This window comes from Lentzea flava, from assembly GCF_014648475.1.
In the GTDB taxonomy this organism is placed as follows: Bacteria; Actinomycetota; Actinomycetes; order Mycobacteriales; family Pseudonocardiaceae; genus Lentzea; species Lentzea flava.
In genome coordinates this window covers 1-45,532 of sequence record NZ_BMRE01000059.1, presented here as the reverse complement: position 1 = coordinate 45,532, position 45,532 = coordinate 1, and the positions used below count along the sequence as shown (strand labels likewise).

The following is a 45,532-nucleotide window of genomic DNA, read 5'->3' as shown; positions in this document are numbered from 1 at the left end:
CCCACCCCACCAGCCCGGTATGCCAAGGACTGCTCGGCTGCGCCATCGCTTGGGGCTCGGCTCCGCCTTCGCTGCCCAGCGCCCGCCGGCGGCCGTTGCCGGTGTCGTTGGGGTGCCGGTGCCGGTGCCGGTAGCTGTGGGCTGGTGCTGGTGTCAGGTCAGGGACGCGACCTGGTCGCTCACCACCTGGGCCGCTGCGGACACCAGAGCCGTCACCGCCGGGTTCGTCGAGTTGTCCTGGCGCCAGCCGAACTGCGTGTAGACGCGGAAGTTCGCGGACCAGGGCAAGCGGACCAACCTGCCGTCGGCCAGTTCTGCGGCCACGGTCACCTCGGGCATCAGGGCGATGCCCAGGCCTGAGGCCACGGCTCGTTTGGTGGCGTCCACCGAGTCCAGTTCCAGGATGGGGGCGCGGGTGTCGTCGTTGCCCAGGGAGCTTTCGAAGAGCTCGTGGTAGGAGGCGCCGTTCTCGGCTCGGATGAGGGTCGTGCTCGTGAAGTCGTCGTCGGTCAGGGACTGGCGTTGGGTCAGCACGTGGTTCGGGCTCGCGACCATCACCAGCGGTTCGGGGCACAGGACCGTGGTTTCCAGGCCCTCGCGGGGTTCGATGGCGCCGATGAAGAAGGCGCAGTCGAGGGCGCCGTCGCGGACCGAGTTCAGGTTGTTCAGGGTGTTGCGCGAGTGCAGTGAGAGTTGGACGGACGGGTAGCGCCAGCACATGTATTCGATGAGTGGTAGCAGACGGTAGTCGGTCAAACTCTGTGCGGAGCCGATGACTAGTTTGCCGTGGGGCTCACCGTTCATCGTTATGGCTTTTCGGGCCTTTTCGGTGAGGTTGATGATGTTTCGTGCGAAGGGGAGCAGTTCGACGCCCGCCGACGTCATCTGGATACCTCTCGGGAGGCGTCGGAAAAGGACGACGCCGAGGGCCTCCTCGAGGGCCTTGATGCGGGTGGTGATGGTTGGCTGCGAGCAGTTGAGCGTGGCTGCGGCCTTGGTGAAGCTCCCTGTCTGTACCACGGTCGTGAACGCGAGAAGCTGGCGTGTCTCCATCAGGCGGGTCCTCGGAGTAAATCGATGCGACGACTTTTTCTCGTTCGTTCCCGTGGTCCTGTTACGGGTGGTGCGGGAGCTGTAACGCTACCTGTCGGCTGCGCGGCGATGATTAGTGCTTATGGAGTCATCTTGATCGTGCCGGAATGGTGGTTGCCCGCCGAAAGAGTGAAATTGAGACGGGGTCTTCGACGGGCCGTAGTTGCGTGACTCTTTTCCGTGAAGTTGTTCGCCGGGTGAACAAGGAGGTGGCGGTGGCGGGTCGTCCGGCGACGCGGGGCGGGGTGATCGCTTCGGGTCGCCGGGGGTCGTTCGGACCGGGGTGGCGGCGGTCACGGTGCGGGTCTCGCCTAGACTCGCTGGGAATCCGGGCGCCACATCAGGCGGTACCGGCTGTCTGCACGTTCTTGTTCGTTACGAGGAGTCCACGTTGAAGAGCACCGTCGAGCACCTGAGCCCGACGAGGGTCCGGATCAACGTCGAGGTGCCGTTCGACGAGCTCAAGTCGAACTTCGACCAGGCGTACCGGAAGCTCGCGAAGCAGGTTCGCATCCCCGGCTTCCGTCCGGGCAAGGCCCCGGCCAAGGTGCTGGAGAGCCGCATCGGCCGCGCACCGGTCCTGGACGAGGTCATCCAGGAGGCCATCCTGGCCAAGTACCTGGAGGCGGTCTCCGCGGGTGAGGTGCGCACGCTCGGCCGGCCCGACTTCGAGGTCACCAAGATCGAGGACGGCGAGACGCTCGAGTTCACCGCCGAGGTCGACGTTCGTCCCGAGATCACCGTGCCCGCGTTCGGCGAGCTCGCCGTGACCGTCGACGAGCAGGAGGTCACCGACGAGGACGTGGCCACGCAGCTCGACGAGCTCCGTGCGCGCTTCGGCACGCTGACCGGTGTGTCCCGCCCGGCCGAGACCGGTGACTTCGTCATCGTCGACCTGTCGGCCACCGTCGACGGCGAAGAGGTCGAGGAGGCGCGCACCAGCGGCCTGTCCTACGAGATCGGCTCCGGGCAGCTCGTCGAGGGCATCGACGACGCACTGATCGGCGCCTCCGAGGGCGAGACCAAGACGTTCACCACCACGCTCGTCGCCGGTGAGCACCAGGGCCGCGAGGCCGAGGTCACCGTCGTGCTGAACACCGTCAAGGAGCGTCAGCTCCCCGAGCTGGACGACGAGTTCGCGCAGCTCGCCAGCGAGTTCGACACGCTCGACGAGCTCAAGGCCGACCTGCAGACCCGCCTGGGCCGCGTCAAGAAGATGCAGCAGGGCGTCCAGGCGCGCGACAAGGTGCTCGAGGCGCTGCTCGAGACCACCGAGGTGCCGCTGCCGGAGGGCATCGTCCAGGGCGAGATCGACGCGCGCAAGCACGACGCCGTGCACGCCTTCGACCACGACGAGGCGAAGTTCGCCGAGTGGCTGGCCGAGCAGGGCCAGACGGAGGAGGAGTTCGACGCCGAGCTGCGCAAGGCCGCCGAGCAGGCCGTCAAGACGCAGCTGGTGCTCGACTCGATCGCCGACGCCGAGCAGGTCACCGTGTCCGACGGCGAGCTGACCGAGCGGATCATCTACCAGGCCCAGCGCTTCGGCATCAGCCCCGACGAGTACGTCAAGCGCGCCCAGCAGTCGGGTCAGCTCGGCGCGATCTTCGCCGACGTGCGCCGCGGCAAGGCGCTCGCGAGCGTCGTGCGCCAGGCCTCGGTGAGCGACACGGCCGGTCAGAAGCTGGACCTCGACGAGCTCTTCGGTGAGACCAAGTCCGAAGAGGACGCGGAATAAAGCCCTGAGCGAACGCGGGCGGTGTCGGGCATCTGACGCCGCCCGCCTTCGTTAAGGTCGATCGCAGAGAGTTTTCGCATCCAGATTCGTTCCACCTGGAGTTAGGCAGGCAGACGTGACGCAGCACTCCTTCCCGACCCCCGAGATGCGGTCGGCCACCGCCGGGATGAACCTCAACGACTCGGTGTACGAGCGGCTGCTCCGCGAGCGGATCATCGTCCTGGGATCGCAGGTCGAAGAGGGCATCGCCAACCAGATCACCGCTCAGCTGCTGCTTCTCGCCGCTGAGGACCCCGAGAAGGACATCACCCTCTACATCAACTCGCCGGGTGGCTCCGTCACGGCGGGTATGGCCATCTACGACACGATGCAGCTCATCGAGCCGGACGTGGCCACGTACGCGATGGGCCTCGCGGCCTCGATGGGGCAGTTCCTGCTCTCCGCGGGTGCCCCCGGCAAGCGCCACGCGCTCCCGCACGCGCGCATCCTCATGCACCAGCCGTCGGCGGGTGTCGGCGGTACGGCCGCGGACATCGCGATCCAGGCGGACATGCTGACGCGCACCAAGCGCGAGATGGCGGAGCTCATCGCCGAGCACACCGGTCAGCCGGTCGAGCGGATCATCCAGGACTCGGACCGCGACCGCTGGTTCACCGCGCAGGAGGCGCTGGAGTACGGCTTTGTCGACAAGGTCGTCACTCGCCCCCAGTCCGTGCGCTCGGGCAACTAGGAAGCTGAGGAGATCTCGAAGTGAGCCAGTTCCACATGCCTCAGTCGCGCTACGTGCTGCCCTCGTTCGTCGAGCGCACCAGCTACGGCATGAAGGAGTCGAACCCGTACAACAAGCTGTTCGAGGAGCGCATCATCTTCCTCGGCGTGCAGGTTGACGACGCCTCGGCCAACGACGTCATGGCGCAGCTGCTGGTGCTCGAGTCCGAGGACCCGGACCGCGACATCCTGATGTACATCAACTCGCCGGGTGGCTCGTTCACCTCCCTGATGGCCATCTACGACACCATGCAGTTCGTCCGCCCGGACATCCAGACGTACTGCCTCGGCCAGGCCGCCTCGGCCGCCGCGGTGCTGCTGGCCGCGGGTACGCCCGGCAAGCGCCACGCGCTGCCGAACGCCCGAATCCTGATCCACCAGCCTTCGATGGAGGGCGCGTACGGTCAGGTGTCCGACCTGGAGATCCAGTCGAACGAGATCCAGCGCGTGCGCCGCCTGATGGAGTCCACCCTCGCGCGGCACACCAACCGGACGGCAGAGGAGGTCCGCGAGAGCATCGAGCGCGACCGGATCCTCACGGCCGAGGAGGCCAAGGAGTACGGCATCGTCGACTCGGTGCTGCCCTACCGGAAGCTTTCCGCCAAGTCCTGATGAGTAGGTCGTCCCGAAGGCTGGGAACCCAGCCTTCGGGCACCGTTCGCCCACCCGACACGCCGATGTGACCGGTTAACTGGCCTGATCCGCGTGTCGGGGGGACGCTGGTCCTCCCCTGAAACGGGGTAGGCCAGGTACCGTCAGGAGAACGGGCTCAGCACCCACAGCCAGTGGGACTGCCACAGCAAGTCAGCAGGCGCACTACAGCAGGTGTGCGCCGGAGGGGACATAGGTCAGCGGTCATGGCGCGTATCGGTGACGGCGGCGACTTGCTGAAGTGCTCTTTCTGCGGAAAGAGCCAGAAGCAGGTGAAGAAACTCATCGCCGGCCCCGGCGTCTACATCTGCGATGAGTGCATCGATCTCTGCAACGAGATCATCGAGGAGGAGCTGGCCGAGGCCGGCGACGTGAAGCTCGACGAGCTGCCGAAGCCCGCCGAGATCCACGAGTTCCTCGACCAGTACGTCATCGGCCAGAGTGATGCCAAGCGCACCCTCTCCGTCGCGGTCTACAACCACTACAAGCGCATCCAGGCGGGCGACCGCGGGCGCGAGGGTCGTGACGACGGCGTTGAGCTGGCGAAGTCCAACATTCTGATGCTCGGCCCCACGGGCTGCGGCAAGACCTACCTCGCGCAGACGCTCGCGAAGATGCTGAACGTGCCGTTCGCCATCGCCGACGCGACAGCGCTGACGGAGGCCGGCTACGTCGGTGAGGACGTCGAGAACATCCTCCTGAAGCTCATCCAGGCCGCCGACTACGACGTGAAGCGCGCCGAGACGGGCATCATTTACATCGACGAGGTCGACAAGATCGCTCGAAAGAGTGAAAACCCGTCGATCACCCGCGACGTCTCCGGCGAGGGCGTGCAGCAGGCGCTGCTCAAGATCCTGGAAGGCACCACGGCGTCGGTGCCCCCGCAGGGCGGCCGCAAGCACCCGCACCAGGAGTTCATCCAGATCGACACGACGAACGTGCTGTTCATCGTGGCAGGCGCCTTCGCGGGCCTGGAGAAGATCATTCAGGACCGCGTCGGCAAGCGCGGCCTGGGCTTCGGTGCCGAGGTCCGCTCCAAGGCCGAGGTGGACGCTGCGGACTACTTCGCCGACTCCATGCCGGAGGACCTGATCAAGTTCGGCCTGATCCCCGAGTTCATCGGGCGTCTGCCGATGGTCGCCTCCGTGACGAACCTCGACAAGCCGTCCCTGGTGCAGATCCTCACCGAGCCGAAGAACGCCCTGGTCAAGCAGTACCAGAAGCTCTTCGAGATGGACGGCGTCGAGCTGGAGTTCACCAAGACCGCGCTCGAGGCGGTCGCCGACCAGGCGATCCTGCGCGGAACCGGTGCCCGCGGCCTGCGCGCGATCATGGAAGAGGTCCTGCTCCCGGTGATGTACGACATCCCGAGCCGCACGGACGTCGCCAAGGTCGTCATCACCGAGCAGACGGTGAAGGAGAACGTGAACCCGACGATCGTCGCTCGGCAGCCCTCGCGCCGGGAACGGCGGGAGAAGTCGGCCTAGCGCGCTCGCCGAAAGCGCTCGCCGAGGACTTCTCTCCGGTGTCGGTCGGGGGACACCCCCGAACCCCCGGGAGAAGTCCGCGTAGTTGGGTCTACCGAATGGGCGCCGGTGTGATCACACCGGCGCCCATTCGGCGTTCTAAGGTGGTGGCATGTCGCTGCCCCACGTGCTCATCCTCCACGGCTGGACCGGATCGGGTCCCGACCACTGGCAGACCTGGCTCGCCCGCACGGTGTCCGAGCACGGCGGCCTCGCCGACATGCCGCATTTCAGCGACCCGGACCAGCCCGACCTGGCCACGTGGCTGCGCGAGCTCGACACGCACCTGGAAGCCGCCCCGGCCGACCGCGAACGGGTCGTCCTCGCGCACTCGCTCGGCTGCTACCTGTGGCTGCACCACGCGGCACGGGAAGGCATCAAGCACGTCGACCGCGTCCTGCTGGTGGCGCCGCCCGCGCCCGACTACCCGGAACCGGCCATCAAGTCGTTCTTCCCAGCCCCGCTCGACCTGGCCGGCCTGCGCCGGGCAGCCACCGAGACGCGCCTGGTCCTGGGTGAGGGCGACCCGTACCTGCCGGTGCCGGTCGGGAAGCAGCTCGCCGAGGCGTTGCGTGTCGAGGTCGACGTGGTGCCCGGCGCCGGGCACATCAACGTCGACGCGGGCTATGGGGAGTGGCCGTCGGTGCTCAAGTGGGTGCGGTCGAAGACGGTGCCGCTGTCGCCGCGCTGACCCTGCTGGACTTCTACCCGACGTTGCCCGCCTGGGGTGTTCAGCGGGACACCGCGGTGGTCCCCTCCGAACACGGCCATGGCCTCGGACTGTGCGTGAAGGCCCGGATGCTGCGGTGGCTGCGGGAACACCGGCCGGAGATGGACCGCGTGCACACCGGGACCGGCAGTGACAAACGAGCACGTGATCAGGATCAACCACCTGCTCGGCTACCGGACGACCGGCGTCTCCGTCGCAGTCAACGCGAAGATCTCCGAACTGCGTGATCGTCGCATCGAAGTCGCAGGTCAGGAGATCGAGTAGCCGTCGAGTTCCGTTTGCGTGAGGACAGGCGTGTTCGCAGTTGTCAGCCGTGGCTGTCCGGGCGGTCGGCGGCGTCGAACACGGCGCAGTTGTGCTGGACCAGAGGTATGTACTGCTCGGCCCACGCCCGCAGGCTCCGCAGCGGAGCGACGAGCGTCATGCCCAGGTCGGTGAGGCGGTAGTACACCCGTGGTGGCTTGCTCGCCTCGACACGGCGATCGACAATTCCATCCCGTTCCAGTGCCTTGAGCGTGTGCGCCAGCATCTTCTGCGACACACCGGTCATCTCGCGTTTCAACTCGGTGAACCGCAGCTCGCCCTCGGCGGCGGCCAGCGACAGCACCGCCATGGTCGTCCATCGCGAACCCACCCGGTCGAGCAGGAGCCTTGTGGGGCAAAGGGGATCGAACAGGTTCCCCTGCCTCGGGGCAGTTACCACGACGTCACCTGGTGTCGACAAAGTGCCTTCTTCCGTGTTCAGCATAGGTTTCATATGGTTACCACGTTCCATACGGTAACCAAGGAGGACACCTGTGCGCCAGCTGGCTCTGTCTGCTCACCTTCCCGGCGCGACTGTGCGCCGGATACCGGTCGACGGGGTCGAACTCGCCGTGGAGACTCTCGGGCACGGCCCGGCCGTGCTGCTGCTGCACGGCTTCCCGCACACCCGCGCGATCTGGCGCGACGTCGCGCCCCGGCTGGCCGCGGCGGGTTTCCGGGCCATCGCACCGGACCTGCACGGGCTGGGCGACAGCTCACCCGCCGTCCGCGGCTACGAGGCGCCCGCGATCGCCGCGGATTTGCTCCGGCTGCTGGACGTCCTCGGTGCCGGGGAAGCACACGTCGTGGGCATCGATCTCGGTGTCGCACCGGCGTTCGCCCTGGCAGCGTCGTCGCCCGAGCGCGTCACCAGCCTGACGCTGTCCGAAGGGCTGGTCGGGCTTCTGCCCGGCGCCGAAGCCTTCCTGGGGCAGGGGCCGCCGTGGTGGTTCGGCTTCCACCAGGCGCCCGGCGGCCTGGCCGAGGACGTCCTGGAGAGTTCGGCGGAGCGCTACGTCCACTTCTTCCTCTCCGCCGGCAGTCGCCGTGGCCTTCCGGCGGACCTCGCACGGCTGATCGTCGGGGCCTACCGGGACAGGACGAGTCTCAGCAACGCCTTCGACCACTACCGCGCGATGCCGGCCACCGCGGAGTGGATCGGGTACTGGGCACAGCACCAGCGACTGACGACGCCGACTCTCGCCATCGGCGGCGGTGTGGTCGCCGAGGCCACCGCCCGTCAGCTCGAACCGATTGCCGGGCGGCTCACCCAGCACGTGCTCGAGGACTGCGGGCACATCACACCGATCGACCAGCCGGACGCCTTCGCCGAGCTCCTCATCGAGCACGCTCGGGCCGTCTGATTCGCACCGTCAAGCCCCTCCGGGACCACCGCGACTGACAACCCCGACTGACAACCCGACTCGAACCCACAGCAAGGAGCAAGCATGAGCCGCGAGCAGCGAGAGGCCATCCGGCGCCTTCGCGCGTCGTCCCCTCTCGATCTCGGCGGTGCGGTCCACGAACAGCGCATCCTGTTCGAGCAGTTGCTGGCCCACCATCCCGTCCCTGACGACGTCATCGTCACCGAAGTCCGCTACGACACGGTCACCGGCCTCCTGGTGGAACTCGCGGAAGAGCCCGGCGTGGGCACCGTCCTGTACTTCCACGGCGGGGCGTACGTGCTCGGGTCGGCGCGCAGCTCGCTGGGGATCGTCGCAGACCTCGCTCGCAGGTCACGGACGCGAGTGAGCACCATCGACTACCGGTTGGCACCCGAGCATCCCGCCCCTGCCGCCATCGACGACGCCGTGCGCGCTTATCGCGGCTTGATCGCCTCCGGGGTCGATCCGCAGCAGGTGGTAGTCGCCGGCGAGTCGGCCGGCGGCGGAGTGGCGCTCGGCCTGCTGGCGGCTCTTTCCTCCAGCGGCGAGCCGATGCCCGCCGCGGCGTTGCTGTTCTCGCCGTGGGTTGACCTCACGCTCAGCGGCGATTCGATGACGGCCAGAGCCGAGGCGGACTTCATCGTGAGCCGCACCGCCCTCGAACGCCGCGTGCGTGACTACGTCGGCGACACGTCCACTTCAGAACGGCACAGCCCGCTGTTCGCGGACCTGCGCGGTCTGCCGGCCACGTTGATCCAGGTCGGCTCGGACGAGGTGCTGCTGGACGACTCCACCCGGCTCGCCGCACGGCTGGTGGCGGCCGACGTGTCGGTGACGCTCGACGTCACTGCGCAGGCGACGCACGTCTTCCAGGCGTTCGCCGCCTCCTGGGACGAGGCCGACGCGGCGATGACCCGCGCGGCCACCTTCGTCCACACGGCGCTGAAGCCGTGAGCGGCGACCCACCCTCCCCGCGACGTCAGACGGCCTTCTTGGCGTACTTGGCCAGGAACCGGACGACGTCCGGCGTCACCTTCCGGTAGAAGCCGTCGTCGTGCCCACCCGGCTTCACCGTCCCCACCTCCGGCTTGACGTCGCGGATGAACCGCCGCGTCCCCACGATGAACCGGTCCTGGTCCCCGATCCACACGCCGAGCGCGGTCGAGCCGGTCGCGTGGAGGTGCCGCAGCGGGTCGAGCGACGCCCACTCGGCCTCGTTCTTGAACGCGCGGCGCTTGGCCATCTCCGGCCACGAGGTGATCAGGCCGGGGGAGATGGCGGCGGCCGCGGCGACCGGGTCGCCGCGTTCGGCGCGGCGGCGGGCGTAGAGCAGGGCGCCGAAGCCGCCCATGGAGACGCCGGTGACCGCGAAGGGCTCGCCGTAGCCGCGCTCGCGCAACCAGGTGGGCAGCTCGTCGAGCAGCATCTTCATCGGGTCGTCGCCGGGGGTGTTCTCGTGCCAGTAGTTGTCGCCGCCGTCGACCGCGACGAAGCCGAACGCGGGCACCGAGCCCTTGGCCACGGCGTTGGCGAGGACGTCGGTGAGGTTGCCGATGGCGGCGTGCCTGGCGTCGCCGTGCAGGCCGTGCAGAAGGATCGACACGGGCAGGCCGCGCGGGGCCGCGTTCGCGGGGGTGTAGAAGGCCAGCGTGACCTCGCGGTGGCGGGCGGCCGAGTACACGCGCTCGTAGCGCACGGACGGCGTGGCGCTCGACGTGGCGGCCACGCGGTCGGCCGTGGCGATCTGGCGCTCGTCGCCCTGCTGCGCCGACACGTACATCGCGGTGCCGGCGGCGGTCGCCATGACGGCGCCGACGGCGGCGAAGAGTGTGCGGCGGCTGTACCTCGGTTCCCCCATGCTCACCTCATCGCGTGGGTCCCGGTCCTCGTTTCCCTAGAACACGGAACGCGCGCGTAAGGAGGTCAGTTCCTCTTCGGAGTAACCCAGCCAGCGGAGCACGTGAACATTGTGCGCACCGAGGGCGGGCACCGCACCCGGTGACCACTCGAAGCCGCGGACCGGCGGCGGCAGCGTGCGCGCCGAGCCGCCGGGAACCTGCACGTCAACCCACGTGCTGAGCTGCGGGTGGTTGGGCAGGTCGGTGATCGGCCTGGTCAGTGCGGCCGGCACGTCAGCCTGGTCCAGCGCGGTCAGCAGCTCGGCCGCTGTCATGCCGGAAAACGCCTGTTCGAGCAGTTTCTGCAGCTCGTCGCGGTGCTCCACGCGAGAGGCCACTGTGGCGAACCTCTCCTCGGGAACGAGCCCGATCAGCCCGCACAACCGCTGCCACTGGCCGTCGTTCTGCACGGCCAGATGCACGGCACCGTCCGCGCAGGCCACCGGTCCGTACGGCGCGATGCTCGGGTGGTGCGCGCCCGAGCGCGGGGCGGCGGCACCCGTCCCGGCGGCGTAGAGCATCGGCTGGTGCATCCACTCGGCCATCGCCTCGAACAGCGACAGCCGCAGCCGCGCGCCGGAACCCGTCCGCGCCTTCTGCAGCAACGCCGCCAGCACGGCCGCGTGCAGCTGGACGCCCGCCGCGATGTCCGCGACCGAGATGCCGGCCCGCGCCATCACGTCGCCTTCGCCGGTCAGCGACACCAGCCCGGTCTCGGACTGCACCAGCGCGTCGAACGCCTTGCGGTCCGCGTACGGGCCGTCCCAGCCGTAGCCGGACAGCTCACCGACGATCAACGTCTCCGGCAGCTCCAGCGCCAGGCGCGACCACACGCGCGGCGACAGGTTGCACAACAGCACGTCGGCGCGCGCGACCAGCCGTTGCAGCACCTCACGGCCGTCCAGGTGGTTGATGTCGAGCGACACCGACTCCTTGCCGACGTTCGTCCACGCGAAGTACGACGACACCTCGCCGCACGCCGAGTCGTAGTGCCGCGCGAAGTCGCCGACACCGGGCCGTTCGATCTTGATCACGCGTGCCCCGAGGTCTGCCAGCAGCCGCGTCGCGTACGGGACGGCGACGGCCTGCTCCAGGCTCACCACCACGACGCCGTCAAGCGGTCTCAAGCACGCGCTCCCCTCCGGTGTAGACGTTCATCGAGTCGCCGCGCAGGAACCCGATGAGCGTCATGCCCTGCTCCTCGGCCAGTTCCACGGCGAGCGACGACGGCGCCGACACCGCGGCGAGCACCGGAATTCCGGCCATCGCGGCCTTCTGCACGAGCTCGAACGACGCCCGCCCGGACACCATCAGCGCCGCGCCGGTCAGCGGCACGAGGTTCTGCAGCACCGCCCAGCCCAGCACCTTGTCGACGGCGTTGTGCCTGCCCACGTCCTCGCGCACCACCAGCAGCTCGCCGTCGCGGAACAGACCCGCCGCGTGCAGCCCTCCGGTGCTCTCGAAGACCTTCTGCCGCTCCCGCAACGCGTCCGGGAAGCCCGTCAACGCCCCGGCCGTCACCCGCACCGGGTCGAGCGCGGGGGAGTGGCGGGTCTTGAGCTTCACCGCGTCCAGCGCGGCCTTCCCGCACACGCCGCACGACGACGTGGTGTAGAAGTTCCGCTCCACGCCGGTGTCAGGCGGCGGCACTCCGTCGGCCAGCGCGATGTCCAGCACGTTGTAGGTGTTCATGCCGTCTGGCCCGGTGCCCTCGCAGAACCGGGCGATCGAGACGTCCTCCGCGCAGCCGATCACGCCCTCGCTGAGCAGGAAGCCGTGCGCGAGCTCGACGTCCTGGCCGGGAGTGCGCATCGTGACGGCCAACGACTTCCCGTTGACCCTCAGCTCCAGCGGTTCCTCGGCGGCCAGGGCGTCCACCCGGCGCCGCCGACCGTTCGGCGACACCCGCTCGACCGCTCGGCGCACCGTCACTCGGCCCATGTGCACATCTCCTTCGGACCGCTATGTTCCCCACCGACCAGGCTACGTGGGAGGGATCTCGGGGCATGGACGACGTCGTGATCGTGGGAGGCGGCCACAACGGGCTGGTGGCGGCCGCGTACCTCGCACGGGCGGGGAAGTCGGTCAAGGTGCTGGAGAAGCTGCCGCACGTCGGCGGCGCGGCCGTGAGCGCGTCACCGTGGGAAGGCGTCGACGCCCGGCTGTCCCGGTACTCCTACCTGGTGTCGCTGCTGCCGGACCAGATCGTGTCCGATCTCGGGCTCAACCTGGCGCTGCGGTCCCGTGCCGCCTCGTCGTACACGCCGAACGGCAGGACGGGGCTGCTGGTCGAACGTGAGCCCGGTCCGGCGACCGTGGCGTCGTTCGAGGCCGTGTGCGGGTCGCTGGACGATTGGGAGCGGTGGCAGCGCTGGTACGCAGATCTGGAGCTGATGGCTCAGGCGTTGGCGCCGACTCTGCTGGAACCTCTGGTGTCACGGGAACACCTGCGCGTGCACGTCGACGCGGTGGCGCGCGGCCGGTTGTGGGACCAGGTCTTCGAACGCCCGATCGGCGCGACGCTGCAGGAGCTGTTAGACAACAACCTGGTGCGGGGCGCCGTCGCCACCGACGCGTTGATCGGTACGCACTCCTCGCTGCATTCGTTGCGCGCCAACAAGTGCTTCCTCTACCACGTGATCGGCAACGGCTCGGGGGAGTGGAAAGTCCCCGTCGGTGGCATGGGTGCCGTCACGGCCGAGCTGGAACGGGTCGCGCGCGAGGCCGGTGCGGAGATCATCACCGATGCGTGCGTGACTTCTGTGGAGTCCGACGGCAAGACCGCGTCCGTCACCTACAACGACACCGCGGCCGAGGCCAGGTTCGTACTGTCCAATGTGGCCCCTTCCGTGCTGGGACGGTTGCAGGGCAAGGAAGTTCACGACGCACCCGGCTGCCAGCTGAAGATCAACATGCTGCTGCGCAGGCTGCCGGAGCTGAAGTCCGGAGTGGACGCTCGGCTCGCGTTCGCCGGCACGTTCCACCTCGACGAGTCCTACGACCAGCTGGAGACCGCTTACCTGGAGAGCGTCGCCGGTCAGGTGCCGTCGGTGCTGCCGGGTGAGATGTACTGCCACTCGCTGACGGACCCGTCGATCCTCGGGCCGTCATTGGCGGGCCACGAGACGTTGACGCTGTTCGGCCTGCACCTGCCCGCGTCGTTGTTCGAAGGCCGCAACGAACGGCTGCGCGACGAGCTGGTGCGGCGCTACCTCGACCAGCTCAACGTCCACCTGGTCGAGCCGATCCAGGACTGCCTCGCGACCGACGCGGACGGCACACCGTGCATCGAGGCACGCACACCACTGGACCTGGAGGAAGAGCTCGGTCTACCGGGTGGCAACATCTTCCACGGAGAGCTCGGCTGGCCGTTCGCCGAGACCGACGACGAGGTCGGCAGGTGGGGCGTCGAGACCGACGTGGACAACGTCTTCGTCTGCGGCGCGGGCTCCCGGCGCGGCGGCGGGGTCAGCGGCATCGGCGGCCACAACGCGGCACGGGCCGTCCTCGAACGCATTTGAGACATTTTTGATGACATCGCACGTCATCTCTGGTTACAGTTGACGGCGTGGGGGACTTTTACGGGATCGCGGAAATCGCCGACGCCATGGGGCTGAGCCGGCAGCTGGTCGCTGTGTGGCGCAAGAGGCGCTCGCACGGCATTCCCGAGCCGGACGCCGAGCTCGCGTCCGGCCCCATCTGGCGGCGCGAGACGGTCGAGCCCTGGATCGAGCGCACGCGTGGACGGCTCGGGCTCGCGGGCGCGCGGGAGTCGGCGAGCAGGAGCCTGCGGCTGCGCACCTGCCGGCGGGTGCTGCGGCTGGCCGCGCTGATGCTGGAGGAGCCGCAACGGCCGCGGGTGCTCAACGACGCGGCCGACCAGCTGCGCGACCTCATCCACGAGGTCGACCAGACCGCGGACGACGTCGTCGGCGCGCTGCTGCGGGAGCTCATCGAGCCGGTGCGCGACCCGGACGTGCCCGCCGAGTTGTTGCGCGTGCCGGTCATCGAGTCGTTGCCGCTGGTGACCGCCGTCGCGCGTAACTCACCAGACTGGTGACGAGGGCTCCCAACGCGGCCAGCGCCATGTCGGCGTGGGCGTCCCACATGTCGCCCTGCTGGCCGTTGTAGGCCTCGGCGATGCCGGGCGCGAGCGTCATCGCGATCGCCCACTCCATCAGCTCGTAGAGCGCGCTCGTCGCCAGCACGATCTCCAGTGAGCGCAACCACTTCTGCCGCAGCAGCGCGGTCAAGCACACTCCGTACGCGAAGTGCACGAGCCGGTCGAAGTGGTTGCGCTCCCAGGAGAACACCTCCGACAGCCGCACGCCGAACACCGCGTCCGTCCAGTCGTCGTACGGGACGAACGAGTAGATCCACCGCGCCGCGATCGTGTGCAGCGCCAGGAAGGCCAGCGCCCACGCCCACTGCGCGGTGTCCAGCCGCCGTCGCAACAACCACAGCGCCACCAGCGCGACGGCCGTCAGCGAACTGTGCAGTGCCTGCTCGGCGGGCCACGGCGGGTCGATCCACGTCACCGCGACCAACGCCCCGAACGCCCCCAGCAGCCACAGCTGCCCCCGTGTCATGCGTGTTTTATATCAGGATTTATATATCAAGGAACCTTGCTAAAGGTTTATTGAGAAGCGTACGGTGGCCTCATGACCGATCCGCGCGTTCGTGATCCCAAGGCGCTGCGAGCCCTCTCGCACCCGTTCCGGTGGAAGCTGATCCACGTGCTGACCGAAGGCGGTCCGCTGACTGCCACGCAGTGCTCGGAGAAGCTGGACGAGAGCGTGGCGAGCTGCTCGTACCACCTGAACATGCTGGCCAAGTACGGCTTCGTGGAAGAGGTGCAGGGTCCCGGCAGGCAGAAGCCGTGGCGAATCACCAGGGCGCGGCAGTCGATCTCGCCGGACGGGCTGGATCCGGAAGGTGCGATGGCTGCCGAGACGGCCGCGCTGGCCTACCTGGACCAGGAGTTCGAGCGGATTCGCGAACGGCTGGTCGCGCGCAAGCTGCTCGAGTGGGAGTGGCGTGACTCGGTCGGCACCGACGGCAGCACCAAGTTCCTGACCGCCGAGGAGCTCGCCGAGTACAAGAACGAACTGCAGGCGTTGCTGACGAAGTACAACGAGCGCATGGACGACCCGTCCCTGCGTCCCGAGGGTTCCCGCGCCGTGCGCATCTTCCTGGGCGTCACGGTCGCGACCGACTGACTGACGAAACTGAGGGGAAATTGCCATGTTGTCGCACCACGATGCGTTTGCTATCGCGAAGCAACGGCAGGTCGAGTTCGAGGCCGACGCGGCCGCCCGGCGGCTCGTTCGCGCACCTGAGAAAGCCGTCGGCCGGTCTGCTCGCGGCACGGGGAGCGGTCTCTTCGTGGCAGGGCGCCGCCGCTGGAGGCTGTTCGGCCGCGTGCGACCGGCGTAGCGTGTGACCCGCCGCCGCTGCAAACGTTTTCATCGGGAGGGTTACCCGTGATGCGGAGACTCGGCGTGGCGGTGGCGGCAGCACTGTTGGCCACGACAGTGCTCGCGGAACCGGCACAGGCGGCGGTCCACAACGTCAAGGACTACGGTGCGGCCGGCAACGGCAGCGCCAACGACACGGCGGCGATCAACAAGGCGATCACCGCGGCGAACGCGGCCGGCGGCGGGACCGTGCGGTTCCCGTCCGGCACCTACCGCTCACCCAACTCCATCCACCTCAAGAGCAACGTCACGATCCAGCTCGACGCGGGCGCGACGATCATGGGCGCGAGCGGCAGCGGCTACGACAAGCCGGAGCCCAACCCCAACGACAAGTACCAGGACTACGGGCACAGCCACTTCCACAACGCGATGATCTGGGGCGACCGGCTGACGAACATCGCGTTCGTCGGCCAGGGAACCATCGACGGCGGTGGCGCGCTGATCACCGGCAACCCCGGCAGCGGTCAGGCCGACAAGATCATCTCCTTGACGCGCTGCGAGAACCTCACCGTGAGCGGCATCAAGCTGAGGCGCGGCGGGCACTTCGCGATGCTGATCAACGGCTGCAAGAACGTCGTCAGCGACCGGCTCACGATCGACACCGCGAGCGACCGCGACGGCTGGAACGTCATCAGCACCACCAACGTCACGATCACCAACGGCAACTTCGCGGCCAACGACGACGCGCTGGCGTTCAAGAGCGACTACGCACTCGGGCAGAAGCTCAGCAACGGCAACGTGAAGGTCTACGACACGAAGCTCAGCGCGCGCTGCTGCAACGCGTTGATGTTCGGCTCGGAGACGTGCGGCGACTTCACCGGCTACGACTTCCAGCGCATCGACATCAAGGGCTCCAACAAGTCGGGGCTCGGGCTCGTGTCGATGGACGGGTCGGTCATCTCCGACGTGCACTACCGCGACATCACCGTCAGCGGCGTGCGGTCGCCGATCATGCTCAAGGTCGGCGCTCGCAAACGCTGCGGCAACAACCCCGGTGTCGGCACCATCAAGAACGTCACCTACGACAACATCACCATCGACGGCGCGTCGCCGTCGTTCAGCCCGACCATCATGGGCGACGTCGACGGGCACATCACCGACGTGACGTTCACCAACGTCAAGATCAACGTGCCGGGTGGCAACGGCACCATGTCGACCAGCCCGCCCAGCAACGACCGCAAGAACTACAACCCGAACAGCATCGGCACGCGGCCCGCGTACGGCTGGTACATCCGCTATGCCGACCGCATCAAGTTCACCGGTGGCAGCGCGGTCTCGTTCACGAAGAACGACGGCAGGCCCGCCGTGATCACGGACAACGCGACCGACATCTCGTTCGAGGCGTTCGGCTGGGAGCGCGGCACCAACAGCCCGACCGATTTCCTCTTCCGCAACACCAAGGGGTTCTGCGTGCGCGACAGCGGATCACCGCGCACGCAGAACACCGGTTCGACCGAGAAGTGCTAGGCCGGTTCCAGGCGCACGATGACTGACTTGGAGGTCGGCGTCCCGGAGATGTCCGCCTTGGAGTCCAACGGCACCAAGGGGTTCGCCTCGGGGAAGTACGTGGCCACGCACCCGTGCGCGGTCGGGTAGGAGACGATCCGGAACGACTCGGCGCGGCGTTCCACCACGCCCGTCGGGTCGTCCTTCCACTCCGACACGATGTTCACCATCTGGCCGTCGGAGAACCCGAGCTCCTTGATGTCGTCCGGGTTCACGAACACCACGCGCCGCCCGTCCTTCACGCCGCGGTAGCGGTCGTCCAGGCCGTAGATCGTGGTGTTGTACTGGTCGTGGCTGCGCAGGGTCTGCATCAGCAGGCGGCCCTCCGGCACCTCCAGCACGGTCAGCTCGTTCGCCGTGAAGTTCGCCTTGCCGGTCGCCGTCGCGAACTCGCGCGAGTCACGCGGCGGGTGGGGCAGCACGAAACCGTCCGGCTGGCGCACGCGCGTGTTGTAGTCGGCGCAGCCCGGCACGACGCGGGAGATGTGCTCGCGGATGACGTCGTAGTCCTTCTCGAACTCCTCCCACGCGACGGGGTGGGACGAGCCGAGGACCTTGCGGGCCAGGCGGCAGATGATCGACACCTCGGACAGCAACTGGTCGGACGCGGGCTTCAACCGGCCGCGCGAGCGGTGCACGACCGACATCGAGTCCTCGACCGTCACGAACTGCTCGCCGGAGTGCTGCACGTCGCTCTCGGTGCGGCCCAACGCGGGCAGGATGAGCGCCGTCTTGCCGTGGACCACGTGCGAGCGGTTGAGCTTCGTGGAGACGTGCACGGTCAACGAGCACTGCTCCAGCGCCTTCTCGGTCACCGGCGTGTCCGGGGTGGCGCTGACGAAGTTGCCGCCCATCGCGATGAACACCTTGCCGCGGCCGTGACGCATGGCGTTGATGGCGTCGACGGTGTCGTAGCCGTGCTTGCGCGGCACCTGGATGCCGAACTCGTTCTCCAGCGCCAGCAGGAACTTCTCCGGCATCTTCTCGTAGATGCCCATCGTGCGGTCGCCCTGCACGTTCGAGTGGCCGCGCACCGGACACAGGCCCGCGCCGGGCTTGCCGATCATGCCGCGCAGGAACATGACGTTCGCGACCTCGCGGATCGTCGGCACGCTGTGCTTGTGCTGCGTCAGACCCATGGCCCAGCAGGCGATCGTGCGCTTCGAGTCGACGAACATGCCGGCGACGCGCGTGATCTGCTCGCGGGTGAGGCCGGTCGCGGTGAGCACGCGGTCCCAGTCGAGCTCGCGCAGGCTCTCCGCGTACTCCTCGAAGCCGTGCGTCTTCGAGTTGACGAAGTCGCGGTCGATCTTGTCCCACTGCAGCAGGAGATGGCCGATCGCCTGGAACAGCGCCTGGTCACCGCCGACCTTGATCTGCACGAACTCGTCGCACAGCGCGGTGCCGCGACCGACGACGCCCGCGACGTTCTGCGGGTTCTTGAACCGCATCAGGCCCGCTTCCGGCAGCGGGTTCACGGCGATGATCTTCGCGCCGTTCTTCTTGGCGTCCTCCAGCGCGCTGAGCATGCGCGGGTGGTTCGTGCCGGGGTTCTGGCCGACGACCACGATCAGATCGGCGAGCTCGAAGTCGGAGATCGACACCGAGCCCTTGCCGATGCCGATGGTCTCGTTCAGCGCCGCGCCCGACGACTCGTGGCACATGTTCGAGCAGTCCGGCAGGTTGTTGGTGCCGAACGAGCGGACCAGCAGCTGGTAGAGGAACGCGGCCTCGTTGCTGGTGCGGCCCGACGTGTAGAAGATCGCCTCATCGGGTGAGGACAGTGCGTTCAGCTCCTCGGCGATGAGCGTGAACGCGGCGTCCCAGCTGATCGGCGCGTAATGCGTGGCGCCGGGCCGCAGCACCATCGGCTCGGTGAGCCTGCCCTGCTGGCCGAGCCAGTAGTCCGTCTTGGTCCGGAGGCTCTCGACGGAGTGCTCGGCGAAGAACTCCGGCCCGATCCGCCGCTTCGTCGCCTCCTCGGCGACGGCCTTCGCACCGTTCTCGCAGAACTCCGCCATCTTGCGGTGGCCCTGCGGCTCCGGCCACGCGCAGCCGGGGCAGTCGAAGCCTTCACGCTGGTTGAGCAGGCGCAACGTCTTGACGGTCCGGCTGACACCCATCTGCTCGACCGCGCGGTCGAGCGACACGAGCACGCCGGGGATGCCCGCTGCCCATGTCTTGGGGGTGGTGACTTCGAGTTCGGACTCGTCGACGTCGTGCTGCGGGGGCTTGCTGCTCATGGCTGCATTCTTCGCTGATCGACGTCGGCGCCGCCAGCGCCCCCGAAGAACGCGGCGGCGTCGCCCGTCACGGGCCCCAAGGGGTTGAACGGTCCGTGACGGTCAATTGTGATCGCCGTCACTGCCGCCCGGCACCTCTGAAAGGGTGATCAATCGCAGGTGTTCTCGGTGGGCATCTGGCCGTCCACCGAGAAGTACTTCCTGTCGTCACCGGGAAGACCCTCGTCCTGCTTGGCCGGCTCGGTGAACTGCGGCGCGAGGAAACCGTCCTTCGCCGCCTGGCAGGCGATCGAGTACTGGAACCCGTCGGAGTCCGCGGGCCACAGCCCTTCGGGCGTGATGACGTACGTGACCTTCTCGCGGATCGCCGCCACGATCTCCATCTGGTCGAGCAGCTTCTTCGGGTCCGGTGGCTCGAACGCGTACGCGAACACGTAGTCCGTCACGACGGCCGGATAGCCGTCCTGCTCGCCGAGCGTCATCTTCCCGGACACGCGGACGCCGTTCGGGAGCAGCTTGGTGCCCTGCTTGAGCCGCGTGGTCCAGCCGGAGATCTCCTTCGCGACGTGGTCGCGCACCTCCGGCGCCAGCATCGCGAGGAACCGGTCCGGTTTGTGCTCGGTGAGCATCACCGGGTCCATCCGCGAGGCGATGAGCGCCTGCCGCACCTGCTCGTAGATCGGGTTGGCGTCCGGCACGACGATGCCCTTCTCGCCCTCCGGCCACTGTTCGGCGGGGGTGCCCGCGAACGGGATCTCGAGGTTGACGCCCGTCTGCGGCAGCTTCACCTCCGGCAGCGAGACCTCGCCGAACCTGCCGGCCTGGTAGAGCCCGACCAGGACGGCGCCGATGACGATCAACGCGACAGCGGACACCACCTTGCCGCCGTGCCGGCGCATCCGTGCCTGCCTGCGTTGCCTGCGGATCTCCCGCTGCGCGCGTCTGTTCGCGGCGCGGACCCACCCCTCGTCCTTCAGGTCGGGGTGGTTCTCGAGGTCGTTCTGCACTTTTCCCCCAGGTTTCGGCGCACATCATCGGTCACCGGAACCACGCTGTCGATCGGGTTCCGGTTGCCGTCGAGCTGTCAGCAGGGCTGCTTCGCCTCGGCGAACTTCGGTGCGACGTAACCCATCACGTAGGCGCCGCACGCCGCGTTGGTCCAGCGGATGGTTGAATCCATGATCCGCAGGCCCTCCGGCGTCTGCTGCAGGTCCATGCGCGCCTCCGCCAGCACGATGAAGTCCTCGTGGCCGCGGATCGCGCCGGGATCGTCCGGCGCGAAGGCGTAGGCGATCCGGAAGTCGGTGCGGACGACCTCCTCGCCCTGCGCGCCGACGGCCTTGGCGATCGTGCCCTGCGCCTTCACGCCGTTCGGCAGCAGCTTCACCCCCGGCGTGAGCTGCGTCGTGAACAGCGGCAGGCTCTGCTGCCAGACCGGCCGCGCGGCCTCCGGGAACTGCCCGAGGAAGGCGGCGCCGTCGCGGCGTTCGAGCTCGGCCGGGTCGATCCTGGCCGCGATCACGACGCGGCGCATCGGTTCGTGCTCGGGTGCCGCCACGACGGCCTGCTCCCCGTCCGCCCACGACTCGTAGGGCGTTCCGGCGAACGGCCGCGCGAAGTCCACGACGGGCCGCGGGGTGTTCCCGAGCCACTGCGGCGCGTACTGCCAGGCCGTGATCGCGATGAGGACGGCGGCCACCGCCGCTACGATCGCGGTGATCTTGCCGGACGACCGCTGCTCGCGGCGCCACTCCCGCTCCACGCGCTTGCCCCACTGGGCATCGCGCAGGTCAGGATGATCTTCAATCCCCCCAGGAATCTCCACGAGTCGGGCATCGTAGACGCCGCGCGCCCCGTTAGCAGGTATCTCGTTTCAAGTCGATACCTCCCGCTCCGTAGACTTGACAGCTGTGACTGAACTCGACACCGCACCCCAGCGTCCTGACCTCCCCGCCGCGTGGACTCCGGCGGAGGTAGAGGCGGAGCTGTACCAGCGGTGGGTCGACAGGGGCTACTTCGAGGCGGACGTCAAGAGCGACAAGCCGCCGTTCACGATCGTGCTGCCCCCGCCCAACGTCACCGGCAGCCTCCACATGGGCCACGCCATGAACCACAGCGTGATGGACGCGCTGACCAGGCGCCGCCGCATGCAGGGCTACGAGGTCCTGTGGCTGCCGGGCATGGACCACGCCGGCATCGCGACGCAGAACGCCGTCGAGCGCGACCTCGCCAAGCAGGGCCTGTCGCGGCACGACCTCGGGCGCGAGAAGTTCGTCGCGCGCGTCTGGGAGTGGAAAGAGGAGTACGGCGGCAAGATCCTCGACCAGATGAAGAGGCTCGGCGACGGCATCGACTGGTCGCGCGAGCGCTTCACCATGGACGAGGGGCTGTCGCGCGCCGTCCAGACCATCTTCAAGCGGATGTACGACGACGGCCTGATCTACCAGGCCGAGCGGATCATCAACTGGTGCCCGCGCTGCCAGACGGCGCTCTCGGACGTCGAGGTCGACCACAGCGAGGACGACGGCGAGCTCGTCTCCATCCGCTACGGCGACGGGGACGCGTCGATCGTCGTCGCGACCACGCGCGCCGAGACGATGCTCGGTGACACCGCGGTCGCCGTCCACCCGGACGACGAGCGCTACCAGCACCTCATCGGCACCGAGGTCGAGCTGCCGCTCACCGGCCGCCGCATCCCGATCGTCGCGGACACGCACGTGGACCCGAAGTTCGGCACCGGTGCGGTCAAGGTGACGCCCGCGCACGACCCGAACGACTTCGAGATCGGCCAGCGCCACAACCTGCCGAACCTCACGATCATGGACGGCCGCGCGACCATCACCGCGCACGGCCCGTTCGAGGGGCTGGACCGGTTCGAGGCCCGTCCGGCGATCGTCGCCGCGTTGCGCGCGGAGGGCCGGATCGTCGCGGAGAAGCGGCCGTACGTCCACGCCGTCGGGCACTGCTCGCGGTGCGACACGGTCATCGAGCCGCGCCTGTCGCTGCAGTGGTGGGTCAAGGTCGAAAGCCTCGCCGCCAAGGCGTCGGCCGCGGTCCGCGACGGCCGCACCAAGATCCACCCGGCCGAGCTGAACAAGCGCTACTTCGACTGGACCGACAACCTGCACGACTGGTGCATCTCGCGTCAGCTGTGGTGGGGCCACCGGATCCCGGTCTGGTACGGCCCGAACGGCGAGGTCGTCTGCGTCGGACCGGACGACGAGGTGCCCACCGGTGAGGGCTGGCGTCAGGACGAGGACGTCCTCGACACGTGGTTCTCGTCGGGCCTGTGGCCGTTCTCGACGCTGGGCTGGCCGGACTCCACCGAGGACCTGAAGAAGTTCTACCCCACCTCGGTTCTCTCGACCGGCTACGACATCCTGTTCTTCTGGGTCGTCCGGATGATGATGTTCGGCCTGTACGCGATGGACGACGTGCAGCCGTTCGACCACGTCTTCCTGCACGGCCTGATCCGGGACCAGTACGGCAAGAAGATGTCGAAGACCAAGGGCAACGGCATCGACCCGCTGGACTGGATGGACCGCTACGGCGCGGACGCCACCCGGTTCACGCTGCTGCGCGGCACGAACCCCGGTTCGGACATGGCCGTCGCCGAGGAGTGGGCGGCCGGGGCGCGCAACTTCACCACGAAGCTGTGGAACGCCGCGAAGTTCGCGCTGGCCAACGGTGCGACGGTCGCGCGTCCGCTGCCGGAGCGCTCCGAGCTGACCGCGGCCGACCGCTGGATCCTCGACGAGCTCGACGCGCTGGTGTCCACTGTGGACTCCAACTTCGAGGCGTTCCAGTTCTCCCGTGCCTGCGAGGCGCTGTACAGCTTCACGTGGGACGAGTTCTGCGACTGGTACCTGGAGATCGCGAAGGTCCAGATCGCGGAAGGCCGCGCAGAGGCCACGCAGTCCGTCCTGGGCCACGTCCTCGACGTCCTGCTGCGCCTGCTGCACCCGGCGATCCCGTTCATCACCGAGACGCTGTGGACGTCGCTGACCGGTGGCGAGTCCCTCGTCATCGCGTCGTGGCCGACCGCGTCGGGTGCCGAGCGCGACGCCGAGGCCGCCGCCCAGGTCGAGGGCCTGAAGAAGCTGGCCACCGAGATCCGCCGGTTCCGCTCCGAGCAGGGCCTCAAGCCGGGCCAGCGCGTTGCGGGCAAGGTCCGCGGCGCCTGCTGCGTCGGCCTGACGGACCAGGTTCCCGCGGTCCGCGCGATGACGCGGCTGACCGAGCCCGGTGACGAGTTCACCGTCTCGGCGACGCTCGAGGTCGGTCTGCCCAAGGGCGCGGTGAAGGTCGAGCTGGACCTGTCCGGCGCGATCGACGTCGCGGCCGAGCGCAAGCGGCTCGCGAAGGACCTCGCCGCGGCGCAGAAGGAGCTCGAGGGCACGACGAAGAAGCTGGGCAACGAGGCGTTCCTCGCCAAGGCGCCCGCCGAGGTCAAGGCCAAGATCGAGGAGCGCAAGGCCGTGGCCGAGGCCGAGATCGCCCGCATCAACGAGCGCCTCGCGGCGTTGCCGGAGGCCTGAGTGGACACCAACCTCGACGAGTTCTTCGACGTCGAGAACGAGCTCAACCAGCGCTGGCCCGAGACCAAGCTCGAGCCGTCGCTGGACCGGATCAAGGCGCTGGCGCACGTGCTGGGCGACCCGCAGACGACCTACCCGGTCGTGCAGCTGACGGGCACCAACGGCAAGACGTCGACGTCGCGCATGACCGATGCGCTCTTCACGCGCATCGGTCTGCGCACCGGCCGGTACACGAGCCCGCACCTGCAGCTCGCGACCGAGCGGATCAGCCTCGACAACCAGCCGATCAGCCCCGACCGCTACGTCGAGGTCTACCGCGACATCGAGCCGTACGTCGCGATGGTCGACAGCCAGTCCGAGATCCGGATGAGCAAGTTCGAGGTGCTCACCGGCATGGCCTACGCGGCCTTCGCGGACGCCCCCGTCGACGTCGCGGTCGTCGAGGTCGGCATGGGCGGCACGTGGGACGCGACGTCCATCGCCGACGCGAAGATCGCGATCCTGACGCCGATCGGCCTCGACCACACCGACTACCTCGGCACGCGCATCGAGGACATCGCCACGGAGAAGGCCGGCATCATCAAGCCGGGCTCGGTCGCGATCGTCGGCGAGCAGACCCCGGAAGCGATGAAGGTCGTCCTGGAACGGGTGGCGGAGGTCGACGCCACGATCGCGCGCTTCGGCAGCGAGTTCGGCGTGGTCTCGCGCTCGGTGGCCGTGGGCGGCCAGCTGATCACGTTGCAGGGCCTGGGCGGCGTCTACGAGGACATCTTCCTGCCGCTGCACGGCGAACACCAGGCAGCCAACGCCGCGCTCGCCCTGGCCGCCGTCGAGGCCTTCTTCGGCGCGGGCGCCGACCGCCAGCTCGACGTCGAGGCGATCCGCGAGGGCTTCGCGTCGGTCATCACGCCTGGCCGCCTGGAACGCGTGAAGTCGGCCCCGAACATCTTCGTGGACGCCGCCCACAACCCGCACGGCGCCGCCGCTCTCGCCCGCGCCCTGGACTCGGAGTTCGGCTTCCGCAAGCTGGTGGCCGTCGTGGCCGTCATGTCCGACAAGGACGCCGAAGGCATTCTCTCGGCGCTGGAGCCGGTCGTGCACGAGCTGGTGATCACCACCAACTCGTCCCCGCGCGCCATGGACCCGGACGTCCTGGCAGGCCTGGCCGTCCCGATCTTCGGCGAGGACCGCTTCGAGGTCCGCCCGCGCCTCGACGACGCCATCGAGGAAGCCATCCACCTCACCGAGGACGAACTGTCCGGCGGCGGCGTGATCGTCACCGGCTCGGTCGTCACCGCGGGCGAGGCCCGTGCCCTGTTCGGCAAGGAGCCGGCATGACCACCTCCCCGGCCCCTCTGAAGAAGGACCCGCTGAAGGCCTTCCGCGGCATCATGGCCGGCACGCTGATCCTCGAGGTCATCGTCGTGGCCCTGGCCCTGCCGGTGATCGCCAAACTGCACGGCGGCGTGGGCACCCTCGTCGGCTGGACGGCCTTCGGCTTCATCGCGGTGTTCATCGCGATGTGCGCCTTCGTCCGCCGCCCGTGGGCCATCCCCGCCGTGGTGGCGCTGCACGTGCTGCTGATCGCGACCTGGTTCCTGCTGCCCGCGATGGGCGTGATCGGCGTGATCTTCGGCCTGGTGTGGGTCTACATGCTGTGGCTGCGCAAGGACCTGCTCAAGCGCATGGCGGAGGGGCGCCTGCCGGCGCAGCAACAGCAACAGCAGGCGCCCTGACCGCGCTCACTTCTTGTTGAGCTCTTCCTGGCCCTTCTCGTAGCTCTCGTCCCAGTTCGCGCCTTCCTTGAACGCCTCGGAGGCGCCGGTGCGGCCGAGTGAGATGGGCTTGATCGTGTCCGCGAAGCCGTCGCGGCCACGCGGGGCCATGATGTCGTCGACCCGGTTGGCCGCGTTCTTCAACGTGTCGTTGCCGAACGTCAGCTTGTCGCGGATGGCGTTGTTGGCGCTCGCGAAGCCGTCCTCGATCTGCTTCACCGAGGCGTGGTTCTTGCCGATCGCCTGGCCGACGCCCTTGGCCTTGCGGCCGATGTTGACCGCGGCCTTGGCGAGCGCGTCGGACACGCCCTTGAGGTTGTCGAACTTGCGGACGGCCTGAGCGAGCTTCATCAGCAGCTTGCTGACCTTGCCCGCGATCTTGCCCGCGGTCGACGCCGCCCGTGCCACGGCCCAGCCGGTGAACGCGGCGATCGAGGCGCCGAAGCTGCACCAGCTCGTCGCGAGCGCGGTCACCGCGGCGATGATGAACTCCGCCACCACGTCGGCCACGATGTCGCGGATGATGCCGCGCACCGCCGCGACCAGGACGCCAGTGCCGCGGATGCCGGTCGCGACCGCGTTCGCGGCCCCTTCCAGCGCTTTGACCTGCTCGGCCAGCGTGGCCGCCGCCTTGCGGTAGCCGTCGCCGGACTGCCCGGTCCAGGTGCTGGTCTGGCTGGTGGCGGCCTGCGCGTAGTCGTTGCCGACTTTCGCGCACGCCTTGGCGACCTCACCCCAGGCGGCGGCGACGACGTTGATCGCGCCGGGGTCACCGGCGAGGTCGTCGAGCGGCTCCTTGAGAAACGAGACGTGCTCGATCAGCCACCCGATACCGGCGCCGACCAGCGTGCCCAGCGGGTTCGCGACGAACCCGAGCACGTCGAGGCCGAGGGCGACACCGTCGAACGCCCAGTCGCTCGGGTTGTTGAAGTCCTCCGCGCACTTCCAGACCGTGTCGATGATCCGCGCACCGTCGGTCGCGTTGTCCGCACTGACGTCGAGAACCATCAGTTCCCCCTGAACTTGTCGAACAGCTTCGCGTGGTCGTCGTCGGTTTGCTGGGTGGCGTCCGCACAGTCGCGCAACGCGTCGGCGACGTCCGGCAGCGCGTTCGCCAACTCGTTGATCGAGTTCGCGATCGCCGCGATGTGGATGCGCACCGGAATGCTGAAGACCTGGCCGATGATCCCGTAGGTCTCGACGCCGAGGTCGACGCTCTGGCCCCGGCCGGCGGCCTTGGTCAGCTCCATGCCCATCGCCTGCACGTTGCCCGCGTGGCTGAGCACGTCGGCGGGCACCATCGAAAAGTTGCTCACTGCGGCTCCTCACCGGTAGATGGAGCCGAAAGGCTCATCGTCGTCAGGGCGCTGCGGCCGTTGCTGCCGCGGCTGCTGATCCTCGGCCTCCTCCGGCTGCTGCGCCGCGGTGACGTGCTCGCGCAGGAAGTCCATTGCGGACGTACCACCGATCAACGGCTGCATCGTCGCCTGCATCTGCTCGGCAACGGCGGCGTGTGCGTTCTGGACGGTGTTCGTGATCATGGCGGCGAGCTGGTCGGGCGACATTCTCATCGCGGCCGGCGTGAGGCTCAGCTTCTCCAGCCGCCCACCCGGCGCCATCGTGACCGAGACCGAGCGGTCGGGGCTGCTCACGTGTGCGCGCAACGCCTTGAGCTGGGCCTGAGTCTCCTCAGCCCGTGCCTGGATGTCGTTCACACGACGCATGTACTCGTCGAGTCGCTGTTGGCCAGCACCCAGTTCTGCCGAACTCATGGCAGGTGAGACTAGATCACCGGGGTTTCGGTTCCATCGACCTGCGCATCAGCTGCGCGACCATGTCCTTTGCGGACTGTCGAGTGCAGATGGTCACAGTCAGGATCGTCAGGAGGACCAGGGCGTCCCTGCTTCCGGCGAGCCACACCACAAGCGGTGCGTTCGCCGGCAGCGCGACCACGACCTTCACCAGCGCACCCAGGGCGAGCGCCGCGATCAGCGCGGTCGGTACCCAACTGGTGCCACCACTCGGCACCTGCTTCTTCGTGTCCAGGTACGGCTGTCCATATCGGACCAACCGCGCCCCGTCCTTGTGCACGCTCTCCGCGATCAGCCCGATGCCCGCGGCGACCAGCACGGCAAACCCCGCCAGCACCCCGGACGGCAGGTCGACCAGCCACGCGTCCTCCAGCTGGGGCCACGGCGAGGAGAACACGCCGACCTTCCGCGGCGCGTCGAAGAACGGCATCGAAGCCAGTCCCTCCGCAACCGCCGTGGCGAGCCCGAGCCACGCGAACAACCGCAGCCTGCGCACCCGGCGCGTCACCGGGGTCGCCTTCAGGTCGTCCTTGGTGACCGGCCATTCCTCCTGCTTCTGCCGGTTTTTCCTGCCGGGGAGGAGCGCGAGGACCATGGCGACGACGAGCCACAACGTCAGCAGCGCGAGCACCATCGAGGCCAGCGGGCCGGCGAGGAACCACCGGGCGCTGTCGTTGCGGCCAGGACCGGTGTTCGACTGGAAGACCGCGACCTCCCGCTCGCCCGGCTCGAGCTGACCGGGTGGGAACGTGAGCTGCTCGGTGCGGCCGTCGTTCCACCGCACGTCGGCGGTGCACTCGTAGCTGGTGCCGAAACCCCATCTGCCGACTGGCCCGTGCTCCGCGCAGGAGGAAACCGTGGCGGTGCCGACCCGCACGGCGTCGACCGACCCGACCAGGACGTCGGTGGTCCGGACAGTCGTGGCCAGAGCCAGGAAGGCGAGAACGGCGGCGAGTCCCAAGACGAGTGCGCGCACGTCGCCACCATAGCCGCGATCAGTCCACGTTCCGCACGACCTGTCGCAGGCCGCGTTTCCTGGCTCGTAGGCCTTGCCTTCGACGTCGTAGAGACGGCGGAATTCCTTCGCTCGATCGCGTGAATGAGGGTGGCACCGTCCGCACCCGCGACTCGACGCACCAGACTGGCGCAGTGCTCATCTTGTCGGAAATGGCCTGGTCACAGTACGTGATCGTGCTAAGGGCACGTCACGTCGTCCAGCGCTATGCTCCCTCCGGGTTCAACACGGGGGCAGGGGACTATGAGCGGTACCAAGGTTGATCTGGACACACTGCGCGCCGCCATCAAGGAATACGAGTCGATCAAGGACGAGCTGATGGTGGCCCATCAGAACGGCCAGGTGCTGACCACGGTGAGGGGTGCCGGTAGGGACATGCCGAGCCAGGTCTACGCGAACTGGGCGGCTGCCGCGGGCAAAGCGCATCAGGATTCCAACAAGCAGCTTCAGGACGCGTTGGTCATCAGGATCGACAACCTGAAGGCCACGCTGGCTCAGTACGAGCAGACCGAACACGGCAACCAGGCCAACCTCAAGCCGAAGGACTGAGCTGTTGCGCACCCGAACCATCGTCGCCGGTACCGCCGCACTCGCGCTGCTGGCCGGCTGCGGCACCAGCGGAGGCGGTACCACCGGTAGCCCGACGAACGCCCCGCAGCCGACCAGCGGCAGCAACAGCGCCGGAGCGCCCAAGATCAAAAGCCCGCTCGACGTGAAGGCCTTCGAGGCTGATCCGTGCAGCACGGTGACCGCCGCTCAGGTGCAGGCGTTCGGCCTGCCCGGCGTGAACGGCAGGAACAACACCACCGAGCTCGGACCTGGCTGCATGTGGCTGGGTTCGAGCACGCCGGCGAGGATGGCTCCGGGCGTCGCGTTCCTCCCGGACGACACGAACCTCTCGACGATCCTCCCCAACAAGGACACGACCTACGAGAAGTTCGAGCAGCTGCCGGACATCCAGGGTTATCCCGCGTACATGGCCCTCGTGTCCGATCAGCGCAGTGGCGGCAACTGCTCCGTTCTCACCGCCGTCGCCGACACGAAGGCGGTCCTCTTCACGTTCCAGAGCGACAAGGGCAGTCCCAGGTACGCGGACCCGTGTGGCGCCGTCACCGAGTTCGCCGATCTCGCCATCGGCACGATGAAGGCAGGTGCGAAATGACACGGCCCGCGCCCAGCTGCTTCTCCCAGGACAACACCCGTGCCGAAGGCTTCTCCGGGGCGGAGATCTACGCCCAGATGACCGGCGGCCCCGGCACCGGGTCGGCTCAGGCCGCCGCGAACGCGGCCGCTTCGCTGGAGCGCGGTTACGCCGCGATCGAGCAGCGCCTCAAGCGGGTCGGCGAGACGCTGGGCGAGGCGTGGACCGGTGCCAGTGCGGAAGCCGCCCAGGCCGCCGGCAACCCGATCAACCAGGCCATGATCCAGATGCAGGACGCGCTCCGCCAGGCCGACCACTCGCTGTCCAACCAGGTCTACCAGTTCAACCTGAACAAGGGGCAGCTCAAGAACATGCCGGCGACCAAGCCGGAGACGAACTTCTGGGACGACGCGACCCCGTGGGACACGGACACGGAGGACGCGGTCAACAGCTACAACTCAGAAGAGGCGCACAACCGCAAGGTCTACAGCGAGTTCCAGAGCGCCAGCAACACCAACCGCGGTGAGCTGCCCAAGGAGTTCCCCGGCGTCACGGGCGACAACCTGCAGGTCGAGGTGATCGACACCGGCGGCGACAACGGCACCGACAAGACCTCGAACATCGGCACCGCGGGTCGTCCGAGCGGCACGACCAACCCGAGCGGCGTCCCGGCGTCGCCCGGTTCCCCGCAGGGGCCGACGGGCACGGTGACCCCGCCCGGCACCATCCACGGCGACCAGACCACCGTCAGCAGCGTGGTCGGCGAGGTGCAGACCGGCGGACCGAAGCTCGGTGACCTCACCGGTGGTGGCAAGCCTCCGGCCGGCAGCGTGATCGAGCGTCCGCCGAACGCGGGCATCCCGCCGATCGGTGTTCCCGGCGGTCCTGGCCTCGGCGGCAGCAACACCGGGCGTGGTCCCGGTGGCGGCTCTGGCCGGGGGACCGGCGGTGGCGCGGGCAAGGTCGGCGGCGGGCCCGGTTCCGGCCGGGTCGGCGGTGGCGGGCTCGGTGTGGGCACCGGCGGCGGGACGAACGCGCAGCAGCCCGGCGGCAAGGCCGGTGTGTTCGGTGGCACGGGCGAGGCCGGTGCGAACGCGGGCGGGCGCGGTGGTGCTGCCGGAGCGGCCGGTCGGGCCGGTGCCGCGGGCATGGGCGGCATGGGTGGCCACGGCCAGAAGGGGCAGGGGGAGGACGACCTGGAGCACAAGTCGGCCGACTACCTGGTCACCGAGGAGAACACGAACGAGATCATCGGTGACATGCCGATGGTCGCACCGCCGACGATCGGGGGGTGACGTGCTGCGATCGTCCATCCAACTGTCCGACCTCGCGTTCGACGTGCTGTGGAAGCAGGAGAAGCTGGGGGAGTTCCACCCGGCGCTGCACGTCGACTCGCCGGGGCAGACCCACGACGAGCGCGCGGTCATCGAGCGCGACGTCATCGGTGAGCTGCGCAGGGCCGGGCTGGACCACCCGGACGTCCGGGGCACGCTGCACCTGATCGCCAAGGCCGACGCGGACTACTCGGCGTGGATCGCGGTCACGCCGAGCCAGACGCGGCCCGTGATGGTGGCCGCGAACTCGCAGCACGGCGTGCTTGCCGTGCACGACAACGGGTTCGTGCAGCTGCACCCGATCCGGCCGGAGAACGCGCCGGAGGTGCTCGCGATGCAGCTGCCGGACGTGCCGCCCGGCAAGGGCGCGTCGATCAACGTGCACGAGTCGGAGATCAACACGCGCGAGCCGGGCAAGGCGTCGCCGTCGATCTCGTTGCGGCAGCTGCTCGCCCAGCCCCGCAAGGGCACGGCGAAGCTCTACGCGGCACGGCGCGGCGCCGAGGGCAGGCAGCGGGCCAAGACGTTCCTCACCACGATCGACTTCGAGGACGGCCGCTGGCTCGTGGTGAAGTACACCGACGAGAACCACCAGACGTGGGTGCACGCCACGCCCGCGTCGCGGCAGATCATCACGGACTGGCTCAAGCGCCTCACGTGATTTACCGCTGACCAACCGGACTGCACCAGCGTCGCGGTCATGAGAAAGCCACTCGCCATCGCCGCCGCACTGGCCGCGACGCTGCTGTCCGTCGGAATCGGCACCGCCAACGCCGCCGAGACCGTCCCCGGTTGTGCCTCCGCCAAGCAGATCGGCACCACGGGCCACATCACCTACCAGGGCCAGACCATCGGTTCGGTCAAGCAGTTCGCCGGCTGCGGCAAGAACTACCCGTACCTGTGGGTCTGGGACTCGTACTACAACTCGCACCGCAACGTCCGCGTCAGCAACTGGATCGCGGAGTTCAGCAACGGCGAGGAGATCCCGCACGGCGGCGGTGAGGCCACCGGCAAGCAGGAGCTGTGGGGCAAGGGCGCGGCCACGCTGGACAAGTGCACCAAGGCCGTCGCCACGATCCGCGTCGGCACCGGTGTGACCGACTACGTGTGGGGCGCGACGGACAAGCGCTGCTGAAGTTCATCTCGGGTTCGGCCACCGGTCAGAACCGGCGACTAGAAACCGCGCATGACCTTCGACCGTCGCACGTTGTTCAAGGCAGGCGCATTCGGCACGGCAGCGGCGCTGGTGCCCTCGGGCATCAGCCTCGCGAAGACCGACCGGCCGGTGCTGACCCACGGTGTCCAGTCCGGCGACGTCACCTTCGACGGCGGCATCGTCTGGACCAGGTCGGACCGCCCGGCGCGGATGCTCGTCGAGGTGTCCCACCGCCCGGACTTCCGGTTCTCCCGCCGCATCCGCGGTCCGCTGCTCACGCCGGGGACGGGCGGCACCGGCCAGGTCAGGGTCGGCCACCTGCCGCCCGGCCGGACCGCCCACTACCGCGTCACGGCCGAGGACCTGGACGGCCGCACCTGCAGCGAGCCCGTCACCGGCAGCTTCACGACCGCCCCGCTCGGCCGCGACGAGGTGCGGTTCGTGTGGTCGGGTGACGTCGCCGGTCAGGGCTGGGGCATCAACCCCGACATCGGCGGCATGCCGATCTTCAAGGCGATGGCCGACCGCCGCCCCGACTTCTTCATCCACAGCGGCGACAGCGTCTACTCCGACAACCCTCTCAAGGAGACGGTCACCCTCGCGGACGGCCGGGTCTGGCGCAACGTCGTCACGCCCGAGAAGTCCAAAGTGGCCGAAACGCTCGACGAGTACCGCGGCCAGTTCGCCTACAACCTGCTCGACGACAACCTCAAGCGCTTCGCGGCCCACGTTCCCGTCTTCGCCCAGTGGGACGACCACGAGGTCACCAACAACTGGTACCCCGGCGAGATCCTCGACCTCCCGCAGTACACCGAGAAGCGCGTGGACGTGTTGGCACAGCGTGCTTTCCAGGCGTTCCACGAGTGGATGCCGATCGACCGGCAACGCGCCGTCGACGGCCGCGTCTACCGGAAGTTGTCCTACGGCCGCAACGTCGAGATCTTCGTGCTCGACATGCGCACCTACAAGGACAAGAACACCTCGCCCAGGGACCAGCCGGGCGTGATCCTCGGGGCGAAGCAGGCCCAGTGGCTCGTCCGCGAACTGTCCAGCAGCACCGCCACCTGGAAGATCATCGCCGCGGACCTGCCCGTCGGCCTCACCGTGCCGGACGGCGCCGACATCGAGGGCGTCGCGAACGGCCTGCCGGGCGCGCCCAACGGCCGTGAGCACGAGATCGCGTGGGTGCTGCGCGAGCTGAAGAAGCGCAGGGTGAAGAACACGGTGTGGCTCACCGCGGACGTCCACTACACCGCCGCCCACCACTACTCGCCGGACCGCGCGGCCGTCGGCGACTTCGACCCGTTCTGGGAGTTCGTGTCCGGCCCTGCGCACGCCGGCGCGTTCGGCCCGAACACGCTCGACCCGACGTTCGGCCCGCAGGCGGTGTTCGTGCACGCGCCGCCCGCCGCCAACACCTCGCCGCTGGACGGGTTCCAGCACTTCGGTGAGGTGCAAGCGAACCAGCACGAGCTCACGGTCTGGTTGCGTGACGCCACCGGGAAGTCGCTGTGGTCGACTACGTTGGGGGCACAACGCTGAACATTCATCTGGGGGGATGATGCGCAAAGCAGCCGTGGCGGTGGCTCTCACCGCCCTTCTCGTCGTGCCCACGTCCGCGTCGGCGGGCTCCGGCGCGTCGTGGAGCACGCCAGAACCGTTCTACGCCCCGAGCGGGCGCCAGATGTACGCCTACGCGCCGTCGGTGATCGCCGACGGCGCGCAGACGTACGTCTACACCTGCCACAACAGGGTGAACGGCCAGATCGACGACCACGTGTTCTTCACCCGCATCGGCGGTGAGGACCACGACGTCGTGCGTCCCGGCTCCGGCTGGGACTCGCAGCACATCTGCGACCCCACCGTGGTGGCCGCGAACGTCAGCTACGGCGGAACCGCCTACCGGTACGTGATGTTCTTCCTGGGCACCGACCTGCCCAACTCGCGCAACCAGATCGGCGTGGCCTTCGCGAACGCGCTGGGCGGCCCGTGGGTCAAGTACCCGGAGCCGATCGTGCGCACGCCGTTCAGCGACCCGCAGGCGTGGGGCGCCGGCCAGCCCAGCGCCACGACGATCAACCCGAACACCGGCGAGATCATGCTGTTCTACACCGAGGGCGGTGACGGCAGGACGCAGGCGTACTTCCGGCACCTCACCCTGGGCAACATGAGCAACCCGGTCGTCGGGCAGAAGGTGCCGATCACCAACGACGGCCTGGCCGACCGCGGCCTGCACAACTTCGACGTCGCCTACGACCCGCCGAACGACAGGTTCGTCGCGATCCGCGAAGCCGGTCCGCGGCCGGTCGGGCATCCGGACTTCATCTCGGAACGGGTGGAAGTCGTCGCCTTGCGCGGCGGGGACATGTGGGCGGGCAAGGGCACGTGGACGTCGATCGGCACCATCGGCCAGGACCAGACCGGCTATCCGCGCAACCACAACGCCGGATTGGTGCGCACGGTGTACGGCACGCTGCCGTCCTCGAACTCCGTGACGGCCGTGTACACCGTGGGGCTCGTCGGTCCGCATCCCGCGTCGCTCTACACGTACGAGCTGTGGAAAGCGACCACGCCCATCTGAAGATCACCATAGGGTCGGTGGGTGCCCATCTCGTTCGACACCACCGGCTTCCAGCAGCAGGACCAGAGCAACTGGTCGAACCCCGCCAACGGTGACCGCGTCACCCTGACCTACTACAACCTGGTCCCCGACCTGCCGGCCGGGCTGGACGATCTGCCCAAGCTGAGGCACGACCTCGCCGTGATCCACGGCCAGGACGGGTGTCTCATCGAGGCGCACGTCGTCCAGCTCGCCGGTGTGCCCGCACTGCTGCGGATCATCAAGGTGCCGCTGCCGAACCGGCCTGCCGGGCAGGCGTTCCTGTGCTCGTTCACGGTGCCGAAGGCGACCTGCAGCGCGGTCCTGCAGCTCATCGCGGTGGAAGGTCCGGTCACGGGCATGCGTGAGGGCGTGCTCGCGCCCGAGGTCGGGTTCGAGCGCTGGGTCATGCCGCACCCGTACGCGCCGCGGGTGCAGGGCCGGTTGCCGTTCCACGCGGGCGACGACCCGCGGTTCGACAGCAGGTTCCCCGACCACCCGCTCTCCCGTGCGCGGGCCTGGGCCCACCACGTCGTGCGGACCGGGCGGTTGGATCCGCAGTTCGCCGCCCTGCCGCCGTTTCAGCCCAACGCTCCCGCGCCGTCCCAGGACCTCCCACCCGAGGTTGCCGCGATCTTCAACGCCCAGCTCACCACCGCGGTCTGCGGCGTCCCGGTTGGCGGCCACATCGTCCTGCAGATCGGCGAGCGCACGACGTACTGGAAGCTGACCGACGGCCACCTCCAGAGCAGGCTGGCCAGGGGCAACCTGTCCCGCTCCCCGCTGAGCGAGGGCCGCTTCCGCGACGTGATCATGATCGACGAGCGGACCGGCCAGGCGCTGATGACGGACCGGTTCATGACCGACGGGGCAACGCTCGGCGTCCAGACCCGGCTCCAGCCGGTCACCAGGGAAGAGGCCTACGCGGCCGTCACCCCCGAGGCTCTCAGGGAGGCCTACCGCTGGGTCGGCCGCATGATCGAGGTGGCGGACGGCCGCCGGGAGTACCTCACCCTCGAACCCGTCGTGAACCAGGGCGAGCGAGTCGAGCCGTTCGCGATGATGGCCCTGCAGAACCACAACGACGAGGAAATCGTCGTCGTGTCGTGCAAACCGGCGCCGTCGGAGAACACGCCGTTCAAGGGCAGTCCCGGCATCAACGCGCCGGTCTCGCGGGAAACGCTCCAGGGCATCGGTGAACTGGCGCTGTCCGCGATGCTGGAGTGGGGCCCGCACCCGCTGGAGATAGCGATCACCTTCAACCGCTACGGCGACGGCATCGAATCGCAGGGCACTCCCGAGAGCCTCACCGACGAGGCGCGCGCGATGTTCACCGGAACGTTGACGCAGGCGGTGCCGGGCATCGCTGTCGGCGGCTACATCGCGTTGCAGCAGGGCGAGCAGCGGACGTACTGGCGCCTGCCCGACGACAAGCTGGAGTTCTGGGTCGGCTTCGGCATCATGGCGCGCACCCATTTGCCAGGCCACCGGTTCCGCGACGTCCTGCTGATCGACCCGCAGAGCGGCGAGGCGCTCCTCCCGTACCGCTACGGCGAGGACAGCTCGACGAGGGGCAGCAAGATGACGCTGGTGCGGGTGTCGCCGGAGGAGGCGATGGCCGCGGCCACCCCGGAGGCGTGCAAGGAGTCGTTCGAACGGCTCGGGAGGGCGGTGTTCAGCGCGGCGAAACGCGGCGAGTACCTCTACGTCGAGCAGCTGGAGAACGAGCTGAAGCAGGACCCGTACGTGCTGCTCGCGGTGATGGGTCTCTTCGACGACGACCCTCAGGCCGTTGCCTCCGCCTCGCCGGCGCCGTCGACGAACACGCAGTTCAACGGCCTTCCGACGCTGGAGGGGCCGGCGTCGGCGAGCAACGTCATCGGGCTCGGGCCGCTCGCGCTGCAGGCGATCGACGACTGGGGGATCCACCCGCTGCACGTGGTGCCGACGTACCACCGCCCGACTCGCTGATCGCAAACATTTGCAATGCCCGACGTATTGTTTCCCGCTGTTTGTCGTGGTTTCGTGCAGCAACCCTGCAAGAAGTTGCGACAAGGAGGTCGCGATGCGTCGGGTCATCGCCGCGCTCGCTGCATTGGTGTTGCTGCCTCTCACACCGGTCCAGGCCGTTGCTCAACCGAAGCAACGCCTGGCCGTGGGGGAGGTGGTGGACATAGCGCCCGGTGTGCGCGACGGGGACGCTCGGCTGGCGCTGCCGCCGAAGCGCGACGACCTGCGGGGTGAGCGCTTCTACTTCGTGATGCCCGACCGGTTCGCGAACGGCGACCCGAGCAACGACCGCGGCCGTTCCACCAGCGCCGAGAACGGGTTCAACCCTGCTGACAAGGGCTTCTACCACGGCGGCGACCTCAAGGGCCTGCGGCAGAAGCTCGACTACCTCGACGGCATGGGCATCACGGCGATCTGGATGACGCCGATGTTCCTCAACCGCTGGGTGCAGGGCGATTCCGCCGGCTACCACGGCTACTGGACGGTCGACTTCACCAAGCTCGACCCGCACTTCGGCACCACGCAGGAGATGCGCGAGCTGATCCGCGACGCGCACCGGCGTGGCATCAAGGTCTTCTTCGACATCGTCGCGAACCACACCGCCGACGTGATCAAGTACGCCGAGGGCAAGACCGCGTACGTGTCCACGGGCGCGCAGCCGTACCTGGACGCCGACGGCAAGCCGTTCGACATCGCGGAGTACGCGGGCCGCAAGGACTTCCCGAAGCTCGACGCCAAGAAGTCCTTCCCGTACACGCCGGTGAAGGACGGGCCGACGAAGTTCCCGTTGTGGCTCAACGACTCCACGCTCTACCACAACCGCGGCGACTCGACGTTCTCCGGCGAGTCGAGCGAGCAGGGCGACTTCTCCGGCCTCGACGACCTCATGACCGAGCACCCGCGCGTGGTCAACGGCATGAAGGACATCTTCACCAGCTGGATCGACACGCTCGACATCGACGGCTACCGCGTCGACACGGTCAAGCACGTCAACCTCGAGTTCTGGCAGGCGCTCGCGCCGCACGTGAAGCAGTACGCGAACCGCAAGGGCAAGAAGGACTTCTTCGTGTTCGGCGAGGTCTTCGACTCCTCGCCGGAGAACACGTCGAAGTACACGACGACCGGGCGCATGCAGGCCACGCTCGACTTCCCGTTCCAGAGCAGCGCGGTGAGCTTCCTGTCCGGCAAGGGTTCCCAGCGGCTCGGCGAGGTGCTGCTCGACGACGACCGCTACACCGACGCCGACTCCAACGCCTCGTCGCTGCCGACGTTCCTCGGCAACCACGACATGGGACGGGTCGCGTGGATGATCCGCAACGACCGGCCGGGCATCTCGGACGCCGAACTGCTGGAGCGGCTCAAGCTCGGCAACACGCTGATGTATCTGTGGCGCGGCAACCCGGTCGTCTACTACGGCGACGAGCAGGGCTTCGCGGGCACGGGCGGCGACAAGCTGGCGCGTCAGGACATGTTCGCGTCCAGGACGCCGGAGTACATGGTGGAGAAGCTGATCGGCTCCGACCGCACCGGAGCTGTCGACAACTACAACACCGCGCACCCGCTCTACCAGCAGCTCAAGGCCCTGGCCGCGCAGGTCGACCAGGACCCGGTGTGGCGTGACGGCAACCAGGTCCTGCGCTACGCCGACGGTGACGTGTTCGCGTTCAGCCGCATCCTCGGCCGTGAACACCTCGTCGTCGCCAACGCGGGCACCTCGCCCGCGACCGTGACCGTGCCGGTGTCCTCGGCCGCCTTCGAGAACGCGCAGGTGCAGAACGGCCGCGTCACGGTGACCGTGCCCGCGCTGTCGTCGTTGGTGCTCAAGGGAACCAGCGACGTCGCGGCTTCCAAGCCCTCGCCCGTGCTGGTCGCTCCGGCCGCGGGAACCGTGCTGGACAGGCGGGTCGAGCTCCGCGCGGACGGCATCGGCGCGCCCAACGCGGCGGCCACGTTCGCCGCACGCGTCGAGGGCACTTCCGACTGGACCGTGCTCGGCACCGACGACGCAGCCCCGTACCGCGTTTTCGCCGACCTGGCGGCACTTCCGGGCGCGGCTGCCGGCAAGCGCGTCGAGCTGCGCGTGGTCGCGAAGTCCGGCGAGATCGGTGCGGACGGCGCGTTCGTGTCGCTGGTGGCCGCACCGCCGGTCCAGGAACCGGGCACGAAGAACCCGGACTGGCTGGTCGTGCACTACCAGCGAGACTCGTACGACGGCTGGGGCCTGCACGCGTGGGGTGACATCGAGACGCCGGTCGACTGGAACGCCCCGCTGCCGTTCGCGGGCGAGGACGCCTACGGGCGCTTCGCGTGGGTCAAGCTGAAGCCGGGCGCGAAGTCCGTCGGGATCATCGCGCACAAGGGCGACGAGAAGGACACCTCGGCCGACAGGTTCGTCGATCCCAGCGTGACGCCCGAGGTGTGGCTGAAGCAGGGCGATGTGGCCGTGCACCCGTCCGAGCAGGCAGCCACTGGCAAGGCGGTCGTGCACTACGTCGGTGACGCCACCGGAGCCGTCGTGCGTGTGGCCGGACGGCCGGACGTGCCGTTCACCAACGGTGTTGCGGAACTCCCGCCCACCACTGACTTCTCGGTGGTGCGCGGGACCACCGTCGAGGCTTCCGGCAAGTTCACCAGCGGCCACGCCTGGGTCGCGAACGGCAAGGTGCACGCCACGAAGGCCGCCGCAGAGAACCGGGCGGTGATCCACTACCGCCGTGCGGACGGCGACTACACCGACTGGACCATGTACCACTGGACGGGCTCTCTGGATCCGTCACCGGGCTGGAACCAGTCGCGGGTGCCGGACGGACGCGACCAGTTCGGCGTGTACTGGTCGGTGCCGCTCGCGCCGGGTGCCGCCGGTCTGAGCTACATCATCCACCGCGGTGACACCAAGGATCCCGGGCCCGACCAGTTCCTCGACCTGGGTCAGAAGGGGAACGAGGTGTGGCAGTTGCAGGGCAACGAGACCTATCTGCTGCCGCCCAACGCGGGTCCTGCCGCCGATGACGACCTGACCAAGGCGAAGGCGATCTGGATCGCGAAGGACAAGGTCGTCTGGGACGTGCCCGCGATCCAGTCCGACGGCTACCGGCTCGAGTACGGCCCACGGGTGCTGCGGCTGTCGCCCACGACCGAGGAGGTGCCGGCCCAGTTCCCGCACCTGCGCGGCAAGCCGGTGTTCGCGGTGCGCGGGTTCGTCGACGAGGCGTTGCGGGACAAGCTCTCCGCCGTGCACGTCGACGCGGGCGGCGCGATCCGGCACCGCACGAGCGTGCAGATCGCGGGCGTGCTCGACGACCGTTTCGCCGCCGCGGCGACGAAACTGACGTACGGGCCGATGTTCGACCACGACCGCGCGTCGATCCGGTTGTGGGCGCCGACGGCGACGAACGTGAAGCTGCGGCTGTTCGACGAGCCGTCGGGTGAGCCCAAGAAGGTCGTGCAGCTCAAGCGCGACGACGCGTCCGGCTCGTGGTCCGGCGCGGGCAACTGGAAGAACAGGTACTACCAGTTCGAGGTCACCAACTGGCAGCGCACGGTCGTGGTCACCGACCCGTACTCGGTCGCGCTGTCGGTGAACTCGACGCACTCGCAGTTCGCCGACCTGCGCGACTCGAAGACGATGCCCGGTGGCTGGTCCCGCGATGTCGCGCGGGGCATCGGTGGCGCGATCACCGAGCTGCACGTGCGGGACTTCTCGATCAACGACCAGTCCGTCCCGGCGGCGGATCGCGGCACGTACAAGGCGTTCACGCACCGCGATTCGGTGGGCATGAAGCACTTGAGGACGCTGGCCGCCGCGGGCATGGACACCGTGCACCTGCTGCCGACGTTCGACATCGCGACGATCCCCGAGAAGCGGTCGGACCAGGCCACGCCCGCGTGCGACCTGCCGTCGATGGCCCCGGACTCCCCTGACCAGCAGGCGTGCGTGGGTGCGGTGGCCGCGAAGGACGGTTTCAACTGGGGCTACGACCCGTTCCACTACGACGTGCCCGAGGGCTCGTACGCCACGGCGGACGCGCAGAACGGCTGGGCGCGGTCGAAGCAGTACCGCGAGATGGTGAAGTCGTTGCACGACAACGGCAACCGCGTGGTGGTGGACGTGGTCTACAACCACACGGCGGCGTTCGGCGACGCACCGACGTCGGTGCTCGACAAGGTCGTGCCCGGCTACTACCAGCGGCTCAACCTCGACGGCTCGGTCGCGAACTCCACGTGCTGCGCGAACACCGCGACCGAGAACGCCATGATGGGCAAGCTCGTCGTGGACTCCGTGGTGCGGTGGGCGCGCACCTACAAGGTCGACGGGTTCCGGTTCGACCTGATGGGTCACCACCCGAAGGCGAACATCCTGGCGGTCCGGGCGGCGCTGGACGCGTTGACCATCGAGAAGGACGGTGTCGACGGGCGCAAGATCGGCGTCTACGGCGAGGGCTGGGACTTCGGCGAGGTCGCAGGCAACGCCCGGTTCGAGCAAGCTACGCAGGCGAACATGGCGGGCACGGGCGTCGGCACGTTCAGCGACCGGCTCCGTGACGCGGTGCGCGGCGGTGGGCCTTTCGACGACGACCCGCGCGTGCAGGGCATCGGCTCCGGTCTGGCCGGGGACGTGAACTCCTCGCCCGCCAACGGCGACGCGGCCGCGCGGCTGGAGAACTACAGCGACCTGGTGAAGCTGGGCATGGCGGGCAACATGGCCTCGTACCGGTTCCAGTCGACCGCCGGGCCCGTGGTCTCCGGTCGGGACGTGAAGTACAACGGTTCCGCCGCCGGGTACACCGGGCAGCCGCTGGAGGCGATCACGTATGTCGACGCGCACGACAACGAGACGTTGTTCGACGCGTTGACCTACAAGCTGAAGCCTGAGACCGCGATGGCTGATCGCGTGAAGATGCAGACGGTGGCGATGGCGCCGGTGCTGCTCGGGCAGGGACGGCCGTTCGTGCACGCGGGCACCGAGTTCCTGCGCTCGAAGTCGTTGGACCGCAACAGTTACGACTCCGGCGACTGGTTCAACGCCTACGACCCGTCGTTGCGCGACAACGGTTTCGGTCGCGGACTGCCGCCCAAGGCCGACAACGAGTCGAAGTGGCCGTACGCGAAACCGTTGCTGGGCCTGACGAAGCCGTCGTCGGCGGACATGAAGGCCTCGCTGGACGCCACGCTGGAGCTGCTGCGGATCCGGCAGTCGTCGCCGTTGTTCTCGCTCGGCAACGCCGACCTGGTGCAGCAGAAGGTGTCGTTCCCGGCCGCGGAGTCCGGTGTGATCGTCATGCACATCGACGACACGGTCGGTCCGGACGTGGATCCGGGTCGCCGGGGCCTGCTCGTGGTGATCAACCCGTACCCGACGGACAAGGCCGTCGCACTGCCCGCCGGTAACTGGAAGCCGCTCACCAGGGAGAAGAAGGCAGGAGCCGCGCGCTCGGTCGTCGTGCTCGAGCGATAGTTCCGCTGACAAATAGTTTGGTTCTAGACTAGTTTGGTACCGTGGTGTCATGGGCGCGACGGGGTCTACTGACCTGATGATGCTGCTGCATCGGACGGGACACGCACTGGAAACCGAGCTGACGGCGAGGCTCGCGGAGATCGGACTGACTCCGCGAGCCCGCTGCGTGCTGTCCAGCGCGTTGGACGCGGAACTCACGCAGACCGAGATCGCGGACATCGTCGACATCGACAAGACCACGATGGTCGTGACGATGGACGCGCTCGAATCCGCTGGTTACGCCGAGCGCAAGCCGTCGCCGACCGACCGTCGTGCCCGCGTCGTGGTCGTGACCGAGGCCGGCCGCGCGATCGTGGCGAAGGCCGACGACATGTACCGGGAGGTCGTCGGCAGCGTGCTCGGCTCGTTGCCGGACGACGAGCGCGTCGGCCTGGTCAACGGCCTGACGAGGCTGGTCGAGGGCCGGTTGAGCACTCCTGTGCCGTGCGAGAAGCCGCCGCGCAAACGTGCTCTGCGTCATGCGGTTGGATAAGAGATAGTCCCGTACAAAACTATCTGCTACGGTTCCTCTTATGAATCAAGGGGGACCGAAGACGGACTCGCGCTGGCTGGCGCTGATCGTCCTGTGCGCGGGCATGCTGATGATCGTTCTCGACCAGACGATCGTGAACGTCGCGCTGCCCGCGATCGAGGAAGACCTCAAGTTCGGCCAGGCGGGCCTGGCCTGGGTCGTCAACGCGTACCTGATCGCCTACGGCGGTCTGTTGCTGCTCGCTGGCCGCCTCGGCGACCTGATCGGGCACAAGAAGGTGTTCCTGATCGGCCTCGGCGTCTTCACGGTCGCGTCGCTGCTGTGCGGCGTGTCGTTCAGCTCCGAGATGCTGATCGTTTCTCGCTTTGTCCAGGGTGCGGGCGGTGCACTGGCCACGTCCGTGACGCTCGGCATGGTCGTGACGATGTTCCCCGAGCCGAACGAGCAGAGGCGCGCCATCGGCGTGTTCAGCTTTGTGGCGGCGGCGGGCGCGTCCATCGGCCTGTTGCTCGGCGGCGTGCTCACGGACGCCATGTCGTGGCACTGGATCTTCTTCGTGAACATCCCGATCGGTGTCGTGGCGGCGGTGGCCGCTGTTCGCCTGGTGCCTTCCTCTGAGGGACTGGGCCTGCGCGAGGGCGCGGACGTGCTGGGCGCACTGCTGATCGTCGCCGCGGTGATGCTCGGCGTGTACACGATCGTCAAGGCGGAGCACCACGGCTTCGGCTCGTTCCACACGCTCGGCCTGGGCGCGGTGGCTCTGGCGCTGCTGGCCGGTTTCGTGGTGAGGCAACGGACCGCTGCCAAGCCGCTGCTGCCGTTGCGGGTGTTCAGGTCCCGCAACGTGACCGGCGCGAACCTGGTGCAGATCTCGATGGTCGCCGGCATGTTCGGCCTGTTCTTCCTCGGCACGCTGTACATGCAGCTGGTGCTGTCGTACACGCCGTTGCAGATCGGCCTGGCCTTCATGCCCGTCGCGGGTGCCATCGCGGTGTTCTCCGTGTCGCTGTCTGCACGCCTGAACTCCCGCTTCGGCGAACGCAACATGCTGATCGTGGGCCTGGTGTTCATGCTGGTAGGCATGCTGGTGTTCACGCAGGTGCCGGTCGACGGCTCGTACCTCACGGACATCCTCCCGGCGGTGGCGCCGCTGGGCATCGGCCTGGGCCTGTCGTTCCCGGCGCTGATGACGCTCGCGATGTCCGGCGCAGCGCCAGAAGAGGCAGGCCTGGCCTCGGGCCTGGTGAACACGACCGCGCAGGTGGGCGGCGCCCTCGGGCTGGCCGTCCTGGCCACGACCTCGACCGCCTACACCTCAGGCCTGCTGGCCTCCGGCGTGGGCCGCCTGGAGGCGCTGACCTCGGGCTTCCACCTGGCGTTCTGGATCAGCGCCGCCCTCGTGGCCGTGGCCCTGGGCCTCGCGGTGTTCGTGCTGCGGCAGGTGAGCGTCGACCGCGAGGAGAACCAGCCGGTGCTCGTGCACTAGTGGTCGGCCAGCTCGACCCGTGTGCGGACGTCCTCGGTGCGCAGGATCGTGAACTCGCGGTCCTGCGCCTTGAGGACTTTCAGGAAGCCGGGGCTGGTCTCGAACACGTAGACGTCCTGCGCGTCGTTGATCCGCTCCTTCGGCACCCACGGCGTGCTGACGATGGCCGCGACCGCGAGCGCCGTGCCCGCCAGCAGGAACGCGAACCAGTGCAGCAGCCACCGCGCGTTGCGGATCGCCAGGAACATGGCGGCGCCGATCGCCACCGCCGCGGGGGCCAGCCACCAGCGGTGATACGTCAGCGTGTGGGACACCATCAGCGCGATGAGCACGATCGCGGCCAGCAACGCGGTGATGCCGGCCCGCTCCGGATCCTTGCGCGTGCGGAAGTAGAAGAAGAACGTCGCCGGGGTGACGATCATGAGCAGGACGGTGCTGATCCGGTCGTCGGCCATGAACGTGCCCAGGAACAGCCCCGGTGCGTCGTCCAGTTCAAGGGTGTGGAGCAGGGCGAACGCCGTGTGCCAGTCATAATGGGACACAGCAAGCAGCCGCAGCAGGACGAACAGAACCGCCGCGCCGGTCAGCGCCGAACCCGTGTGCTTCACGGTGCGCACTATGGCAGGTGTGTCGTTCGCTACCCTGTCGGCACTTCCCGTACCTGTTTTGAGGAGTTTGGCGTCGTGTCCGAGCGCACCCTGGTTCTGGTCAAGCCCGATGGCGTTGAGCGTGGTCTCGTCGGTGAGGTGATCTCCCGCATCGAGCGCAAGGGGCTCAAGCTCGCCGCGCTGGAGCTGCGGACGGCTGACCGCGCCACCGCCGAGCAGCACTACGCGGAGCACGACGGCAAGCCGTTCTACAACGACCTCGTCGACTTCATCACCGGTGGGCCGTTGGTCGCCATGGTGGTGGAGGGGGTTCGGGCGATCCCGGCTTTCCGTCAGCTCGCCGGTGGGACCGACCCCGTCGAGAAGGCCACGCCTGGGACCATTCGTGGCGACTTCGGGCTTGAGGTGCAGTACAACCTCGTGCACGGGTCGGACTCGGCTGAGTCGGCTGAGCGTGAGATCAAGATCTGGTTCCCCAACCTCTGAGGGTGGGTTTGGCGGCCCCTTGGCTTCGGCCTTGGGGCCGTTTTGTTTGTGCTGCTCTGGGGGCGCGTGGGTTTTGTGGGTCGTCCCCCGGTTGCGTCGGCGGGTTCCTGTTTCGAGTCCGTAGGTGGTTGCGTGCCGTGGTCATGTGCCGGTTGCTTTCTGGGGCTCCGCCCCAGACCCCGCCAATCTGATCAAAGACCCACCAGCGCCGCGGGGCGGGTTGATGGCACGCCTGGTGCGTTGGGCGGCCGCCGGTTGCGTAGGTGGTTGCG

At 68.3% G+C, this 45,532-nt stretch carries 41 protein-coding genes; 27 read left to right on the top strand and 14 right to left on the bottom strand.

Features of this window, described 5'->3' with window-relative positions:
- Positions 1–153 precede the first annotated feature (153 nt).
- Positions 154–1,053: a LysR family transcriptional regulator gene (locus IEZ09_RS39300; protein ID WP_189258929.1), complete on the bottom strand. Its 900-nt coding sequence runs from the start codon at positions 1,051–1,053 to the stop codon at positions 154–156.
- Between the two features lie 430 nt (positions 1,054–1,483).
- On the opposite strand from IEZ09_RS39300, the gene tig reads away from it, so the two are divergent.
- From tig to IEZ09_RS47590, 6 genes are all read left to right on the top strand, one after another.
- The gene (gene tig / locus IEZ09_RS39295) at positions 1,484–2,827 is read left to right on the top strand and encodes a trigger factor (protein WP_189258928.1); all 1,344 of its coding nucleotides are present in this window, start codon (positions 1,484–1,486) and stop codon (positions 2,825–2,827) included.
- Positions 2,828–2,972: 145 nt separating this feature from the next.
- Positions 2,973–3,557, top strand: coding sequence for an ATP-dependent Clp protease proteolytic subunit (locus IEZ09_RS39290; RefSeq protein WP_189258933.1), 585 nt, complete (start codon positions 2,973–2,975; stop codon positions 3,555–3,557).
- A gap of 35 nt (positions 3,558–3,592) precedes the next feature.
- Positions 3,593–4,207 (top strand): ATP-dependent Clp protease proteolytic subunit, encoded by a 615-nt coding sequence (locus tag IEZ09_RS39285; protein ID WP_112275787.1) that lies wholly within the window; start codon positions 3,593–3,595, stop codon positions 4,205–4,207.
- A 245-nt stretch (positions 4,208–4,452) separates the two neighbouring features.
- Positions 4,453–5,733, top strand: coding sequence for an ATP-dependent Clp protease ATP-binding subunit ClpX (gene clpX / locus IEZ09_RS39280; RefSeq protein ID WP_112228335.1), 1,281 nt, complete (start codon positions 4,453–4,455; stop codon positions 5,731–5,733).
- A gap of 151 nt (positions 5,734–5,884) precedes the next feature.
- A complete protein-coding gene (locus tag IEZ09_RS39275; RefSeq protein ID WP_189258927.1) occupies positions 5,885–6,463 on the top strand; it encodes an RBBP9/YdeN family alpha/beta hydrolase in 579 nt (192 codons plus the stop codon).
- Positions 6,464–6,631: 168 nt separating this feature from the next.
- Positions 6,632–6,766: a hypothetical protein gene (locus tag IEZ09_RS47590; RefSeq protein WP_268247680.1), complete on the top strand. Its 135-nt coding sequence runs from the start codon at positions 6,632–6,634 to the stop codon at positions 6,764–6,766.
- A gap of 43 nt (positions 6,767–6,809) precedes the next feature.
- Here IEZ09_RS47590 and IEZ09_RS39270 read toward each other — a convergent pair whose 3' ends face one another.
- Entirely contained in the window at positions 6,810–7,136 is a 327-nt protein-coding gene (locus IEZ09_RS39270) for a winged helix-turn-helix transcriptional regulator (protein ID WP_229813345.1), read from the bottom strand.
- 163 nt (positions 7,137–7,299) lie between these two features.
- Here IEZ09_RS39270 and IEZ09_RS39265 point away from each other — a divergent pair, with 163 nt between their 5' ends.
- Positions 7,300–8,169, top strand: a complete 870-nt coding sequence (locus tag IEZ09_RS39265) for an alpha/beta fold hydrolase (RefSeq protein WP_189258925.1) — start codon at positions 7,300–7,302, stop codon at positions 8,167–8,169.
- An 84-nt stretch (positions 8,170–8,253) separates the two neighbouring features.
- Entirely contained in the window at positions 8,254–9,144 is an 891-nt protein-coding gene (locus IEZ09_RS39260; RefSeq protein ID WP_189258924.1) for an alpha/beta hydrolase, read from the top strand.
- 25 nt (positions 9,145–9,169) lie between these two features.
- Here the strand turns inward: IEZ09_RS39260 and IEZ09_RS39255 are convergent, their stop codons facing one another.
- Genes IEZ09_RS39255 through fdhD form a run of 3 tightly spaced genes read right to left on the bottom strand, consistent with a single transcriptional unit; the run spans position 9,170 to position 12,029 of the window.
- Positions 9,170–10,048 carry an alpha/beta hydrolase gene (locus tag IEZ09_RS39255; protein ID WP_189258923.1) on the bottom strand — a complete coding sequence of 293 codons (879 nt, stop codon included), beginning with the start codon at positions 10,046–10,048 and terminating at the stop codon, positions 9,170–9,172.
- 36 nt (positions 10,049–10,084) lie between these two features.
- On the bottom strand, positions 10,085–11,215 hold the full coding sequence (locus tag IEZ09_RS39250) for a CaiB/BaiF CoA transferase family protein (RefSeq protein WP_189258922.1): 1,131 nt from the start codon (positions 11,213–11,215) through the stop codon (positions 10,085–10,087).
- Positions 11,202–12,029 carry a formate dehydrogenase accessory sulfurtransferase FdhD gene (gene fdhD, locus IEZ09_RS39245; RefSeq protein ID WP_189258921.1) on the bottom strand — a complete coding sequence of 276 codons (828 nt, stop codon included), beginning with the start codon at positions 12,027–12,029 and terminating at the stop codon, positions 11,202–11,204. The genes IEZ09_RS39250 and fdhD overlap by 14 nt, the downstream gene beginning before the upstream one ends.
- Positions 12,030–12,094: 65 nt before the next feature.
- Here fdhD and IEZ09_RS39240 point away from each other — a divergent pair, with 65 nt between their 5' ends.
- Positions 12,095–13,609 (top strand): phytoene desaturase family protein, encoded by a 1,515-nt coding sequence (locus IEZ09_RS39240; RefSeq protein WP_189258920.1) that lies wholly within the window; start codon positions 12,095–12,097, stop codon positions 13,607–13,609.
- A 47-nt stretch (positions 13,610–13,656) separates the two neighbouring features.
- Positions 13,657–14,148 (top strand): hypothetical protein, encoded by a 492-nt coding sequence (locus IEZ09_RS39235; RefSeq protein WP_112275615.1) that lies wholly within the window; start codon positions 13,657–13,659, stop codon positions 14,146–14,148.
- Here IEZ09_RS39235 and IEZ09_RS39230 read toward each other — a convergent pair.
- Positions 14,093–14,677, bottom strand: coding sequence for a DUF2238 domain-containing protein (locus tag IEZ09_RS39230; protein WP_189258919.1), 585 nt, complete (start codon positions 14,675–14,677; stop codon positions 14,093–14,095). The two genes, IEZ09_RS39235 and IEZ09_RS39230, sit on opposite strands and share 56 nt — an antisense overlap.
- Positions 14,678–14,749: 72 nt before the next feature.
- On the opposite strand from IEZ09_RS39230, the gene IEZ09_RS39225 reads away from it, so the two are divergent.
- Positions 14,750–15,307, top strand: coding sequence for a winged helix-turn-helix domain-containing protein (locus tag IEZ09_RS39225; RefSeq protein WP_189258918.1), 558 nt, complete (start codon positions 14,750–14,752; stop codon positions 15,305–15,307).
- 267 nt (positions 15,308–15,574) lie between these two features.
- Positions 15,575–17,032: a glycoside hydrolase family 28 protein gene (locus tag IEZ09_RS39220; RefSeq protein ID WP_189258917.1), complete on the top strand. Its 1,458-nt coding sequence runs from the start codon at positions 15,575–15,577 to the stop codon at positions 17,030–17,032.
- On the opposite strand, the gene IEZ09_RS39215 is transcribed toward IEZ09_RS39220, so the two are convergent.
- The 3 genes from IEZ09_RS39215 to IEZ09_RS39205 form a co-directional block, all read right to left on the bottom strand.
- Complete coding sequence (locus tag IEZ09_RS39215) at positions 17,029–19,314, bottom strand: FdhF/YdeP family oxidoreductase (protein ID WP_189258916.1); 2,286 nt, start codon at positions 19,312–19,314, stop codon at positions 17,029–17,031. The genes IEZ09_RS39220 and IEZ09_RS39215 overlap by 4 nt on opposite strands.
- A gap of 149 nt (positions 19,315–19,463) precedes the next feature.
- Positions 19,464–20,321, bottom strand: coding sequence for a hypothetical protein (locus IEZ09_RS39210; RefSeq protein WP_189258915.1), 858 nt, complete (start codon positions 20,319–20,321; stop codon positions 19,464–19,466).
- A gap of 77 nt (positions 20,322–20,398) precedes the next feature.
- Positions 20,399–21,139, bottom strand: a complete 741-nt coding sequence (locus IEZ09_RS39205) for a hypothetical protein (protein WP_189258914.1) — start codon at positions 21,137–21,139, stop codon at positions 20,399–20,401.
- Between the two features lie 85 nt (positions 21,140–21,224).
- On the opposite strand from IEZ09_RS39205, the gene IEZ09_RS39200 reads away from it, so the two are divergent.
- Genes IEZ09_RS39200 through IEZ09_RS39190 form a run of 3 tightly spaced genes read left to right on the top strand, consistent with a single transcriptional unit; the run spans position 21,225 to position 25,588 of the window.
- On the top strand, positions 21,225–23,852 hold the full coding sequence (locus IEZ09_RS39200) for a valine--tRNA ligase (protein WP_189258913.1): 2,628 nt from the start codon (positions 21,225–21,227) through the stop codon (positions 23,850–23,852).
- Positions 23,853–25,190: a bifunctional tetrahydrofolate synthase/dihydrofolate synthase gene (folC, locus tag IEZ09_RS39195; RefSeq protein ID WP_189258912.1), complete on the top strand. Its 1,338-nt coding sequence runs from the start codon at positions 23,853–23,855 to the stop codon at positions 25,188–25,190.
- On the top strand, positions 25,187–25,588 hold the full coding sequence (locus IEZ09_RS39190) for a DUF4233 domain-containing protein (RefSeq protein ID WP_189258911.1): 402 nt from the start codon (positions 25,187–25,189) through the stop codon (positions 25,586–25,588). The genes folC and IEZ09_RS39190 overlap by 4 nt, the downstream gene beginning before the upstream one ends.
- A 6-nt stretch (positions 25,589–25,594) precedes the next feature.
- On the opposite strand, the gene IEZ09_RS39185 is transcribed toward IEZ09_RS39190, so the two are convergent.
- Genes IEZ09_RS39185 through IEZ09_RS39170 form a run of 4 tightly spaced genes read right to left on the bottom strand, consistent with a single transcriptional unit; the run spans position 25,595 to position 28,414 of the window.
- Positions 25,595–26,635, bottom strand: a complete 1,041-nt coding sequence (locus tag IEZ09_RS39185) for a WXG100-like domain-containing protein (protein WP_189258910.1) — start codon at positions 26,633–26,635, stop codon at positions 25,595–25,597.
- On the bottom strand, positions 26,635–26,943 hold the full coding sequence (locus IEZ09_RS39180) for a type VII secretion target (protein WP_229813344.1): 309 nt from the start codon (positions 26,941–26,943) through the stop codon (positions 26,635–26,637). The genes IEZ09_RS39185 and IEZ09_RS39180 overlap by 1 nt, the downstream gene beginning before the upstream one ends.
- Before the next feature lie 9 nt (positions 26,944–26,952).
- Entirely contained in the window at positions 26,953–27,399 is a 447-nt protein-coding gene (locus IEZ09_RS39175; protein WP_189258909.1) for a YbaB/EbfC family nucleoid-associated protein, read from the bottom strand.
- A gap of 16 nt (positions 27,400–27,415) precedes the next feature.
- Entirely contained in the window at positions 27,416–28,414 is a 999-nt protein-coding gene (locus tag IEZ09_RS39170) for a DUF6346 domain-containing protein (RefSeq protein ID WP_189258908.1), read from the bottom strand.
- Between the two features lie 282 nt (positions 28,415–28,696).
- Between IEZ09_RS39170 and IEZ09_RS39165 the strand changes: the two genes are divergently transcribed.
- The 11 genes from IEZ09_RS39165 (at position 28,697) to IEZ09_RS39115 (ending at position 44,166) form a co-directional block, all read left to right on the top strand.
- Positions 28,697–29,002 (top strand): PE domain-containing protein, encoded by a 306-nt coding sequence (locus IEZ09_RS39165; protein ID WP_189258907.1) that lies wholly within the window; start codon positions 28,697–28,699, stop codon positions 29,000–29,002.
- 4 nt (positions 29,003–29,006) lie between these two features.
- Complete coding sequence (locus IEZ09_RS39160) at positions 29,007–29,615, top strand: DUF3558 domain-containing protein (protein ID WP_189258906.1); 609 nt, start codon at positions 29,007–29,009, stop codon at positions 29,613–29,615.
- Positions 29,612–30,889 (top strand): hypothetical protein, encoded by a 1,278-nt coding sequence (locus tag IEZ09_RS39155; RefSeq protein ID WP_189258905.1) that lies wholly within the window; start codon positions 29,612–29,614, stop codon positions 30,887–30,889. The genes IEZ09_RS39160 and IEZ09_RS39155 overlap by 4 nt, the downstream gene beginning before the upstream one ends.
- Before the next feature lies 1 nt (position 30,890).
- Entirely contained in the window at positions 30,891–31,589 is a 699-nt protein-coding gene (locus IEZ09_RS39150; RefSeq protein WP_189258904.1) for an ESX secretion-associated protein EspG, read from the top strand.
- A 39-nt stretch (positions 31,590–31,628) separates the two neighbouring features.
- Positions 31,629–32,063, top strand: a complete 435-nt coding sequence (locus IEZ09_RS39145) for a hypothetical protein (RefSeq protein ID WP_189258903.1) — start codon at positions 31,629–31,631, stop codon at positions 32,061–32,063.
- A gap of 51 nt (positions 32,064–32,114) precedes the next feature.
- On the top strand, positions 32,115–33,626 hold the full coding sequence (locus IEZ09_RS39140) for an alkaline phosphatase D family protein (protein WP_189258902.1): 1,512 nt from the start codon (positions 32,115–32,117) through the stop codon (positions 33,624–33,626).
- Positions 33,627–33,666: 40 nt separating this feature from the next.
- A complete protein-coding gene (locus IEZ09_RS39135) occupies positions 33,667–34,665 on the top strand; it encodes a glycoside hydrolase family protein (RefSeq protein ID WP_189258901.1) in 999 nt (332 codons plus the stop codon).
- A gap of 21 nt (positions 34,666–34,686) precedes the next feature.
- The gene (locus IEZ09_RS39130; protein ID WP_189258900.1) at positions 34,687–36,654 is read left to right on the top strand and encodes a hypothetical protein; all 1,968 of its coding nucleotides are present in this window, start codon (positions 34,687–34,689) and stop codon (positions 36,652–36,654) included.
- Between the two features lie 94 nt (positions 36,655–36,748).
- On the top strand, positions 36,749–42,148 hold the full coding sequence (gene pulA / locus IEZ09_RS39125) for a pullulanase-type alpha-1,6-glucosidase (protein ID WP_189258899.1): 5,400 nt from the start codon (positions 36,749–36,751) through the stop codon (positions 42,146–42,148).
- Between the two features lie 49 nt (positions 42,149–42,197).
- Complete coding sequence (locus IEZ09_RS39120) at positions 42,198–42,680, top strand: MarR family winged helix-turn-helix transcriptional regulator (protein WP_229813343.1); 483 nt, start codon at positions 42,198–42,200, stop codon at positions 42,678–42,680.
- Positions 42,681–42,720: 40 nt separating this feature from the next.
- Entirely contained in the window at positions 42,721–44,166 is a 1,446-nt protein-coding gene (locus IEZ09_RS39115; protein ID WP_189258898.1) for a DHA2 family efflux MFS transporter permease subunit, read from the top strand.
- Here IEZ09_RS39115 and IEZ09_RS39110 read toward each other — a convergent pair.
- Positions 44,163–44,774: a hypothetical protein gene (locus IEZ09_RS39110; RefSeq protein WP_229813342.1), complete on the bottom strand. Its 612-nt coding sequence runs from the start codon at positions 44,772–44,774 to the stop codon at positions 44,163–44,165. The genes IEZ09_RS39115 and IEZ09_RS39110 overlap by 4 nt on opposite strands.
- 75 nt (positions 44,775–44,849) lie before the next feature.
- Between IEZ09_RS39110 and ndk the strand changes: the two genes are divergently transcribed.
- Positions 44,850–45,260 (top strand): nucleoside-diphosphate kinase, encoded by a 411-nt coding sequence (gene ndk / locus IEZ09_RS39105; RefSeq protein ID WP_189258897.1) that lies wholly within the window; start codon positions 44,850–44,852, stop codon positions 45,258–45,260.
- Positions 45,261–45,532 lie beyond the last annotated feature (272 nt).

Bases quoted from the DNA above. Each gene is read 5' to 3' on its own strand.
- IEZ09_RS39190 (WP_189258911.1), top strand. From the start codon at position 25,187: ATGACCACCTCCCCGGCCCCTCTGAAGAAGGACCCGCTGAAGGCCTTC.
- IEZ09_RS39120 (WP_229813343.1), top strand. From the start codon at position 42,198: ATGGGCGCGACGGGGTCTACTGACCTGATGATGCTGCTGCATCGGACG.
- IEZ09_RS39255 (WP_189258923.1), bottom strand. From the start codon at position 10,048: ATGGGGGAACCGAGGTACAGCCGCCGCACACTCTTCGCCGCCGTCGGC.
- IEZ09_RS39240 (WP_189258920.1), top strand. From the start codon at position 12,095: ATGGACGACGTCGTGATCGTGGGAGGCGGCCACAACGGGCTGGTGGCG.
- IEZ09_RS39215 (WP_189258916.1), bottom strand. From the start codon at position 19,314: ATGAGCAGCAAGCCCCCGCAGCACGACGTCGACGAGTCCGAACTCGAA.
- fdhD (WP_189258921.1), bottom strand. From the start codon at position 12,029: ATGGGCCGAGTGACGGTGCGCCGAGCGGTCGAGCGGGTGTCGCCGAAC.
- IEZ09_RS39185 (WP_189258910.1), bottom strand. From the start codon at position 26,635: ATGGTTCTCGACGTCAGTGCGGACAACGCGACCGACGGTGCGCGGATC.
- pulA (WP_189258899.1), top strand. From the start codon at position 36,749: ATGCGTCGGGTCATCGCCGCGCTCGCTGCATTGGTGTTGCTGCCTCTC.
- IEZ09_RS39145 (WP_189258903.1), top strand. From the start codon at position 31,629: ATGAGAAAGCCACTCGCCATCGCCGCCGCACTGGCCGCGACGCTGCTG.
- IEZ09_RS39275 (WP_189258927.1), top strand. From the start codon at position 5,885: ATGTCGCTGCCCCACGTGCTCATCCTCCACGGCTGGACCGGATCGGGT.
- IEZ09_RS39115 (WP_189258898.1), top strand. From the start codon at position 42,721: ATGAATCAAGGGGGACCGAAGACGGACTCGCGCTGGCTGGCGCTGATC.
- IEZ09_RS39290 (WP_189258933.1), top strand. From the start codon at position 2,973: ATGCGGTCGGCCACCGCCGGGATGAACCTCAACGACTCGGTGTACGAG.
- IEZ09_RS39285 (WP_112275787.1), top strand. From the start codon at position 3,593: ATGCCTCAGTCGCGCTACGTGCTGCCCTCGTTCGTCGAGCGCACCAGC.
- clpX (WP_112228335.1), top strand. From the start codon at position 4,453: ATGGCGCGTATCGGTGACGGCGGCGACTTGCTGAAGTGCTCTTTCTGC.
- IEZ09_RS39155 (WP_189258905.1), top strand. From the start codon at position 29,612: ATGACACGGCCCGCGCCCAGCTGCTTCTCCCAGGACAACACCCGTGCC.
- IEZ09_RS39220 (WP_189258917.1), top strand. From the start codon at position 15,575: ATGCGGAGACTCGGCGTGGCGGTGGCGGCAGCACTGTTGGCCACGACA.
- IEZ09_RS39260 (WP_189258924.1), top strand. From the start codon at position 8,254: ATGAGCCGCGAGCAGCGAGAGGCCATCCGGCGCCTTCGCGCGTCGTCC.
- IEZ09_RS39300 (WP_189258929.1), bottom strand. From the start codon at position 1,053: ATGGAGACACGCCAGCTTCTCGCGTTCACGACCGTGGTACAGACAGGG.
- IEZ09_RS39140 (WP_189258902.1), top strand. From the start codon at position 32,115: ATGACCTTCGACCGTCGCACGTTGTTCAAGGCAGGCGCATTCGGCACG.
- IEZ09_RS39165 (WP_189258907.1), top strand. From the start codon at position 28,697: ATGAGCGGTACCAAGGTTGATCTGGACACACTGCGCGCCGCCATCAAG.
- IEZ09_RS39225 (WP_189258918.1), top strand. From the start codon at position 14,750: ATGACCGATCCGCGCGTTCGTGATCCCAAGGCGCTGCGAGCCCTCTCG.
- IEZ09_RS39175 (WP_189258909.1), bottom strand. From the start codon at position 27,399: ATGAGTTCGGCAGAACTGGGTGCTGGCCAACAGCGACTCGACGAGTAC.
- IEZ09_RS39230 (WP_189258919.1), bottom strand. From the start codon at position 14,677: ATGACACGGGGGCAGCTGTGGCTGCTGGGGGCGTTCGGGGCGTTGGTC.